Source organism: Glycomyces algeriensis, assembly GCF_027622855.1.
In the GTDB taxonomy this organism is placed as follows: domain Bacteria; phylum Actinomycetota; class Actinomycetes; order Mycobacteriales; family Micromonosporaceae; genus Glycomyces; species Glycomyces algeriensis.
Genome location: NZ_JAPZVR010000013.1, coordinates 32,241 through 74,097, shown reverse-complemented (window position 1 = coordinate 74,097; position 41,857 = coordinate 32,241). Strand labels below are relative to the sequence as shown.

The 41,857-nt window shown below is 70.5% G+C and carries 38 protein-coding genes; 24 read left to right on the top strand and 14 right to left on the bottom strand.

Annotation, left to right across the window (positions count from 1 at the left end; translation table 11 throughout):
- Positions 1–112 precede the first annotated feature (112 nt).
- Positions 113–448: a hypothetical protein gene (locus tag O2L52_RS19820; protein WP_270117685.1), complete on the bottom strand. Its 336-nt coding sequence runs from the start codon at positions 446–448 to the stop codon at positions 113–115.
- Complete coding sequence (locus O2L52_RS19815; protein WP_270117684.1) at positions 441–794, bottom strand: hypothetical protein; 354 nt, start codon at positions 792–794, stop codon at positions 441–443. The genes O2L52_RS19820 and O2L52_RS19815 overlap by 8 nt, the downstream gene beginning before the upstream one ends.
- Before the next feature lie 155 nt (positions 795–949).
- Here O2L52_RS19815 and O2L52_RS19810 point away from each other — a divergent pair, with 155 nt between their 5' ends.
- Entirely contained in the window at positions 950–1,903 is a 954-nt protein-coding gene (locus O2L52_RS19810) for a helix-turn-helix domain-containing protein (RefSeq protein ID WP_270117683.1), read from the top strand.
- On the top strand, positions 1,900–2,139 hold the full coding sequence (locus tag O2L52_RS19805) for a DUF397 domain-containing protein (protein WP_270117681.1): 240 nt from the start codon (positions 1,900–1,902) through the stop codon (positions 2,137–2,139). Before O2L52_RS19810 ends, O2L52_RS19805 begins: the two co-directional genes overlap by 4 nt.
- 25 nt (positions 2,140–2,164) lie before the next feature.
- On the opposite strand, the gene O2L52_RS19800 is transcribed toward O2L52_RS19805, so the two are convergent.
- The gene (locus O2L52_RS19800; RefSeq protein WP_270117679.1) at positions 2,165–3,214 is read right to left on the bottom strand and encodes a saccharopine dehydrogenase family protein; all 1,050 of its coding nucleotides are present in this window, start codon (positions 3,212–3,214) and stop codon (positions 2,165–2,167) included.
- 140 nt (positions 3,215–3,354) lie between these two features.
- Here O2L52_RS19800 and O2L52_RS19795 point away from each other — a divergent pair, with 140 nt between their 5' ends.
- Entirely contained in the window at positions 3,355–4,281 is a 927-nt protein-coding gene (locus O2L52_RS19795; protein WP_270117678.1) for an AraC family transcriptional regulator, read from the top strand.
- A gap of 25 nt (positions 4,282–4,306) precedes the next feature.
- Here the strand turns inward: O2L52_RS19795 and O2L52_RS19790 are convergent, their stop codons facing one another.
- The 4 genes from O2L52_RS19790 to O2L52_RS19775 form a co-directional block, all read right to left on the bottom strand.
- Positions 4,307–5,485 carry a CHAT domain-containing protein gene (locus tag O2L52_RS19790; protein WP_270117677.1) on the bottom strand — a complete coding sequence of 393 codons (1,179 nt, stop codon included), beginning with the start codon at positions 5,483–5,485 and terminating at the stop codon, positions 4,307–4,309.
- On the bottom strand, positions 5,479–7,098 hold the full coding sequence (locus O2L52_RS19785; protein WP_270117676.1) for a hypothetical protein: 1,620 nt from the start codon (positions 7,096–7,098) through the stop codon (positions 5,479–5,481). The genes O2L52_RS19790 and O2L52_RS19785 overlap by 7 nt, the downstream gene beginning before the upstream one ends.
- Before the next feature lie 198 nt (positions 7,099–7,296).
- Positions 7,297–8,268: a hypothetical protein gene (locus tag O2L52_RS19780; protein ID WP_270117675.1), complete on the bottom strand. Its 972-nt coding sequence runs from the start codon at positions 8,266–8,268 to the stop codon at positions 7,297–7,299.
- Between the two features lie 101 nt (positions 8,269–8,369).
- Positions 8,370–9,647 carry a hypothetical protein gene (locus tag O2L52_RS19775; RefSeq protein ID WP_270117674.1) on the bottom strand — a complete coding sequence of 426 codons (1,278 nt, stop codon included), beginning with the start codon at positions 9,645–9,647 and terminating at the stop codon, positions 8,370–8,372.
- A gap of 109 nt (positions 9,648–9,756) precedes the next feature.
- On the opposite strand from O2L52_RS19775, the gene O2L52_RS19770 reads away from it, so the two are divergent.
- From O2L52_RS19770 to O2L52_RS19760, 3 genes are all read left to right on the top strand, one after another.
- Positions 9,757–11,016: a PA2928 family protein gene (locus tag O2L52_RS19770; RefSeq protein WP_270117673.1), complete on the top strand. Its 1,260-nt coding sequence runs from the start codon at positions 9,757–9,759 to the stop codon at positions 11,014–11,016.
- A gap of 69 nt (positions 11,017–11,085) precedes the next feature.
- Positions 11,086–11,874 carry a hypothetical protein gene (locus tag O2L52_RS19765; RefSeq protein WP_270117672.1) on the top strand — a complete coding sequence of 263 codons (789 nt, stop codon included), beginning with the start codon at positions 11,086–11,088 and terminating at the stop codon, positions 11,872–11,874.
- 157 nt (positions 11,875–12,031) lie between these two features.
- Positions 12,032–14,785 (top strand): Hsp70 family protein, encoded by a 2,754-nt coding sequence (locus tag O2L52_RS19760; RefSeq protein WP_270117671.1) that lies wholly within the window; start codon positions 12,032–12,034, stop codon positions 14,783–14,785.
- A 44-nt stretch (positions 14,786–14,829) separates the two neighbouring features.
- Here the strand turns inward: O2L52_RS19760 and O2L52_RS19755 are convergent, their stop codons facing one another.
- A complete protein-coding gene (locus O2L52_RS19755) occupies positions 14,830–16,560 on the bottom strand; it encodes a carbohydrate-binding protein (RefSeq protein ID WP_270117669.1) in 1,731 nt (576 codons plus the stop codon).
- 205 nt (positions 16,561–16,765) lie between these two features.
- Between O2L52_RS19755 and O2L52_RS19750 the strand changes: the two genes are divergently transcribed.
- The 5 genes from O2L52_RS19750 (at position 16,766) to O2L52_RS19730 (ending at position 22,794) form a co-directional block, all read left to right on the top strand.
- A complete protein-coding gene (locus O2L52_RS19750) occupies positions 16,766–17,797 on the top strand; it encodes a LacI family DNA-binding transcriptional regulator (protein ID WP_270117667.1) in 1,032 nt (343 codons plus the stop codon).
- Between the two features lie 41 nt (positions 17,798–17,838).
- Positions 17,839–19,086 carry a sugar ABC transporter substrate-binding protein gene (locus O2L52_RS19745; RefSeq protein WP_270117665.1) on the top strand — a complete coding sequence of 416 codons (1,248 nt, stop codon included), beginning with the start codon at positions 17,839–17,841 and terminating at the stop codon, positions 19,084–19,086.
- A gap of 168 nt (positions 19,087–19,254) precedes the next feature.
- Positions 19,255–20,082: a carbohydrate ABC transporter permease gene (locus O2L52_RS19740; RefSeq protein WP_416259898.1), complete on the top strand. Its 828-nt coding sequence runs from the start codon at positions 19,255–19,257 to the stop codon at positions 20,080–20,082.
- Positions 20,079–20,891, top strand: a complete 813-nt coding sequence (locus O2L52_RS19735) for a carbohydrate ABC transporter permease (RefSeq protein ID WP_270117663.1) — start codon at positions 20,079–20,081, stop codon at positions 20,889–20,891. The genes O2L52_RS19740 and O2L52_RS19735 overlap by 4 nt, the downstream gene beginning before the upstream one ends.
- A 4-nt stretch (positions 20,892–20,895) precedes the next feature.
- A complete protein-coding gene (locus O2L52_RS19730; protein WP_270117661.1) occupies positions 20,896–22,794 on the top strand; it encodes a glycoside hydrolase family 127 protein in 1,899 nt (632 codons plus the stop codon).
- A 292-nt stretch (positions 22,795–23,086) separates the two neighbouring features.
- Here O2L52_RS19730 and O2L52_RS19725 read toward each other — a convergent pair whose 3' ends face one another.
- Entirely contained in the window at positions 23,087–23,503 is a 417-nt protein-coding gene (locus O2L52_RS19725) for a winged helix-turn-helix transcriptional regulator (RefSeq protein ID WP_344473694.1), read from the bottom strand.
- An 80-nt stretch (positions 23,504–23,583) separates the two neighbouring features.
- On the opposite strand from O2L52_RS19725, the gene O2L52_RS19720 reads away from it, so the two are divergent.
- On the top strand, positions 23,584–24,474 hold the full coding sequence (locus O2L52_RS19720) for an NmrA family NAD(P)-binding protein (protein ID WP_270117657.1): 891 nt from the start codon (positions 23,584–23,586) through the stop codon (positions 24,472–24,474).
- Between the two features lie 627 nt (positions 24,475–25,101).
- On the opposite strand, the gene O2L52_RS19715 is transcribed toward O2L52_RS19720, so the two are convergent.
- Both O2L52_RS19715 and O2L52_RS19710 read right to left on the bottom strand, forming a co-directional pair.
- Positions 25,102–25,902 carry a hypothetical protein gene (locus O2L52_RS19715; RefSeq protein WP_270117655.1) on the bottom strand — a complete coding sequence of 267 codons (801 nt, stop codon included), beginning with the start codon at positions 25,900–25,902 and terminating at the stop codon, positions 25,102–25,104.
- On the bottom strand, positions 25,899–26,819 hold the full coding sequence (locus O2L52_RS19710) for an ATP-binding cassette domain-containing protein (protein ID WP_270117654.1): 921 nt from the start codon (positions 26,817–26,819) through the stop codon (positions 25,899–25,901). The genes O2L52_RS19715 and O2L52_RS19710 overlap by 4 nt, the downstream gene beginning before the upstream one ends.
- 143 nt (positions 26,820–26,962) lie before the next feature.
- Between O2L52_RS19710 and O2L52_RS19705 the strand changes: the two genes are divergently transcribed.
- The 9 genes from O2L52_RS19705 (at position 26,963) to O2L52_RS19665 (ending at position 37,294) form a co-directional block, all read left to right on the top strand.
- Entirely contained in the window at positions 26,963–28,159 is a 1,197-nt protein-coding gene (locus O2L52_RS19705; protein WP_270117652.1) for a sensor histidine kinase, read from the top strand.
- On the top strand, positions 28,156–28,833 hold the full coding sequence (locus O2L52_RS19700; RefSeq protein WP_270117650.1) for a response regulator: 678 nt from the start codon (positions 28,156–28,158) through the stop codon (positions 28,831–28,833). The genes O2L52_RS19705 and O2L52_RS19700 overlap by 4 nt, the downstream gene beginning before the upstream one ends.
- Before the next feature lie 49 nt (positions 28,834–28,882).
- The gene (locus O2L52_RS19695) at positions 28,883–29,668 is read left to right on the top strand and encodes a DeoR/GlpR family DNA-binding transcription regulator (RefSeq protein WP_270117649.1); all 786 of its coding nucleotides are present in this window, start codon (positions 28,883–28,885) and stop codon (positions 29,666–29,668) included.
- A gap of 26 nt (positions 29,669–29,694) precedes the next feature.
- Entirely contained in the window at positions 29,695–30,366 is a 672-nt protein-coding gene (locus tag O2L52_RS19690; protein WP_270117648.1) for an NUDIX domain-containing protein, read from the top strand.
- A gap of 100 nt (positions 30,367–30,466) precedes the next feature.
- On the top strand, positions 30,467–31,705 hold the full coding sequence (locus O2L52_RS19685) for a PP2C family protein-serine/threonine phosphatase (protein WP_344473729.1): 1,239 nt from the start codon (positions 30,467–30,469) through the stop codon (positions 31,703–31,705).
- A gap of 346 nt (positions 31,706–32,051) precedes the next feature.
- Positions 32,052–33,491 (top strand): alpha/beta hydrolase family protein, encoded by a 1,440-nt coding sequence (locus O2L52_RS19680; RefSeq protein WP_270117646.1) that lies wholly within the window; start codon positions 32,052–32,054, stop codon positions 33,489–33,491.
- 160 nt (positions 33,492–33,651) lie between these two features.
- The gene (locus O2L52_RS19675) at positions 33,652–35,229 is read left to right on the top strand and encodes an amino acid adenylation domain-containing protein (protein ID WP_344473687.1); all 1,578 of its coding nucleotides are present in this window, start codon (positions 33,652–33,654) and stop codon (positions 35,227–35,229) included.
- The gene (locus O2L52_RS19670; protein ID WP_270117643.1) at positions 35,226–36,515 is read left to right on the top strand and encodes a ferredoxin reductase domain-containing protein; all 1,290 of its coding nucleotides are present in this window, start codon (positions 35,226–35,228) and stop codon (positions 36,513–36,515) included. Before O2L52_RS19675 ends, O2L52_RS19670 begins: the two co-directional genes overlap by 4 nt.
- Before the next feature lie 14 nt (positions 36,516–36,529).
- Entirely contained in the window at positions 36,530–37,294 is a 765-nt protein-coding gene (locus tag O2L52_RS19665; RefSeq protein ID WP_270117642.1) for an enoyl-CoA hydratase-related protein, read from the top strand.
- Positions 37,295–37,319: 25 nt separating this feature from the next.
- Here the strand turns inward: O2L52_RS19665 and idi are convergent, their stop codons facing one another.
- Positions 37,320–37,868 carry an isopentenyl-diphosphate Delta-isomerase gene (idi, locus tag O2L52_RS19660; RefSeq protein WP_270117641.1) on the bottom strand — a complete coding sequence of 183 codons (549 nt, stop codon included), beginning with the start codon at positions 37,866–37,868 and terminating at the stop codon, positions 37,320–37,322.
- A gap of 140 nt (positions 37,869–38,008) precedes the next feature.
- On the opposite strand from idi, the gene O2L52_RS19655 reads away from it, so the two are divergent.
- Positions 38,009–38,512: a DUF4395 domain-containing protein gene (locus tag O2L52_RS19655; protein WP_270117639.1), complete on the top strand. Its 504-nt coding sequence runs from the start codon at positions 38,009–38,011 to the stop codon at positions 38,510–38,512.
- On the opposite strand, the gene O2L52_RS19650 is transcribed toward O2L52_RS19655, so the two are convergent.
- The gene (locus O2L52_RS19650; RefSeq protein ID WP_270117638.1) at positions 38,509–39,183 is read right to left on the bottom strand and encodes a DUF6766 family protein; all 675 of its coding nucleotides are present in this window, start codon (positions 39,181–39,183) and stop codon (positions 38,509–38,511) included. The two genes, O2L52_RS19655 and O2L52_RS19650, sit on opposite strands and share 4 nt — an antisense overlap.
- A 99-nt stretch (positions 39,184–39,282) precedes the next feature.
- On the bottom strand, positions 39,283–39,681 hold the full coding sequence (locus O2L52_RS19645) for a hypothetical protein (RefSeq protein WP_270117637.1): 399 nt from the start codon (positions 39,679–39,681) through the stop codon (positions 39,283–39,285).
- Positions 39,682–39,802: 121 nt separating this feature from the next.
- Here O2L52_RS19645 and O2L52_RS19640 point away from each other — a divergent pair, with 121 nt between their 5' ends.
- Both O2L52_RS19640 and O2L52_RS19635 read left to right on the top strand, forming a co-directional pair.
- Positions 39,803–41,191 (top strand): cellulase family glycosylhydrolase, encoded by a 1,389-nt coding sequence (locus O2L52_RS19640; protein WP_270117636.1) that lies wholly within the window; start codon positions 39,803–39,805, stop codon positions 41,189–41,191.
- A 137-nt stretch (positions 41,192–41,328) separates the two neighbouring features.
- Positions 41,329–41,793, top strand: coding sequence for an SRPBCC family protein (locus O2L52_RS19635; RefSeq protein WP_270117635.1), 465 nt, complete (start codon positions 41,329–41,331; stop codon positions 41,791–41,793).
- Positions 41,794–41,857: the final 64 nt, after the last annotated feature.

Below are 41,857 nucleotides of genomic sequence, written 5' to 3'. Positions count from 1 at the left end.
TCCTTCACCTCCCCCCCGGGCCCCCCCCCCCCCCCCCCCCCCGGCCCCCGGGGGGGGGGGCCCCCCCCCCCCCCCCCCCCCCGCCCCACGGGGTTTCCCACCTGAGCAGGATTCAGGTGTTCTCGGGTTCGGCGATGAGTCGGAACGCCCGCTTGAGGATCCACGGGCACCACTGATCGTTCTTCCAGGCGCCGAACCATTCGACTGTCGGCTCGGGCTCATCGAAGAACCGGCAGATGACGCGCGGACCGGCGCCGTCGTTGCACTCGACGCGGTGTTCGGAGGCGGTCAGCGGGTGATCGGTCGCGACCTCGCGGAAGACCGAGAAGACGGCAGGGCCGCGATGGAAGGTGCCGAGCCATCCGGAGGTGTCCAGGTGTTGCTCCGGGTCGGGTTCCCGGCCCGGCCCGGATTCGAGTTCGCTTGGGGAGTTCGGAGAGTCAGCCATCGCAGAGCCGCACCTTCCCCGGTGTCGGACGGTCATCTGCGCGGCCGGTGTAGAAGACCTTGAAGGCGGTGTCCTGGAACCAGGCCTTCCAGTCGGGTACGAACGCGCGCCAATCCTCGCCCCAAGTGGCGTGGAGCATGCCGGTGTTGACTCCGGACACGATGAGCACGAGGTCGGCTGGGTTGTTGGTCACCGCGACCTGGAAGGAGTCGGGTGCTTCGACCGCCGAGCTCCAGACGGTGAAGTGGGTTTGCTTGTCGGTGAAGGTGCCTCGGATCAGCTGGACACCCGGCCCGCGATCTCGGTTGGGATTGTCGGGGCCGTGCGCGACAATGGTCAAGGACACGGATCAACCTCCGATGTCTGTTGAGACCGGGGCGGGCCTCGGCGTCCAAACTTTGGCCCCGCCCCGGTCGGCTTCTGCGAAGGCTATGAAATGTCCCATCTCGCGAACCCCATCCCTGGAATCCCAAGATGCGCTTCTCGTGCCTGATTGGTATCATGGCACACATCATCGAGTCGAGCAATATTGCCTCACTCGATCCGGTCCAGAACTTTCTGTCGGTTCCCCGACAGAGGCTTGGAGTAGCGATGGCGATCATTACCGGACCCGGACCCTCCCTCCGCTCACAGTGGCTAGGCGAGAAACTTCGAGAGCTGCGAACGGCGAAGAAGATGTCGCTGCGGGTAGCAGGCGAGTATCTCCAGCGAGACGCGAGCACCATGAGCCGCTACGAGAACGGCGAATACCCGCTTCGGCGAGCCGACCTGGTAGCGCTCATGACCCTCTACGATGTGTCGGACTCCCAGCAGCGCGCGGATTTGGAGCAGATCTGCGAGGACGCCTGGCAGCGAGACTGGTGGGACAGCCACAAGGCCGACTTCGGCAGGGACTTCATCGATGTGCCTTGGCTGGAGAGCCGTGCCAGTCGCATCCGGGCCTACCAGCACTTCCTCATCTACGGCTTGTTCCAGACCCGTGACTACGCCACGGCCGTGATCACTGAACTCAAGTTCGGACACGAATCGGCTGAGCAGATCGCTCGGTGGGCTGATCTCAGAATCGATCGCCAGAAGATTCTCGTTGGAGACGCTGCGCCGCAGATTGAAGCAATCTTCGAGGTCTCCGTCTTGAAGCGCATCACGGGGTCGCCGGAGGTGACACGCGCGCAGCTCAGGCATCTGTTGGACCTCACCGAGCAGGGCAATATCACGATCCGTTTCATACCGGAGGAGTCACGCCCTCACAAGGGCTCCGAAGGAACCTTCACCCTCTACCATCTGCCGCAGCCATATCCGGCAGTAGCTCATATCGAAACCCGAGTTGGAGGGCTATATGTCGAGGAGCCCAAAGCGAGCGTTTTTGAGGATGTGTGGCAGGATCTTGATCGAGAAGCAGTATCCGTGGAACGGTCGCGCGACTTGCTCGCCGATCGATTGAAGGAGATGCGATGAGCACCGAACAGCAGCTCTCGGTGGGCGAGTTTGCTGGAATCCGCTGGCGCAAGAGCACCCGCAGCACGAGCGGCAATGGACAGTGCGTGGAGGCCGGTCCCCTGGTTGATGGCTCAGGGCGGGTCGCGGTGCGGCACTCTCATCACCCCGACGGCTCGGTGATCGTCTACACCCGTGCCGAGTGGGATGCCTTCCTCGCCGGGGCCAAAGACGGCGAGTTCGACTTCAACGCCTAAGTTCCCGTTCCGACGGATCCGAAACTCAAACCGAGGGACCCTCGACGTTCCACTGGATTCCATGCGGGATCAGAAAGTCGAGGAACGCAATCGGCTGGAAGGCCTGCGCCGGGGCGAGCACTCCGGGCTTGGCCGGATCGGCGATGAGCCGGCGGGCGCTTTCCACGGCGATCACCGCGGTCGTGCCGTAGGTATCGGGACCCTGGACGATGCCGCGGACACGCCGGCCGTCGGTGCTGACGGCGTCGAGCACATACGTGAAACGCTGGGCGCGTCGACTGTCCTCATCGGGTCCCTCCGGAAGGCTCTCAATGATCTCCGGCGTGAGCGGGGCGTTCAGCTGGTCGCCCAACGCCGCCTCCGTCAGGCCCTCGACGTGCCGGAGGCGTATGTGCCGGGGAATGGTGACCACCTCCGACACGGGGAAGGCCATCACGGGGGTCGCCTCCGAATGTCCGGGCAGTGTGATCGCGGTATGGCGGGCGGGCATCCCCGACCGCCAGTCGCCGTCGTAGTACGCGAAGCCCCCCGCTTTGATGGCATCGATCGTCTCGACCAGCGAGCGCAGCGAGCCGCGTGACATGGCACCGCCCCCGACGACCATGTGGGTGGTGACGATCTCCTCGACCGGTCCAAGGCGGTCGGCCAGGATCTGGGCCATGAGGTCCACCGGGAGGCAGCCGTCGTTCGTTGCGGGGACGACGCTGACTCCGGCGCTCTCCGCCGCTGTTCCGAAGGTGTCGAAGATCTTCTTGACGTACAGCTGCTCGCCCGAGGTGTCGACGTAGTGAGAGCCGGCGGCGATCGCTGCGCGGACCACGGCCTCACCTGACGAGGTGAACGGACCGGCGCAGTTGATGACCCCGTCGCAGTCGAGGAACGCATTCACCAGCGCCTCATGGTCATCGGTGTCGGCTACCCGCCGTTCCGCGTCGGAGAGGCCGACCGTCGAGGCTGCCTTGTCCAGACGGGCGAGACTGCGTCCGGCCAGGACCGACTCGATACCGCGCCGTGCCAGTTCGGTGAGCACGAGTTTTCCTTGGTATCCACTCGCACCATAAACGGCGATCTTCATGTCGTCTCCTCGCATCGGGAGCTGTGCGGTCGCCAAGCTCATGAGCACCATAAGTCGATCGCATAAGACGATGGAATGCGTGAACCGCTCCTACACTTGCGCCATCGTCTTGCCGGGCTGTTGCTGGCTACACTGGCGGCGTGGACGTCTTGTCTGACGTGGTGAGTGTGGCGCGTACCGGTCGACCGCACTCGGGCCGGGTGACCAGGTCCGCTCCCTTCTCCCACCGGTTTCCGGCGGTGCCGTCCGCGGGGTTCCACATCGTGCTCCAGGGAACGTGCTGGCTGCTTCCCTCGCAGGGCGACCCGATCGCGCTCGGTCCGGGCGATGTTGTGTTCCTGCCGCGCGGATCCGCACACGGCCTGGCCGATGACCCCGCCACCCCGGTGAGCGAGCCGCCCTCAACTCTCACCGGAGTCCATGGCGGCCGCGATGACGAGACACCGGCCGATCGGCCCCCGACGGTCGTCATGCTCTGCGGCGCTTATCTCCTGGACAGTTCCGGGCCGCATCCGCTTCTGAACGACCTGCCCGAGGTCATCCACTTGCCGACGCGGGTGGGGCATCAGCGGGAACTGCGCGCCGCAGTCGAACTCCTCGGGGTGGAACTGGACGGCGACGCCCGCCCGGGCTCGGACACCATCCTGCTCACGCTGCTCGACCTGCTCCTGCTCTACATCCTGCGCGCGTGGTTCGAAGCGCAGCACGCTTCCGGCCACGCCGCTACCGGCTGGGCCGCGGCCCTGCGCGACTCCGCCGTCGCCCCCGCCCTGCGCGCCATCCACGGCGACCCTGGTCGCCAGTGGACCGTCGAGGAGCTGGGCGCGCAGGCGCGCTTGTCCCGTGCCGCCTTCGCCCGGCGATTCACCCGACTGGTCGGCCAGCCGCCGCTCACCTACCTGACTTGGTGGAGGATGACCACCGCCGCCCGGCTCCTGCGCATCTCCGACGCCCCTGTCGACACGATCGCCCGGCAGGTCGGCTACAGCTCGCAGTACACCTTCACTCATGCCTTCAAGCGCCAGTACGGGTCACCGCCCGGCAGCTATCGGCGCCAGGCCGACTGAAGCAATACCGACCGGGCGATCCGCGTCAGCCGTGGGTGGTGCCGAAGGCTGCCCAGATTATTGGGGAGTTTTCGAGACGGCCGTGGGCTTCCCATTGGGCTGCGTGGGTTCGCTGCCAGGCGCTCACGGCTGCTACCGGGTCGGGGGCTTGGTGGGCCTCATTGACAGCGAGGACTACTTCGGGGATGGCCGTTGTCTCGGGGGTGACCCTGGGGGCGTAGCGGCGGAGGCCGGCGTCCGTTGGCAAGGTCCAGCGGGTTGCGGTCACGTACTCGGCTCCCGCGTGAATCGCGGCGGCGACCAGGCCGACCGGTTCGGCGAAGCGGGCTTCGCCGCCGCTTTCGCAGGCGATGAGGGCTACCCGGTTGGGCATGCGCCAGCCGCCCGGTGAGCCTGGACGGTGTCCCAGCACGATGTCGGCCGCCGTGAGGGGGCGGTGGCCTGCGACTACCTCGGCTCGGCCGGTTGTGCTTGGGCCGCAGCTCAGGTGGAGGCGGGCGTCGAGGCCGTTGGTCGAGGTGGTGACGTGTCCTACGTAGAGGAAGCGGGAGGCGTCGGCGAGGTCGCGTTGGAGGGTGTCGCGGGTCTGGTCGGACCTGCGGAAGGCGGTCACCTCGAGGCCGAGTCTTTCGGCTAGTGCGCCGCCTTCTGGGCCCAAGACTGAGCCGAGGGCTGCAGTGGTGCCCGGGACTTTCGGGTCGAGCACGGCCGCCACGCGGCCGTCCAGATTCCATGGGGTGATGCGGCGTTCGGGGGCGTTGCGGACTGTCGCCGGGGGTAGGACCGACATGTCGGCGTTGGTCACGAACCGTTCGCCGGCGTCGACTCGCAAAGCCTCCCAAGGGACTTGCGCGGTCGCGTGGGAGGGCTGGATTCTCACATGCGGGCGGATGCCCTGCTCAAGGTAGGCGTTCATCTCCATCGCCAGCTGGTGCGGGATCAACGCGCGGGCGAGGTCCGTGGCCAGGGCGAACTCGCGGTCGCGGTCGGTGAGCGGGCCGTTCAGGGAGCGTTCGAGCGCCTGGTCTACGGTCTCGCCCGGCAGGGGGGTCGGGAGGGCGGCGGCGAGGTCGTCCAGGATCGGCCAGACCGTCTCGCCGGGGACCATGATGTTCTGGACCGCGCCGAGCTCGTGCTCCCAGCGCCATGTGTAGAAGAGGTGGTCGGTGTCGACGAGCTTGAGCTGCACCGTGGGCGTCACCATGCGTCGACCACCTGGTCGGAGCGGATCGCGAAGCCGTAGCGCTGCTCGGTCTCGGCGATCCACGGTTCGAGTGCGGACGGGCGGTTCGGGTTGACGCGCACTCGGGGCGGCAGCGAGAACTCCGGGGCCGGGAAGTCCGGCGACACGCCGGTGACGAACGCTGACGCGGCGAACGAGAGCTGTTCGGCCGCAGCGGGGAACAGCGGGGCCTCCAACTCATCGATGCCCGTGGAGAATGCGGCGGCCGGGCTCGGGGCGTGGAGTGACATCGTGCCGCTCATGTGCTCGAGGAGTTCGGCGACCAGCGCCCCGTCCTGCAGAGCCGCGGCCAAGTGCAGCGCGTGGGCCATGGCCGGGATCGCCACTGTCGCGGCCCACTGCTCGCGGGCCCGGCCGGGCGCGTACGTGTGGCGGATCGCGTCCGTGGCGAGTGCCGAAGGGAGCGAGAGCTGCAGCGCCAACTGCACCAGTCGCAGCTGCTCGTTCGGGTCGGTCGCGCGTTCAGCCGCGGCCGAGAGGGCGAGGGCGCGCCGCATGTCGGTTCGTGCGAGCTGGTAGCGCGCCTCGGTCGCGTCGTAGATCGCCCGGGCTTCGAGGTAGGCGTTCTCGGCCTCGAAGAGGTTGTCATCGGCCGCGAGCATGTCGCCTTGGAGGCCGAGGGCTTCGGCGAGCATCGCCACGTGGCCCGCGTCCCGCAGCGTCGTGATCGCTTGCGGGAGCAGGGATCGCGCGAGCTCGACCTCGTCGTTCTGGAACGCGGCGTGCGCGCGGCTGAGGCGGATCTCCGCGGCGCGCAGCGGCTGCTCGCCGTCGAGGAACGCCTGCTCGGCGGTGGCGAGGAGCCGCGCGGCGGTGGCGTTGTCGCCGCGGCGGGAGGCGGCGCGGCCCTGGTTGGCGACGGCCAGCGCGGCGGCGGCGGGGTCGCCTGCGGCGGTGTGGATCTGCTCGGCCGTGCGCAGGTAGGCCATGGCGGCGTCGTGGTCGTTGTGGGCCTGGGCGATCAGGGCGAGGTTCGAGTAGGGGTGGGCGGCGAGGCGCGGGTCGTGGGCGTTCGCGAGGTCGAGGGCGTGGCGGGCGGCGGCTTCGGCCGCTTCGAGGTGTTCGAGGTGGATGAGCTGCACGGTGCGGGTGTTGTGGACGCTGAACGCGAGCAGCCGGGTGTTGTGGTCGTCTTCGGCGGCGTCGATGAGGAGCAGGGCGGCGTCGAGGTCGGTGAGGGCGTCGTCGTAGCGGCCGAGGAGCTGGAGTGTCTGGGCGCGGTGGATGAGGACGGAGGTGCGGACGGCGACGGTGCCGTACCGGTCGTCTGCTTCCCGTTCGGCGCGTTCGCAGGAGAGGATCGCCTCTTCGGCGAGGCGGAGGGCTTCGCCGGTGTCGCCGTGCTGCTCGGCGAGGGAGGCGAGGTTGCCGAGGACGCGGGCGCGGGCGTCGTATCCGGCGGCGTCGACGTCAGGCACGAGCGTGAGCCGGTAGGCCTCTTGGAACTTCGCGGTCGCCTCGGTGGTGCGGCCCTCGCTCGCGAGGCGGGCGCCGGCGTTGTTCAGCTCGCGGAACTTGGCCCAGCGCGGGCCGAGGGTCTCTTTGCCGTGTAGGCCGATGATGTCGTCGGTCATGCGGCCTGCTCCGCGGGGCTGGCGTCGGCGTTGTTGCGTTTGCAGGACTTGGCCCAGCGCGGGGCGAGGGTCTCTTTGCCGTGCAGGCCGATCAGGTCGTCCGTCATGCTGCCCGCTCCGTGAGGTTGTTGCGTTCTCGGAACTCAGCCCATCGCGGGCCCGGGATCTCGTTGCCGTGCAAGCCGATCAGGTTGTCGGTCATGCGGCGCGCTCGGCGAGGCTGGCGTCGGGGTCGGTGAGGCGTTCGCGGGCGTACTCGATGATCGCGGCACGGTGCGGTGCTTCCTCGGCGTTGACCGGTTCGCGTACGAAGTCGGGGGAGTGGACCCACAGCTCGCGCTGGGAGGCGGGGAGTATGAGGAACGCTTGCGGCGCTTCGGCTTCGCCCGTGAAGTTCCCGGTGGCGGGGTCGAGCTGCAGCGGGATCTCGACGCCGCCGATCGCGGCGGCCAGGCGAAGGTCGCGGGGCTCGGGTGCGGCCGGGACGGTGACGTGGACGACGAGGCCGCCTTCGCGCTGCGTCAGGGTCCAGGTGGCCCCGGCTGCGGCGTCGACCAGGCCTTGGGGGACACGTTCCCAGGCAACGGGTCCGCCGCCGCTGGCGAGGGCGAAGTCGACGGTGGGGCTGCCGCCTGCGGCGAGGGCCCAGTCCTCGCGCCGGGGCTCGACGGGTTCGCGGCGCAGTTCGACGCCGTAGTCCTCGGCGATCGCTTCGACTGCGGCCGTGAGCGCTGCGGCGCCGAGGTCGGGGTCGAGGGCTTCCGCTGCGGTCAGGTCGGCGTCGGCGAGGGCGCGTTCGACCGCTTCGTCGTCGTCGAGGAGGTGTTCGACGGCGGCGGTGCGCCAGGCGGCTTCGGCCCGTAGGAGGCCGGTGTTCAGTGCGGGTATGGCGGCGGCGTGGGAGGACGGCCACCATGCTTCGGCCCAGCGCAGGTGTGCGAGGCGGCGGGCGGCGTCGAGTACCGATGAGTCCCATTCGGTGGCGATGGTGTTGTCGCCGTTCAGGATCGCGCTGGCGGCGTCGGGTCCGTAGATCTCCCAGAGCCAGTCGGCGGCCAGATCGATGTCGTAGATCTCGGCGTCGGGGTGTGCGTGGCGGTCCAGGACGTGCCAGTACAGGAGCGCCCCGCGGGCCTCGACGAGCGCGGCGCACTCGGGGTCAGGTTTCATTGCGTCAGGCGGCAACGCGTTGTCGAGTTCGATACGGGGGCGCGGTCGCTGACGGGATTCCACGGCCGTTCTCCCGCGCACCCGTCTGACCGTGAACTGGGTCATGACCGGCCTCCGTCCCGTTCGAGGAGGCGCCTGAGCCGGTCGCGCTGGTCGAGGAGGACCGACCGGAAGACCCCGTCGAGGAGGTCCCAGACGTCGGCGGCGGCGGTGGTCTCGCCGCGCAGTTCGCGGCCGTGCAGGCGGGCCCAGAGGCGCCGCAGGTAGGGGACCTGGACGTACAGGATCTCGTGTTTGAGGTCGTCGGGGACGTTCGTCGATTCGGGGTCGGGCTGCCGGTGGACGGCGTGGACGTACGCTTCGCGGGCGTAGCGGGCCTGCAAGCGCGCGTTGGCGTCCGAGGTCGAGGGCGGGTCGACCCAGTAGTCGATTCCGTTGCTGGCGTCGCGTCCGAGCGCCATGGCGACGCGGCTGGGTTCCTCGGCGAGCTGCCAGGCGGCGGCGGAGCGGTGGATCTCGCCGACGACCATCGAGGGGATGTCGGCCATGGACTCGCGGTGGAACGCCGCGGTGAACGCGGCGAACAGTCGCTCCATGATGGACCTGTCGAAGGGGGGCGGGAGCTGCCGCTTCGAGGCCCGGTCGCCCAGCGCCGGGGGCGCGGGGCGTTCCCGGGCCGTGAGGCCGTAGTTCAGGGCGACACGAGGTCGGTCGAGCTCGGCGGCCTCGGCCGTGCCGGTTCCGTTCGCCGCCAAGGCCTTCCATGCGCGCTCGTCCGGCTTGGTGGCACACGTGTCGAGGAACGCGGTGAGCCCGTCCTGCGGCGCTGGGCCGGGCGCGGGCCTGTCCTCCCAGGCGTGCTGGAGGAGTCCGGCGAGGCGCACCACCTGGTCGGGGTCGGTCATGAAGCGGCGCAGGCGGTCCACGGTGACCTCGCCGCGCTCCGCCCGCACCTCCGCGACAGCCTCCGCCGCGATCGACTCCGCATCCGGCACGCCGCGCGGGTCGCCGTGCTCATGCGCGAGCTCGTAGCAGCGCTGGAAGTAGAGGTCCTGCGGGTTGCCCTCGGTGACACCCGCGCGCCGCCGGGCCTTCTTCAGCAGCTGGAACCAGGCCGCGGTCGCGGCCAGCGCCGGGCCCGCGTCGAGGAGGACGCGGCGCAGCTCGTCCACGTGCTCGACGCCGACCATGCCGCCCGCGAACCGGGGGTTCAGGTTGGGGCGCAGCACGAGCGGGTCGAGGAGGAGCTTCACGGTGCGCGCGAGCGGGCGGCCCGACGGGTTGCTCAGGGGCGCGACGCCGTCGCCGAGCTGGGCCCAGGCGTCAGCGATGAGCATGCCCCGGGGCACGGCCGCCCCGGCCGCGATGCTCTGCACCATGACGCGAAGTGTAGTCGGGTCCGGCCGCCCGCGGGCGTCGACGAAGTTGTGATCGGTAGGGGCCGAACCGCGGCGACGCTGGAGCCCACAGCGTTCAAGGAGACCCGTCATGAGCCACGTCCCCGGATACTCGTCGGCCCGGCCGTTCCCCACCCACCGGCAGACCGTGCAGTCCCCGTACGGCACGCCGAGCCACCCGCTGACGCCGAAGACCCGGCGCCCGCGCGGCTTCGGCCTGCTCGGGCTCGTGGTCATCCCGTCCGTCGGCATCGGCGGGATCGCGATCGGCGCCGAGTACCTGACCGCGCCCGAGCCCGACATCGCGATCCAGTCCGGGGTCGGCTTCGCGCACTACGACGGCACCGACCTCGCGCTGGTCCCCTACGACCGCAACGGGTCCGGGGACCCGATCTCCTCGTTCGAGCACGAGATGTTCGAGGTGCGGATCGCCGCGGTCGACCTGGCCACGGGCGATACCGCATGGGACGTGCGGCTCTCCGAGGAGCTGGCCTGGAGGACGGCCGTGGTCGCGGCCGGCGAGCACTACGCGTACCTGGCCTCGGACGACGGCCTCATGATCCTCGACCTCGCCGACGGGGACACCGTCACCGCAGCGGGCGAGATCCCCGGACTTGAAGGCTCCCAGTCGGTCTCGGGCGCGGCCTACGGCTTCGACCCCGCGCTCGGCGCGGTCGTGGCCCTCGATGTGAACGGCGGCGTCCACACGATCGCCCTCGACCAGCTCGAAGCGACCCCGGCCGACGCGGACACCACCGCCACCTGGTCCGGCGTGCTCTTCGCCGAAGGGCCCGTGCCCGACATCGGCGGCATGACCAGCACCGAAGCGCTGCTCGCCGACGGCGAGAGCACGGTGCGGATCGAACCGGTCGCCGACAACGCGCTCGGCGGCGGCCTCGTCCTCAGCGACGCCGAAGGCGAACGCGCCCTGGGCACCCGCGTGTTCTACGGGGCCGGGATCGTCCTCGACCAGACCGCGCTCGTCTCCTCGTTCACGGCCGAGATCGACGTGGACGCGCTCATCGCCGAGTTCATGGAGGACGCCGCCAGCGCGGGCCAGGACCTGTGGACCGGCATGGGCACCACCGCGGCCGGGGCCGGCGCCGGGCACGTCCTCGTCGAGCACCAGCCCGAACCGGCCGTGGAGGCGTACGCGCTCCACGTCGTCGACCTCGCCACCGGCCAGGTCACCGCCTCCCTCGACACCGGCAGCCGCCTCGGCCGCGCGCTCACCGGCCCGGCCGGCCACACCGTCGTGATCGCCGCGCCCGAAGGCTCCTACTGGCTCGCCGACCTCGTCATCGTCGCCCCCGAAGGCTCGATCGAACGGGTCGAGATCGGGCGGGGCTGAACGAAACCTGTGACCGGTAGGCGCAGGACCCGCCAGAGACTGAACTCCCGAACCCGAAAGGAACACCTCATGTTCAAGACCATCGCCGTCATCGGCACCGTCATCGGCGCCGCCCTCACGGTCGTCTACGTCCTCACCAGCCTCGGCAGCGACGCCCCCGTCGCGTGGGTGAACGGGTGGCTGGCCGGGCCGATCATCCTGCTCACCACCCTGCCGTTCTTCTCCGTGTCCCGCATGGCCGACGGCGCGATCCGCGAGATGCGCGGGCTCGGCGCGAAGGGCTTCGAAGGGGCCCCGATCGCCATGGGCACCGTCGTCTCCGCGTCCCGCACCGGCCTGAGCATCAACGACCAGCCGCAGCTGGAGATCCTCTTCGACGTCGACACCATGGACGGCCAGTCGTTCCGCGGTGTCGCCAAGGCCATCATCGACATCACCGAGCTCGCCGCGGTCGTCCCCGGCGCGGTCCTGCCCGTCCGCTACCGCCCCGGCAGCACCGACGGGAAGATCGCGATCGCCGCGGACGCCCCGCAGCAGGAGCTGCAGGCCGTGCTCGACCGCGTGCGGGTCGCCAAGGGCCTGGTCACGCCCCGCCAGCTGCAGATCTCCGAGCAGGGCACCGACGCCCGCGCGGTCGTGCTCGCGATCAGCCCGACCGGGGAGATCCAGGGCGACCGGGCCGTCATGGACCTCCAGTTCCGGGTCACCCGCGCCGACCAGACCACGTTCGACCTCTCGCAGCGCAAGCCGGTCGACTCCGGTGCGCTCGCGCAGCTCCAGCCGGGCATGGTCGTGCGGGTCCGGTACCTCCCGCACGACGAGTCGGAGCTGGTCGTCCTCACCGCCCTCAACCCGTGAGCCCGCCAGGGCGGCTCCCCGGTCCCGTCGCCGACGGGACCGGGGCCGGGTCCGGAGGCCGCCGCCCCACGGCGATGTCGGACGGCGGTGCCACAGTAGATCGAGCCGGGATATCCTCGCGATGGATCGCCGGTCCCCTGCCCCCTCGCCACCGCCCATGAACAGGACCAGCTTGCAGACCCCCGTATGGCTCGCCGTCGACCTCGGCACCACCCACACCGTCGCCGTGGTCGGCCGCGAAGGCGCCGAACCCCGCTCCCTGCTCTTCGACGGCTCGCCGCTGCTCCCGTCGGGCGTGTACCTCGACGCGGACGGCGAGCTCCACACCGGCCGCGACGCCCAGCGGCTCGCCGCGTCCGAACCCTCGCGGTTCGAGCCGCACCCCAAGCGCCGCATCGACGACGGCGCCGTGCTCCTCGGCGACCGCGAGGTCCCGGTCGAGGAGCTGCTGGCCACCGGCCTGCGCCGCGTCGCCGAAGCCGCGGCGTCCGCGGGGCAGCGCCCGACCGAGACGGTCCTGACGTACCCCGCCGACTGGGGCCCGGTCCGCCGGGCCGTCCTCGAACGCGCCGCGGTCCTCGCCGGGTTCGGGCGGGTGAGGCTCCTGGCCGAGCCGATCGCCGCCGCGACCTACTGCGCCGAGATCCTCGGCCAGGACATCCCGCGCGGCGGGGCCGTCGCCATCTTCGACTTCGGCGGCGGCACGTTCGACGTGGCCGTGGTCCGCCGCGAGAACGACGACACCGGGCGGTTCCGCACCCTCGCCGTGGGCGGCCTGGACGACCTCGGCGGTCTCGATGTGGACATGGCCCTCTCGGCCCACCTCGGCCGCGTCATCTCCGGGCGCGATCCCGAACTGTGGCAACGGCTCTCGGAGCCGGAGACCACCGCGGACCTGCGCGACCGCCTCGCGTTCTGGGGCGAGGTGCGCGCGGCGAAGGAGATGCTCTCGCGCACCTCCACCGCGCCCGTGGCCCTCACCGGCCACAACCCGATGGGCCTGCACCTCACCCGCGACGAACTCCAGTCCCTCGCGGACCCGCTCGTGTCACGAGCGGTCGACGAGACCCGCCGCACCGTCGAACGCGCGGGCGTCAACCCCGGCGAGCTCACCGCGCTCCTGCTCGTCGGCGGTTCCAGCCGCATGCCCCTCGTGGCCACCCGCCTGCACGCCCGCCTCGGCGTCGCGCCCGCCGTCCCCGAGCAGCCCGAACTGCCGGTCGCGTTCGGCGCCTTGCGGTTCAGCGTCACCGACCAGGGGGAGGTCCAGAGCCCGCCCGCGACGCCCCAGCAGGGCGCGCCCGCGGTCGCCTACTCGCCGTTCCCGCAGCCCGCGTACTCCCAGCCCAGTCCTGTGAGCCTCCCGCCGCACGCGCCCGTCACGCCGCAGCCCCAGGCGCAGCTGCCGTTCCGACCGGTCGTCCACACTGGACCGCTGCCGGGGGTGCGGTCGGGAAAGCGGACCCGGGCGTTCGCCTCGGTCTTCTCGGCGATCGCCCTGGTCGCGGTCCTCTTCGTCACGGTGGCGTTCAGCGGCATCGTCAACTGGGGCGACGTCTTCGGCGACGACTTCGACCCCGGCGGCATCATGGAGGGCCTCGGCGTCGAGACCGGGCCCGACCTCGTGTCCGTGTACGAGGAGCAGCTCCCCGCCGGCGGCATCGCCACCGTGGCCGCCAGTGAGAACATCGCGGTCATCGCCAGCGTCATCGTCGGGTCCACCGTCGTCAACGCGGTGAGCACCAGCGGCGACACACTGTGGACGAACGAGTACGAGCTCGAACCCGAAGAGCTGCACCTGATGATCGTGGGCGACCTGATCGTGATCGACGCCGTCCGCTCCGCCACCGACGAGGGCATGACCATGCGCGCCGTCGTCCAGCTCGACTCCGGTGAGCTGCTGTGGAAGCAGCCGTGGGAGTACCGCAACGACGTCGCGTTCTACGGCACCGAGGTCTTGGTGGAGCAGCGCGACGGCTTCGACGACAACGCCGCCATCCGCATCGACCTCACCACGGGCGAGGAGGTGTGGCACGAGAAGGGCCCCGAGAGCCTGTACACCATCGACGACTACCGCATCCGCGCCGCGACCGTCTGGGACGAGGGCGCGGAGGACCCGGTCGGGACCGTGCCTCCGGACTCGTACTCGCTCTACGACAACCTCATCGCCACCGGCCAGGTCGTGGACCTGAACCCCGAGGAGGGGACGGCGATCGTGCGCGACGCCGCCACCGGCGACCAGACCGCCGCAGGGCCGCTCCCGGTCGACGACGACTTCTGGACCGTGTTCGACGGCTACGTGATCGGCCGCGCCAACGAGGAGTCCTCTCCCGGCCGCGACACCCTGGTCGCCTACTCGCTCGACGACTTCATCGCGGCGGGGAGCGGCGGGACCGCCGAGATCGCCACGGCGTGGAGCATCCCGCTCGACGTCACCCTCAGCGTCCAGCAGGTCAAAGCCTGCGGGCCCCACCTGGTGTGCGTCGCCCTCGACCACACCGACGCCGACAAGACCGTCGCCTACGACACCGCCACGGGCGAGCAGGCCTGGGAGGCCGTGCTCGACTGGTCCGCCGAAGGGCACTGGTACACCTCGCCGGACGCACTGGTCCTCGGCGACCAGACCTTCGACACCGTCGACACCGCACGGGTCCTGGACTTCGACGGCGGCGAGATCGTGGAGGGCGAGCTGTTCGTCTCGGCCCTGGCGATCCAGGGCGGCCGGGCGGTGATGGACGGCTCCCACATGGGCGGCTGGGAGGTCTCCGTGCTGGACATGGCGACCGGCAAGGCCACGGCGACGGCGGACGTCGGCGCGGACCTCGTCGAGCACGCCTCCCTCTCGGGCGACCTCCTCGCGATCCTCTCCGGCGGGAACAACGCGATGGTCTTCACCGTCCCGGACATGTGACAAAAGGGGCCGGGCTCGCGCCCGGCCCCTTCATCGCACTGCCGCTAGGTCAGCGTGATGCTGTCGAGCTCGGCGAAGCCGGTGCCGCCGTTGAAGTTCGGCGAGCCCTTCGCCAGGCGGATCATGTTGTAGCCCGCCTTCAGGTTCACCGTGACGTTCACCGTGGAGAACTGCGCCCACCCGGACGTCGGCGGATAGGACACTGTGGAGAATGCTCCGCCGTTGTAGGCCAGGCCGTGCGTCGAGGTCGCGCCCGTCCCGTTCGCGTACCGGATCGCCATCGTGTAGCTCCGGGCCTGCGGCACGTTCACCGTGAAGTCCACGAACGAGTCCGAGCGCATGTCCGTGTTGTTGTCGATCTGCCCCACGTAGTAGCCGTTCGAGGCATTGCCCGACCCGAAGGTGTTGGCGTTGACCACAGTCTGGTTCTCGGCCTCGTACACCTGCTGCCACGAGGTGGTCGGACCGTTCACCGGGGTCACCACCAGCTGGTACGCGGCGTTGGCGTCCATGTTGTTGACAGGCACCGAGATCGCGCCGTTCGACACGGCCATCGTCGTGGTCGAGATCGTGGTGGGCGAGGTGACCGCGGTGTGCCGCCCCGAACCCGGCGTCGAGAGCAGCTGCACCCGCACCTGCGACCCGAGCGCGCCGAGCCCCTCGACCCGGACCGTGTTGTTGCCGTAGTCGCCGCCGAAGACCGTGTTCACGATCTTGCGGGAGGCGTCGTAGGAGGCCACGCCGTCGAGCCAGGAGTGCGGGGTCGTCTCCACGATGTTGCCGGTCATCGCGCCGTACCAGCGGTACAGCCAGTACGAGGCCGTGGGCTGGTTCTGCAGCGTGAACAGGCCGTCGAACGTGCCCGCCTCGAACCAGTACGCCCGGTGCGCCTCGCGCGCGCCATGCCGCTCCAGCACCGCCATCCAGTGCAGGGCGACGGACGGGATGTCCATCTGGCCCAGGCTGTTGTACTCGTTGATCGCGATCGGCCGGTCCGCGATGCCGAGGGAGTCCTCGATCGCGCGGTAGTCCCTGACGTGGTCGTCGAAGTTGTTCCAGTCCATGTCGGTGAGCTCGTGCCACACGATCACGTCGGGCACGGTGTTCGTGGCCTTCGCGTGCGTCAGGAACGAGACCATCCGGTCGTGGCTGTAGTAGGAGTCGCTCGGGCCGACGATCGGCGTCACCGGGTCGAGCGAGTCCACGAGCTTGTACGTGCGCGCCCAGCCCTCGTTGAACGAGCCGGCCGAGTTCGTGTTCCAGGTCCAGTCCGGCTCGTTCCACAGCTCCCAGCCGTGGATGTTCGTCATGTCCGTCTCGGCGAGGCGGTCCTGGACCTGCTTGCGGACCTTCGACTCCCAGTCCGCCCAGCCCTGCCACTGGTACGGGAAGGAGGGGTAGATGTCGGGCATGCGGATGAACTGCTGCGCGCCCGCCCGGATGAGGTTGTCGCCCACGTCGAGCGAGTCGCAGCACGGCTCGGTCGCGCCGTTGCCCAGGTGCGTGGTGCCCGGCGCGGGCTGCGTGAAGCTGGTCGGGTTGAGCGGCAGCAGCATCGCGGTGGTCGGCTGCGAGTCCGAGCCGACGCCGTAGAGGCCGCCCGCGGCGACCTGCGTCGCCGGGCGCACGACGTCGGCGACGTTCACCGTGAGCGTGAGGCCCGCCGCCTCGGCCGGGACGGAACTCCCGGCTATGACCGCGCCGAGGGCGGCGGCGATGACGCCCGCCCGTGTCGCGGCCCGGCGGAACCGGGGAAATCTGAGGGTGGATCGCATGAGTGCTCCTAGTCGAAAGGTCGAACCGGTTCGACACGTCGATGGAGGTCTGACGCTAGTTTCGAACCCTGTTCGATGCAAGATCTTCGATATAACAAAGGCATATACACGGGAAACGTTCCCACCCGGCACTTGCGTCAGACGGATCACGGGGTTAAGCTCCGAACCGGTTCGACGATTCGCGTCGGCTCGGAGGAGGCACAGCATGGTCAACATCGGCGACGTCGCCCGCGCCGCAGGCGTGGCCCGCTCGACCGCGTCGTACGCGCTCACCGGCAAGCGCGCCGTCTCCGACGAGGTCCGGGCGCGCGTCCGCCAGGCCGCCCTGGAACTCGGCTACACCCCCAACGCCGGCGCGCGGGCCCTCGCCACCTCCCGCTCCAACGTCATCGGGCTCCTCGCCCAGTTCCTCCCCGACGAGTTCGCGCCCGCGATGCTCCAGTACCTCCAAGGCGTCACCGACACCGCCCGCGACCTCGGCTACGACATCCTGCTCAGCTCCGACTCCGACGGGCCCGGCGCGCTCAAGCGCATCACCGACTCCCGCATGGTCGACGGCGTCGTACTCCTCAACGTCGCCGAAGACGACGACCGCCTGCCCGTGCTCCGCGCCGCCGCCCAGCCCGGCGCGCTCGTCGGCCTCCCGCGCGACTGCACCGGCGTCGACGTCTTCGACCTCGACTTCGAAGAGGCCGGGCGCGCCATGGTCGAGCACCTCGCCCGCCTCGGCCACCGCGAACTCATCCTCGTCTCCCAGCCCGAGCACGTCGTCGAACGCGGCGGCGCCTACGTCTGGCGCCTCCAGAACGCCGCCGTCCAGGCCGCCGCCGCCAAGGGCGTCGTCCTCCACACCGTGTTCGGCGCCGCCACCCAGCCCGACATCGGACGCGACCTGCACGCCCTCCTCGACGCCCACCCCGGCGCCACCGGCCTACTCCTCAACAACGAGGCCGCCGCCGCCGCGCTCCCCACCGTGCTGCGCTCGCGCGACATCGAGAGCCCCGCCGACCTCTCCGTCATCGGCCGCTACTCGGACGAGTTCGCGCGCACCTTCTCCCTGCCCTACTCCTCGATCGAGAGCGCCCCGGACCGGTTGGGCCGCATGGCCGTACGCCAGCTCGTGCGCCGCATCGAGAACCAGGTCCCCGACGGCGACCCGTACGTCGTGCGGTTCGTCCACCCAGAACTCGTCGACCGGGGCAGCACCGCCGCCCCGACCTCGGCGTCCCGGCAGTAACCCATCCCTCAATGCAGTAACCGTTCAAGGAGGAACACGAAATGCGATCCGGAAGACCCCTCTTCAAGGCCGCGGCCGCCGCAACGGCATGCGCCGCACTGGCCTTCGCCACCGCCTGCTCGTCAGGCGGCACCACCGACCAGGACGCCGACACGTACACCTGGTGGGACCCGTACCCCCAGCACGCCGAGGGCTCCGACTGGGCCAAGCGCGTCGCCGCCTGCGGCGACGCCGCCGGGGTCACCATCGAGCGCACGCCGTTCGACACCACCGCGCTCACCAACCAGGCGCTGCTCGCCGCCCAGGAAGGCACCAGCCCGGACGTCATCCTGCTCGACAACCCGGCCGTCTCCACCCTCGCCGACACCGGCATGCTCACCACAGTGGACGAACTCGGCCTCGACGTCTCCGGCGTCGACGAGAACCTCCTCGCCGCCGGCGTGGTCGACGACGCGACCTACGGCATCCCCGTGGGCGCCAACACGCTCGCGCTCTACTACAACGCCGACGTGCTCACCGCCGCCGGGGTGGACCCGGCCACCGTCACCGACTGGGCCTCCCTCACCGACGCGCTTGCGAAGGTTACCGGTAACGGCGGCAAGGGGATCACCTTCGCCGGCATCGGCACCGAAGAGGGCTCCTTCCAGTTCCTGCCCTGGTTCTGGGGCGCCGGAGCCGACCTCCGCCAGCTCGACTCGCCCGAAGCCGTCGCCGCCCTCGAACTGTGGACCGGCTGGCTCGACGCGGGCTACGCGCCCGACTCCGTCATCACCAACTCCCAGAACACCACCTGGGAGGAGTTCCTGACCGGCGAATACGGCTTCGCCGTCAACGGCACCTGGCAGGTCAACAGCGCCGCCGAAGCCGGCTTCGCCACCGGCGTCATCCCGCTGCCCGGCCAGAACGGCGGCACCGCACCGGCGCCCACCGGCGGCGAGTTCGCCCTCGCGCCCGTCCAGTCCGACACCGAGCGGTACGACGTCACCCGCCAGATCATCGAGTGCATGACCACCCCCGAAGGGTTCGTCGAGACCGCCACGACCTTCGCGTACTACATCCCGCCCACCAGTGACGGCCAGACCGCGCTCCTGGAGGCCCAGCCCGAGCTCCAGCCGTGGGTCGACGCCGTCCGCGGCGCCAAGGGCCGCACCAGCGACAACCTCGGCACCGACTACCCGAAGATCTCCGAAGCGCTCTGGACCGCCGTCCAGAACGCCCTCTCCGGCTCGGCCTCACCGGCCGACGCCCTCGCCCAGGCGCAGGCCGACGCGGCTGCCGCCACCGAGTAAGACGGAGTTGCCCCCCCCCCCCCCCCCCCCCCCCCCCCGCCCCGCCCCCCCCCCCCGGGCGCCGCCCCCCCCCCCCCCCCCCCCCCCGGCCCGGGCGCCCGCCGCAAGCACCTCGGCGGCGCCTCCCGCTGGACCGCCCTCGGCTTCGCCGCCCCGCTCCTCGCCTACCTGCTCGTCTTCTACGCGTACCCGCTGTGGCGCAACGTGGAGCTCAGCGTCCACGACTACACCGTGCGCGCCTTCGTGCAGGGCAACCCCGAGTTCGTGGGCTTCGAGAAGTACGCGGAGGTCTTCGGCTCGGGCTCGTTCGGCACCGCCGTGCTGAACACCGCGCTGTTCACCGTCGTCTCCATCGCGTTCCAGTACGCGATCGGGCTCGCGCTGGCGGTGTTCTTCCGCAACAACTTCCGGCTCTCGGGCGTGCTGCGGGCGCTGTTCCTCGTGCCGTGGCTGCTGCCGCTCATCGTCTCGTCCTCCACGTGGGCGTGGATGCTCAACAGCGAGAACGGCATCGTGAACTCCGTGATCGAGGCGTTCGGCGGCGAGCAGGTCAACTGGCTCACCTCGCCCGACACCGCGCTCACCGCCGTCATCATCGCCAACATCTGGCTGGGCATCCCGTTCAACCTGGTGATCCTCTACTCAGGACTCCAGCAGATCCCGCCGGAGACCTACGAGGCCGCATCCCTGGACGGCGCGAACGCCCGCGAGCAGTTCTGGCACATCACGCTGCCGCTCCTGCGCCCCGTCTCCGCGATCACGCTGCTCCTCGGGTTCATCTACACGCTCAAGGTCGTCGACGTCATCTGGATCATGACCACCGGCGGGCCCGGCGACTCCTCGCTCACCCTCGCGGTCTGGTCCTACCGCGAAGCCTTCGGCACCGGGCAGCCCGACTTCTCGCCCGCCGCCGCGATCGGCAACCTGCTCATCGTCATCGCGCTGGTCTTCGGCTTCGTCCACCTGCGCATCCAGCGGAACGGAGCCCAGCGATGACCGCCACCCGAACCTGGTGGAAGACCGGCCTCGGGCTCGTCTTCACCGCCGTCATGCTGTTCCCCGTCTACTGGATGGTGAACGTCTCGCTGACTCCCACAAATGAACTGCGCCAGACCAACTGGTTCCCCGTGCACCCGACCTTCGAAGGGTTCGAGTCCGCACTGGGCCAGCAGCTCCCGGCGCTCGGCACCAGCCTCGCCATCGGCGCCGGCTGCGTCCTGCTCACCGTGGTCATCGCCGCGCCCGCGGGGTACGCCCTCGCGATCCTCAACCTGCGCGGCGGGCGCGCGCTCAACTTCCTGCTCCTGGTGGCACAGATGGTCCCCGCGGTCGTCATGGCCATGGGGTTCTACGCGATCTACGTGCGCCTCGGCATGCTGAACACGGTGTGGGGCCTCATCATCGCGGACTCCACGATCGCCGTCCCGTTCGGCGTGCTGCTCTACACGACGTTCATGGCGGGCATCCCCAAGGAGCTCATCCAGGCCGCGCGCGTGGACGGGGCCGGGGCTTGGGGCACGTTCACCAAGATCGTGCTGCCGGTGAGCCGCAACTCCACGCTCACCGTGTCGCTCTTCGCGTTCCTGTGGGCCTGGTCGGACTTCATCTTCGCCTCGACCCTCAACCGCGCCAGCGAATATGTGCCGATCACCCTTGGGATCTACCAGTACATCGGCAACAACACCACGCAGTGGAACGCGATCATGGCCACCGCCGTCGTCGCGTCGCTCCCCGCGGCGATCCTCCTGGTCGTCGCCCAACGATATGTGGCCGCCGGCGTGACCGCCGGTGCCGTGAAGGACTGAGCCAGTGCGAGACCACACCGTGCCGGTCGACGCCCCGGGCCGCTCGCGCGGCCTCGGCGTCGGCGAGTTCCACCTCGCCGGAGGATTCTGGGGCGGCCTCCAGGCCGCCAACACCGCCGCCACCCTCCGGCACTGCCTGGAGTGGATGGAGCGCCTCGGCTGGATCGCGAACTTCGACCGCGTCGCCCGCGGGGACACGGGCGGGGAGCGCCCCGGCTGGCAGTTCTCCGACTCCGAGATCTACAAGCTCATGGAGGCCCTGGCCTGGGAGTACGGCCGCACCGGCTCGACCTGGGCCGAGGAGACGCTGGCGACGCTGACCGAGCGCGTGGCCGCCGCGCAGGACGAGGACGGCTACCTCAACACCTGCTACGGCCATGCGGGGCAAGCGGACCGGTACTCGGACCTCTCCTCCGGCCACGAGCTGTACTGCACGGGGCATTTGCTGCAGGCCGCGGTCGCGCGCCTGCGCACTGTCGGCGAGGACAAGCTCGTCGAGGTCGCCCGGCAGGCCGCCGACGAAGTGTGCCGCACGTTCGGCGCCGACGGGCGGGACGGCATCTGCGGGCACCCCGAGATCGAAGTGGGCCTTGCGGAACTGGGCCGGGCGCTGCAGGAGCCGCGCTACACCGAGCAGGCCCGGCTCTTCATCGAACGGCGCGGCCGCGGGACCCTCAAGCCCGTCACCCTGCTCGACGCCGCCTACTTCCAGGACGACCTCCCCGTCCGGGAGGCCGACGCGTGGCGCGGCCACGCGGTGCGGGCTCTGTACCTGGCAGCCGGAGCGGTTGACGTCGCGGTTGACACCGGTGATGCTGAATTGCTCAATGCCGTTGAGCGCCAGTGGGATCGGAGCGTCTCGCGCCGCACCTACCTCACCGGTGGGATGGGTTCGCGCCATCAGGACGAGGGCTTCGGCGAGGACTGGGAGCTCCCGCCGGACCGCGCCTACTGCGAGACGTGCGCCGGGATCGCCTCGAACATGGTGTCGTGGCGGCTCTACCTGGCCACGGGCGACGTGAAGTACGCGGACCTGATGGAACGCACCTTCTACAACGTCATCGCCGCCTCCCCGGCCGAGGACGGGAGGTCCTTCTTCTACGCCAACCCGCTCCATCAGCGCAGCGCTGCAGCGGATGTGCGCCCCGACGAGGTCAACCCGCGCGCCGAAGGCGGCGTCCGCGCCCCCTGGTTCGACGTCTCGTGCTGCCCGACCAACCTCGCCCGGACGCTTGCGAGCTGGCAGGCCTATGCGGCTTCCGTTGAGGGCGAACAGGTCTCGCTGCTCCAATACGCGGCAGGCGACATGCGCATCGCGATGGGCGAGGGGGAGGAGCTGGTCCTGCGGATCACGACCGCGTACCCGCAGGAGGGCACGGTCCGCATCGAAGCGCTGGAGGTCCCGGATCGCCCGATATCGCTGCGGCTTCGGGTCCCGCACTGGGCGGACGGCGCGAGGCTGGCGACTGACACGGGAGCGCAGGCCGTGGATCCGGGTTGGGCGAGCCCGCAGGGCCCGCTGCGACCGGGCGCGGTCATCGTGCTGCGACTGCCGGTGGAACCCCGTTTCACCTGGCCGGACGAGCGCATCGACGCGGTGCGGGGATGCGTCGCCGTCGAACGCGGCCCGCTGGTCCTGTGCGCCGAATCGACGGACCTACCGAATGAGGAGGCCATCGAGACCTTCCGCGTGGACCCGTCGATCCCCCCGCGCGCCGAGCGCGAAGGCGCGATCGTGCAGGCCACCATGGCCGCCGCGACGAGCACACCGGGCGCGCTTCCCTACGGGCCGAACCCGAGGCGGTTCGACGCCGCGGCGACGCTGGAACTCGGCCTCATCCCGTACCACCGCTGGGCTCAGCGGGGCAGCACCGCGATGCGGGTCTTCCTCCCGACCGTTTGACACCGCGGCCCTTGACCGACCACCCTGCGGTCAAGGGCTGCTTCGTGTTCGTAGAGCGAGTACGCAGGAGCGAACCGGCGGCTCGAAGGTCGTCGGTGGGCCCATTCGATGTCGACTGCGGTGCTCTCCCGGGCGCGACGGGCCGCGGCGGAACACGCGGGTTGACCGTTCGCCAGGCGATCGGCACCGGCGTCGCCGCCAGCGCGGCCGGAACTTCGCCGAGAGCGACCGGCCTGCGATGGTCGGTTGCGGCGATCGGTCTGCATCGGGCGGTCATGCCGACACATCATGGCTATCGCCGCGGTTCCTGAGCCGCGTCCCAGTCGGATCGGGCGGTGGCGATGGCGTCCTTGTGCTCGCGCGACCAGTCCGCGAGACCGTTGACCACGTCGGAGAGACTCCGGCCGACCGGGGTGAGCCGGTACTCGACCTGCGGCGGGATCGTCGGATACACCGTGCGCTCCACCAGGCCGTCGCGCCACAGGCGCTTCGTCGTCAGCGTCAGCATGCGCTGCGAGATCCCGGGGATCGCGCGTTCGAGTTCGCGGAACCGGCGCACGCCTTTGGCGAGCTCGACGACGACCAGCACGGTCCACTTGTCGCCGAGCCGGTCGAGCACGTCCCGGATCCCGCAGTCGTCATCGCCACACGGGCCTTCGGGAATAGGGGCTGCGACCGGGGGACTTACCGCCGTGTTCGTGGGTGACACAGAAGTGCCTCCTTTCGGAGTCCGCAGCCGCGTGCGAATCTCGGGCTGCATTCGAACCTTACAACGCAAGGAGCACCCCGATGATTCTCGTGACCGGCGTGAGCGGCGGCCTTGGCGGCCTCATTCTGAACGGGCTCAAAGCAATCGACGACGGCGACGTGACGGGTGGGACCCGCGGAGGCGACGGCGCCACCGCGCGCCGCATCGACTTCGACGACCCCGCCTCCCTCTCGGAGGGCTTCAAGGACGTCGACGTCCTGGTGTTCGTCTCAGCCGGGTACGCCGAAGACGACGTGGTCCTGGCCCGCCACGGCGCGGTCGTGGACGCCGCGACCGCCGCGGGCGTGAAGCACGTGATCTACACGAGCCTCGCGTCTTCGGGCGAGCGCATGACGATCGCGCTGCCGCACCGCTGGACCGAGGCGCGTCTGGCGGAGGCGCCGTTCGACGTCACGGTCCTTCGCAACGCCCTCTACACCGAGATCCCGGCCGGGCTGGCGGTCGCCGGTGCGGCCATGGCGGCTGAGACCGGCGTGTTCGCCGCACCGTTCGGGGACGGACGGGTGTCGGTCGTCGCGAAGGAGGACCTCGCGGCGGTCGCGGTTCGCGTTGCGGCCGAGACGGATCGGGATCTGGCCGCGGGCGAGCGGAGCCGCCACGCGGACAGGACCTACGAACTCGAAGGCCTCACCCCGGTCGGCGGTGCGGAGCTCGCCGACGCCCTGGCCGAAGCGCTCGGCAGGCCTGTCGGCTACCACCCGGTGTCGCTTGCGGACGCCAGGGCGGGCTTGGAAGGAAGCGGGTTCCTGCCGTACCAGGTCACTCACACCCTTTCGATTCTCTCGAACATCAAGGCCGGCTGGACCGAAGCGAACCGCTCCGACCTCACGAGCCTGCTGGAGACCGAGCCCTCACCGGTCGGCGAGAGCATCGCGGCCGTAGTCAAAGCTGGGCTCTCCTCAGCGAACTGACCATGTCTACGGCCCTGCCGCCGATCCGCGGTCCAGGTGGACCGTGGCGTGGTGCGGGCCGATCGTCCGTACCCGGCATCCCGGGGCGGCGTTCAACCCGTGTTGCGGCTTGGCTTAGTCGAATTCGAACCGCATGAAGCGGGCTCGAGACGGGTCGGCGCGGCCGGAGCGCGAGCGGGATCCGTTCGGGCCCCGCTGGATCCGTGGGAGTCGCTTTGGCGCAGCGGTGGTACTGGACCTCCTTCGTTGGGTTGCAAGGCGGCGGAGGTTCGGATCGACGCTCCGTCTCGCCGCAGTCGGCTCATCCGCCTTCGGGACCTCGACTGGGGCAATGGCACCGGGAGGGGAAGCGATCGGGGCCGCCGATCAGGGGCGGTCGTCTCGACTTCTACGGGGCGTACGGAGTATCCGGCCAGAGGCTGTCTTAGTCTGCTTATCACCGGACTCTGCGTTCGCCTGCTCGTATTTCGCATCCTTGTGCGTACTTTCAATTGTCCGGGTATCGGGGAGGCGCCGCATCGCCCTACGGGTGCGAAAGTCTTCATGTTTCGTTGTGGCGGTTGGGGAGTTCACGGGCGACGGCCCGGACCATTGCGGTCCGGGCCGTCGGTTTCCTGGTGGAGTCGGTCAGACGTCGGCGCGCTTGATGCGCCAGGCGGCGGCGCCGAGTGTGGCGGCGATGTAGCCGCCGAACACGGCCAGTCCGGCCATCGGCGAGAGCGCGTCGTCCTGCTGCGTCACCGCGGTGAACGCGTTGCCCGCCTCGGAGGGCAGGTACTGCACGACGTCGCTCCAGCTCTCCGGGATCAGCAACGCGGCCACCATGGCCAGCAGGAACATCACCCCGAACAGGGTCGTGATCGCACCGGGCGTGGAGCGCAGCAGCGCGCCGAGCCCGACTCCGAGGAGCCCCGAACCGGTGAGCAGCCCTGCGGTACCGAAGACCGCGCGGGCCACGCCCGGGTCGGACCACGACGCGCCGCCGTCGATGAGGGCCTGGCCCGCGGTGAAGACGACGGCCGAGGCGGCGAGCGCCACGAGGAACACCACGGCCGCGAACACGGCGACCTTGGCCCACAGCACCGGCAGGCGCTTCGGCACAGCAGCCATCGAAGAGCGGATCATCCCGGTGCTGTACTCGCCGGCCGTGAACAGAACGCCCAGCGCCCCGAACGCCAGCAGGGCGAAGTTCGTGCCGGTGAAGCTCGCGCTGATCGGATCGGTCGGCTCGTTCCCGGGCGGACCGCCCGGGTCGCTGCCGTCGCCGAACAGGGACGAGGCGAGCAGCCCGAAGCCGATGAGCAGCAGGACCGCGATGCCCAAGGTGATGAAGGTCGAGCGCAGCGACCAGAACTTGATCCACTCGCTCTTCACGACCCGCGGGAGGCTGACGCGCTTGCGGGGGAGCGCGGCGATTGCAGTGGTCATCGGGATGCTCCGATCATGGCGGACTGGTATTCGACGGCGTCCTTGGTGAGTTCCATGAACGCCTCCTCAAGGGACGGACGGATGACGGTGAGCTCGTGCACCGGGATGCCAGCGGCCGCGGCCCGGTCGCCGATCTCCTCGGCCGACAGGCCCGAGACCTCGAACAGGCCCCGGTCGAGGCTCAGCACCGTCGTCCCCGGCCCGGCGATGAGGTCGTGCAGCGCGTTCGCATGCGGCGAGCGCACCCGGACGCTCTCGTTCGACGCGCTCTCGATGAACCCGCTCACCGACACGTCGGCGATCAAGCGGCCCTTGCCGATCACGATGAGGTGCTCGGCGGTCAGCGCCATCTCGCTCATCAGGTGCGAGGAGACGAACACCGTCCGGCCCTGCTCCGCGAGGCCGCGCATCAGGTTGCGGATCCACAGCACGCCTTCGGGGTCGAGACCGTTCGTCGGCTCGTCGAGGATGACGACCTCGGGGTCGCCGAGCAGCGCCGAAGCGATGCCCAGGCGCTGGCCCATGCCGAGGGAGAACCCGCCGACCCGCTTGCGGGCCACCTCGTGCAGGCCGACGATGTCGATCACCTCGTCCACACGGGACTTCGCGATGCCCGTGGTGGCGGCGAGGGCGAGCAGGTGGTGGTAGGCGGTGCGGCCGGTGTGGACCGCCTTCGCGTCGAGCAGCGCTCCGGCCTGGAACATCGGGTCGGCGTGCTCGGCGTACGGGCGGCCGTTCACCGTGGCCGTGCCGGAGGTCGGCCGGTCGAGGCCGAGGATCATGCGCATGGTCGTGGATTTGCCGGAGCCGTTCGGGCCGAGGAAGCCGGTCACGATGCCCGGCTTCACCGTGAAGGTGAGCCCGTCGACCGCGGTCTTGTCGCCGTAGCGCTTGGTGAGGTCGTGTACTTCGATCATGGCTCAAGTCTCGGATCAGGCGCCCGTAGTCGTCGTCGTCCAACCGCGGGCGAGTGCACTACTGCGAACGCGGTAGCCGCGGCGCCGACCGGTACTGCGCATGGACGATGACCTGGGAACTCGTTCGCGCGTACGATTTCGGCATGACATGGGGGAAGGTCCGGGCGTGGACGCGCAAGCACGCGGCGATCATCGACGTGGTCGTCGCGGTCGCATTCGTCGGACTGTTCTTCCTCGGATACTTCCGCGGCGACGAGAAGCACGGCCCGCCCATCGAACGTGTCGATTTCGCGGCGGCGGTGCACGTCGCCGCAGCCGCCACGGCGCTGGCCTCCCTGTCGCTGCGGCGGTACTGGCCCGAGCGGCTGCTCATCCTCGACACGATCGTCTCTGTCGCCATCATGGTCGCCACCGGCTACCGCCACCCGCTCCTCATCGTGACCTGGATGATCGTCGCCTACACGTTCGCCCGGACCACCGGGCGTCGCCGGGTGTGGCTGGTCGCGGGCGCCTGCATCGCGGCGATGTTCGTCGCCGCCGGCCTGTTCGGCGGCAGCGGCTGGATCTCCCCGGAGACCTTCGGCCTCGCGGCCTGGTCGATCGCGTTCGTGGCGATCGGCGACGCCACCCGCAGCCGCCGCGCCTACATCGACGAGGTCGAGGAGCGCGCCCGCCGCGCCGAAGACACCCGCGAGGAGGAGGCCCGCCGCCGCGTCGCCGAGGAGCGGCTGCGCATCGCCCGGGAACTCCATGACGTTGTGGCCCACCACATCGCGGTCATCAACGTGCAGGCCGGCGCCGCCGCGCACGTCCTGCAGACCCGCCCCGAGGCGGTCGGGCCCGCGCTGGCGCACATCCGGCGAGCGGCCGACACCGTGATGCAGGAGCTCGGCTCGGTCGTCGGCGTGCTCCGCGCCGACGACGGCGGCGGGCTCGACGAGTCCACCGAGCCGACCCGCGGCCTCGCCCGCCTCGCCGAACTGCTCGACTCCTTCGCCGCCGCGGGCCTGCGGGTCGAGCACCGCCAGAGCGGCACGGCGCGCGACCTGCCCGCGGTGGTCGACCTGGCCGCGTACCGGATCGTGCAGGAGTCGCTCACGAACGCCCACAAGTACGGCACCGGCCGGGCGCGCCTGGCGATCACGTACGCGCCGGACGCCGTCCGGATCGAGGTGGAGAACCCGATCGCCAAGGACGCCGAGCCCAACGGCTCCGGGTACGGTCTCGTCGGGATGCGCGAACGGGCCGCCGCCACGGGCGGCACGGTCACCGCCGGCGCCGAAGGCGACCGCTTCGCCGTCCGCGCCGAACTGCCCGCCACCGCGAAGGAGACGCCGTGACCATCCGAGTCCTGCTGGCCGACGACCAGGCGCTCATCCGCGCGGGCTTCGCCCTCATCATCGGCTCCGAACCGGATCTGGAGGTCGTGGGGGAGGCCCACAACGGCCGCGAGGCGGTCGAACTGGCCCGCTCCGAACGCGCCGACGTCGTGCTCATGGACATCCGCATGCCCGAGGTCGACGGCATCGAGGCCACCAAGCGGATCGCCGCCGACGACGACCTCGCGGGCGTGCGCATCCTCGTGCTCACCACCTTCGAGAACGACGACAACGTGGTACTCGCCCTGCGTGCGGGCGCGAGCGGGTTCCTCGGCAAAGGCGTCGAACCGGCCGACCTCGTGCGCGCCATCCGGGTCGTCGCGGGCGGCGAGGCGCTCCTGTCGCCCAAGGCGACCCGCGGCATGATCGGCCGCTTCCTCTCCCAGAACGAGCCGGGCCCGCTGCCGAGCCCCGAACCGCTTGCAGCCCTTACGGAACGCGAGCGTGAAGTCCTCGCCCTCGCCGCGCACGGCCTCTCGAACGACGACATCGCCGCGAAGCTCTACCTCTCGCCGCTCACCGCGAAGACCCACGTCAACCGGGCCATGACCAAGCTCGGGGTCCGCGACCGCGCCCAGCTCGTGGTCATCGCGTACCAGGCCGGACTGGTCCGGCCGGGGGACCCGCTGCCCTAGATCGAACATCACATTGTTCGTTCGAACAATGCTCTGTTAGATTCGAGGCATGGGTATCGCCGACCGCCTCGACCTCACGCTGCGCCTCGTCCAGGGCTCAGGCCGCGTGTCCGTGGCCGAGCTCGCCGGGCGCCTCAGCGTCTCGGAGATGACCGTGCGCCGCGACCTCGATGAACTCGAGCGGCGCGGCCTGGTGCGCCGCGTGCGCGGCGGCGCCGTCGCCACGCGCACCGTGGAAGAGGACGACGGGTACGCGGTGCGCGAGGGCTGGCAGGCCGCCACGAAGGACCGCCTCGGCGCCGCCGTGGCCGAGCTGGTCGAGCCCGGCTCGCGGGTGCTGCTCGACGCGGGCACGACCATCGTGCACGTCGCCGAGCACCTGGCCGCGCGCGGGCCGCTCACCGTCGCGGTCCTCAGCCTGCAGGCCGCCGCGGTCCTCGCCGACCGGCCCGGCATCGAGCTGATCGTCATCGGCGGCCGCTCCCGCCCCGGCGAACGGTCCCTCGTCGGGCCGCTGGCGCTGCGCACCCTCGCATCCCTCACGTTCGACGTCTTCATCATGTCCATCGGCGGCGTCCACCCCGACCACGGCTGGTCCGAGTTCTCCCTCGACGACGCCGCCGTGAAGCAGATCGGCCTCGAACAGGCCGCGAGCACCGTCGCCGTCGCCGACGCCACCAAACTCGGCGTGCGCGCCTTCAGCAGCGTCGCGCCGCTCGAAGCGGTCGGCCGGTTCGTCACCGACCGGTCCGCCTCCGACGACGCGACCCATCCCGGCGGCCCGCCCGCCCTGCGCGCGCTCCGCGAAGCGGGCGTCGAAACCCATCTGGTCTGAACGGCCGCAACAACAAAGGAGCCACCATGGCCGATGCGCCACGCCCGACCGCCGGCATCGACACTCCCGACCGCCGCGGCCGCACCGGCCTCGACCGGCACGGCCGCGACCTCGACGGCAATCCGCGCGTGCGCATCCGCGACGTCGAAGTGCTCTCCAGCGACTGGTTCGTGCTGCGCAAGACCACCTTCGACTACCGGCACAGCGACGGACACTGGAGCCGCGAGCAGCGCGAGACCTACGACCGCGGCGACGGCGCGACCGTCCTGCTCTACGACGAGCGGCGCCGGACCGTGCTGCTGACCAGGCAGTTCCGGCTCCCCGCGTACGTCAACGGCCACCCCGACGGCATGCTCCTGGAGACCGCCGCCGGGCTCCTCGACGACGACGACCCCGAGACGGCGATCCGCCGCGAGGCCGCCGAGGAGACCGGCCACGAGATCGGCGAGGTCCGGCACGTCTTCGCCGTCTACATGAGCCCCGGCTCGGTCACCGAGCGCCTCCACTTCTTCGCCGCCCCCTACGAGTCCCCGCCGCGCGCAGGGACGCACGGCGTCGCCGCCGAAGGCGAGGACATCACCGCCGTCGAACTGCCGTTCGCCGAGGCCCTCGCCATGATCCGCACCGGCGGGATCGCCGACGCGAAGACCGTCATGCTGCTCCAATGGGCGGCCCTGGAAGGCCCCTTCGCCCGCTGACCGCCGCCGCGAATGCGCCCGTGAATACATGAAACGGGAGGTAGTGTCGGTGCTGAAGGGGTGCGAGTTCCTCGACCCGGAGGCGCAGGGACGGTCGGCGATGGCGGAACTGGATTACGCGGCGCTGTTCGCGGCCGCCCCGAGCCCCTACCTCATCATCAACCCGGACCTGGTGATCGTCGAGGTCAACGAGGCCTACCTGGCGGCCACCGGCCGCACCCGCGACGACCTGCTCGGGAAGCAGATCTTCACCGCGTTCCCCGACAACCCCGCCGACGCCCACGCCGACGGCGTCCGCAACCTCAACGCCTCGCTGCAGCGCGTCCTCAGCCTGGGCAAGCAGGACACGATGGCCCTCCAGAAGTACGACATCCCCGTCGCGCACCCGCCGGGCGCCTTCGAGGAGCGCTGGTGGTCGCCCATCAACACGCCCGTCCTGGGCCCGGACGGCGCGGTGGAGTGGATCATCCACCGGGTCGAGGACGTGACCCCGTTCCTCAAGGCCATCGCCTCGGGCGGCTGGCCGCTGACCGGGCGGTCGATCGACCGCGAGGTCCTGGTGACCGAGTTGTACGCGCGGGCCCGCGAGCTCCAGCACGTCAACGAGGAGCTGCGCCTCGCCCACACCCGCGAACGCCAGGTGGCCACCACCTTGCAGGAGGCGATGCTGCAATCGCCCGACCTCGCCCGCCACGACAACGTCGCCCTGCGGTACCTGCCCGCGACCGGGTCCCTGACCGTGTGCGGCGACTGGTTCGACATGGTCGACCTGCCCGACGGCCGCTTCGGCGTCGCAGTCGGCGACGTGGTCGGCCACGGCCTGGAGGCCGCCGCGGTCATGGGCATGCTGCGCAGCGCGCTGAGCGCCACCATCCGCGCCCTCGAGCGGCCCGCGCAGGCGCTCGACGTCCTGAACCTGTACGCCCGCTCGATCGAAGGCGCCCAGAACACCACGGTCGTCTGGGCCATGGTCGACCCCCGCAGCAGCCTCATCGTCTACAGCAACGCCGGGCATCCGCCGCCGGTCCTGGTCCACCCGGACGGCACCTGCCAGATGCTCGACGAGGCCGCCGACCCGCCGCTGGGCTCCCGCCCCCACCACGCGCCGCACCCGCAGGCCGCGCTCTCGTACCGCCCCGGCGACACGCTCGTGCTCTACACCGACGGGCTCTTCGAACGCCGCGGCGAGGACATCGACGCGGGCCTGACCCGCCTCGTCGACGCCCTCAGCCGACACGGCACCGAGAGCCCGGAGCTCCTCGCCGACGACGTGCTGTCCGACCTCGGCGTGGCGGGCGGCGCCCGGGATGACATCGCCCTGCTCATCGTCCGGCTCTGAGCCGGACGGCCGATCCTCGTCGCGCATGCCCGCGTCGAGAGTCGCCGCCGCGGCTTTCGCCACGGCCGGGTCACCAGTTGACATTGATGCGCGTGTTGATCGCGAGGTTGACGCCCTGCCCGGCCGCCGCAATCGGGGGTTCATCCTGCGCCGCAGCGCCGAAGGTTGACCTCCCCGATTGCTGCGGCCGTCGAGGCCCTCAGTGCCCGCGTCGCCGCCGTATTCGAAGCGCGCGAACGGCTCGACCTGTCCCAGGACCCGGCCGCCGCGTGAGCCGGATCGGCCGAAGGACCGAGGCATCGGGCCCGAAACCGTCCGAACGACCGAAGCCCCAGGGACGCACGGGATGCCAGAATCCCCTGGTGAACTGCACAGCGGCGAGCCGATGACCGAACCGGTCCCGGGACTGAGCATGTCCCCCTTGGAGATCCTCGCCGTGCTCGGCGCGATCGCGGTCGTACTCGCCCGCTGGTTCCCGCCGCGCGCCCGCAGGCCGGTCCTGTACGCGGGCGCGGCAGCGGTCGCCGTCGCGGGCGTCGGCTGCGCAGTGTCGGGCCTGCGCTGGCAGCTGATCTCGGTCCTCGCGATCACCGCGCTGGTCCTGGCCGTCGCGGCCGCACGGCGGCGCCGCGGCCGGATGCGCCGCTGGATCGCGATACCGGCCACGATCGCGTGCCTGCTCGCCCTCGCCGCCACGCCTGTCGCGACCTGGGCGCTGCCGGTCCCCGTCTACCCCGAACCCTCGGGCGAGCACGAGGTCGGCGCGACGGTCTTCGAGTGGACTGACGAGACCCGCGACGAGCCGTTCACCACGGACCCGGACGACCACCGCACGGTCGTCGTCCAGCTCTGGTACCCAGCCGACCCCGCCCCGGACGCCGAGCGCGCCATCGGTGGCAGGCCCACTCTCGAAGCGTCCCAAGCGATCACGCAGGCCTCGGCCGAGTTCTTCGGCATCCCCGGGTTCCTCCTCGCCGACGCCACCGCGGCCCCCTCGCACGCCGTCTTCGACGCGCCGGTCGCCGCCGGGTCGGAGCGGTACCCGGTCATCGTGTTCTCCCCGGGCCTGAGCGCGACCCGCACCGCCAACACCGTGCTCGCCGAGGAATGGGCGAGCCGCGGCTACATCGTCGCCACCGTCGACCATCCCTACGACGCGGCATTGACCTATGTAGACGATGAACCGATCTACTCCCGCAATGCCCTCACCACCGCCGATGAAGCCGAGATCGCCGCGATCAACCGCGCCAACATCGAGACCCGGAGCGCCGACCTCAGCTTCGTCCTCACCCGGCTCGACACCCTCCCGGGCGACCTCGCCGCGCGCATCGACACCGGCCGCGCCGCCGTCGCCGGCCACTCCCGCGGTGCCACCGCGGCCCTCGCCGCACTGGCAGCCGACCCCCGGTTCGACGCCGCCGTCCACCTCGACGGCGGCCTCGAGCCGACCCTCCTGCCCGGGCTCTTCTCCCAACCGGCCCTGTCGATCACGAGCCCGATCTCGGCGGATCGCAACCCCGACTACCTCTCGACGCTCGACGCCGCCCTCGCCTTGGGTCCCGACGAGACCTACCGCCTCGAGCTGCCCGAGTCCGGCCACTTTTCCTTCACCGACGCGGCCCTCTACTTCCCACCCGTCCCATCGGCTGTGGGCACCATCGGCCGCACCGAAGGCCTCCACGCCACCGCCGACGCCACTATGGCATTCCTCGACGCCGTCCTCCGGGGGAAATCCACCGATCTCCCTGCGGCCCTTGCGCACTACGGTGACCTCGCCGTGCAGTAGCGAGGTCGGTGGCGGTATCGGCTTGCCCGGCTTGGGAAGCATTGACTTGATATTGATTGAAATCTATACTATCTCTCGTGTGAGCGCTACCACACTGCGCGCGCACGCGAGCCGAAAGGGTTGGGATTCAAGCAGAACGCACCGAACCGATGGGTGACCTATGTCTACAATCGACTACACCACGCAGCGAATCGACTACGTGAGACGAGCGAGTGATCTCGCCACACCGTCTGGATTGGACGATCGGGACTCGCGCCTGTTCCGCCGGTTCGGGTGGGGACCCGCTCGAACCGTTCCCCGGGTGGGGATCCACGAGATGATCGAGCGGCATGCGGCCGTGCGGCCTTCCGTGACGGCCGCCCAGCACGGCGGCGAGCGCATCTCCTACGGCGAGCTGGAACGGCGGGCCGACCGGCTCGCGGCCCGGCTCATACAGGGCGGCGTGAGCCCCGGCGACCGCGTCGCGCTCGTCGTCCGCCGCGGGATACCGATGCTCGTCGGCATCCTCGCGATCCTGAAGACCGGCGCGGCCTACGTGCCGCAAGACGCGAAGATGGTCCGGAACCCGGCACTCCGGCACATCCTCGCCACCGCGAACTGCACGATCGTGCTCACGCAATCCGATGCGCCCGTGGAGCTCCCGCCCGGCGTCATCGGCATCGACATCGACCGGGACGGCGAAGCGGCCGATGTCCCGGTACCGCGCATCGCCCACGACCCGGCGCGTGCCTGCTACGTCCTGTTCACCTCGGGCACCACCGGCACCCCGAACGGGGTCGCGGTGACGCACGCGAACCTCGCGAACCTGCTGCTCACCGAGCCCGGCGACCTCGGAATCCGGCCCGGGACGACCGTGGGGCAGATCCTCAACATCGCCTTCGACATGGCCGCCTGGGAGATCCTCGGCTGCCTCTCGCACGGCGGCACGCTGCTCATCCGCGGCCACGACATCGCCGCGACCGCCCGCCGGGTGAACGTGCTGATCGCGACCCCCACGATCCTCTCCCGCATCGATCCCGAAGCGTGCGAAGGAATCCGCACGGTGGCCGTCGCCGGCGAGCCGTGCCCGAGCGCCCTCGCCGACCGGTGGGCGGAGCGGGCCGCGTTCTACAACGGCTGCGGCCCAACCGAAACCACCATCGTGAACACGATGCAGCGCCACCATCCCGGCGTGCGGCTCACCATCGGCAAGCCCACGCCCAACAACACCGTCTACCTCCTCGACGAGCACCGCAACCCCTGCCCGATAGGCGCAGTGGGGGAGATGTGGGCGGGCGGCGACGGCGTCTCCGCGGGCTACCTCGCCAACCCCGGGCTGAACGCCGAGCGGTACGCGCCCGACCCGTTCCTCGGCGGCGGGCGCACGATGTTCCGCACCCGCGACCTGGGGCGATGGACCCTCGACGGCGAGCTCGAACACCTCGGGCGGACCGACGACCAGGTCAAGGTCCGCGGCTTCCGCGTCGAACTCGACGCCGTCTCCGCGGTGCTGGAGAGCGTTCCGGGCTGCGTCCGGGCGGCCACCGTCAAGCTCGACGACCGCACGCTGGCCGCGTTCGTCCAGCCCAGCGGCGTCGATCCGGAACTCGCGCGCAAGGCCGTGGCGGAGGCGCTGCCGTACTACTGCGTCCCCGAATCCATCCACTTGATGGAAGCGCTCCCTCTCACCGACCGGGGCAAGATCGACAAGGCGCGCCTCCTGCGGCTCGCCCGCCTCGGACGGGAGGCGACCGCATGACGCAGCTCAAGCAGGGCGTCAGCGACGACGTCGACCTCCCGCCGCTCCTCCCGCTCGCGCGCCGCGCCTTCAAGCACCCGGCGCTCATGCACTTCAACCGGCTCGCCGCGGGCGTGATCGCCGTGAACCTCGCGGTCCTCATCGCGGCGATGCCCGATATCTCAGCCGAGTTCGCGTCCCGCGCGGCGCTGTGCAACTTCGCCCTGGCGGTGCTCATCCGCCGCCAGCGCCTCATCAACCTGCTCTTCAAATTGGCGACGGCCGCGCCGGTCACGTGGCCGCTGCGGGTGCGGTGGACGCTGGCGAAGGTGTACCACTTCGGCGGCCTGCACGTGGGGGGCGCGCTCGCGGGCTCGCTGTGGTTCGGCGCGTTCGTCGTGCTGGCCACAGTGGAGCTGGCGCCTGCGGACGTGCTCGCGGTCGCGTACGCGCTCGTCGCGCTGTTCGCGGCGATGCTGGTGACGACGGTTCCGAAGCTGCGGGCGAAGCACCACGACCGGTTCGAGCTCGTGCACCGCTTCGGCGGCTGGCTGTCGCTGGTCCTGCTGTGGTGGATGACCATGCTCCAGATCGGTCACGGCGGCGAGCCGGTGTTCGCAGTGCTGGAGTTCCGGGTGCTGGTGGTGGTCACTATTGCGATCGTCGCGCCGTGGACGCGTCTGCGCCGGGTCCCGGTGGACGTGAAGCGGCCGTCGTCGCATGTGGCGATCGCGCGGTTCACGCACGGCCGCAAGCCGTTCGCGGGCTCGTCGACGGCGATCAGCCGTTCGCCGCTGCTGGAGTGGCATTCGTTCGCGAACATCCCCTCGCCGGACGAGCACGGGTTCCGGTTGACGATCTCGCGCGCGGGGGACTGGACGGGGCGGTTCATCGACGAGCAGCCCAGCCACGTGTGGGTCAAGGGCATCACGGTCGCGGGCGTCGCGAACATCGAGGTGCTGTTCCGGAAGGTCGTGTACGTGGCCACCGGGAGCGGCATCGGCCCGTGCCTGCCCCACCTGCTGGCGCAGGAGGTGCCGGCGCTGCTGGTGTGGTCGACGCGCGCGCCGCGGGACACGTTCGGGGACGAGCTGGTCGACGAGATCCTCGCCGTCCAGCCGGACGCGCGGATCTGGGACACCGCGCAGCACGGCAAGCCGGACATGGTCCGCCTCGCGGTCGCCGCCTACCGCGACTTCGGCGCCGAGGCGGTCATCTGCATCTCCAACAAGAAGCTCACCTGGCAGGTCGTCCACGGCCTCGAACGCCGGGGCATCCCGGCGTACGGCGCCATCTGGGACTCCTGAGAAGGGAAGACGACATGCGATTGAAGATCGAACGGATCGGCAGGGTGGTGCGGGTGCGCCTGCACCGGCCGGAGGTCCTGAACGCCCTCGACGCCGAGCTGATGACCGAGCTGGTGGAGGCGCTGACCCCGCTCGACGCCGATCCGGGCGTCGGCTGCTTCGTGGTCACCGGCTCCGAGCGGGCCTTCGCGGCGGGCGCGGACATCACCGAGATGTCGGGGAAGTCGGCGGCGGACATGCTGGCGGAGGACTACTTCGCGGGCTGGGAGGCGTTCGCGGCCCTGCGGACGCCGAAGCTGGCGGCGGTCGCGGGGTACGCGCTCGGCGGCGGGTGCGAGCTCGCGATGATGTGCGACATGATCATCGCGGCCGACAACGCCCGGTTCGGGCAGCCGGAGATCACGCTCGGCGTCATCCCCGGCATCGGCGGGACGCAGCGGCTCACGCGGCTCGTCGGGAAGGCCAAGGCGATGGACATGATCCTGACGGGCCGGCTCATCGACGCGTTCGAGGCCGAGCGGATCGGCCTCGTCTCCCGCGTGGTCCCGGCCGACCGGCTGGCCGCCGAGGCGGGCGAGGTCGCCGAGCAGATCGCCGGGTTCGGCAAGCTGGCGGTGACGGCCGCCCGCGACTGCGTCGACCGCGCCCTCGAGACCGGCCTCAGCGACGGCATCCGCTACGAGCGGCGGGTCTTCCACGCGCTGTTCGCGACCGAGGACCAGAAGGAAGGCATGCTCGCGTTCAAGGAGAAGCGCAAAGCGGTCTTCACGGGGAAGTGACGGGTGAGGGGCACTGCGGTGCCCCTCAGCCGTTGAGCATCCGCTCCACCGAGCCCCACCGCACGAGCTGCGCGACCTGCAGCCGCGACCAGGGCGAGAGGTCGGAGCCCGGCCGCTGCGCCCGGGCGACGTACTCGGGCCAGTCGATCCACTCGAAGTCCGAGACCTCCGCGGCGTCGGGCTCCGGGTCGGCGTCGATCCGGCCGAGGTAGACCGGGCAGATCTCGTTCTCGACGACCCCGTTGGACTCGGCCCGGTACCGGAAGGTGGGCAGCGCGCACACCAGGTCCCGGACGGGGACGCCGAGTTCGGAGCGCATGCGCCGGTCGACGGCGGCCTCCATGAACTCGCCGGGCCCCGGGTGCCCACAGCACGTGTTCGTCCACACCCCGGGGAACGCCCGCTTGCCGTCGGCGCGGCGGGTCGCCAGCAGCCGCCCCGCGTCGTCGAACCCGTAGCAGGAGAACGCGAGGTGCAGCGGCGTCTCGGCGCCGTGCACCCGGTCCTTGCGTTCGGTCCCCGTCGGTGTGCCGTCGTCGCCGAGCAGCACGACCATCTCCGTCGATTCCCCCACACACGCCCCCGTAGTCGATCGGGCACTGATGGTATCGCGCCGCCCCGGGCGGCGCCTCCGTCAAAATGGCCTCACTGATGGAACGGCGCTAGCATTGGCCGCCTTGCCCCGATTTCGACCCGCCCGAAGGAACCCACCGCATGCGCAGCCTGTTCAGCTTCCCGAACCCCGTGAACGAGGTCTCGGCCCGCCTCGTCGCCGGCGGCGTGGTCGCCATGAGCGCCGCCGCGCTCGCCTTCCAGCTCGAATGGCTGGTCGCGGTCATCGCGCTCGGATTCATCGCCCGCGTCGCGACCGGCCCGACCTTGAGTGTCCTCGGTCAGTTCGTGACCCGCGTCGTCACGCCGCTGCTGCCCGCGGCCCCGAAGCTGGTCCCCGGACCGCCCAAGCGCTTCGCGCAGGGCATCGGCGTGGTCTTCTCCGTGGCCTCGGCGCTCCTGCTCCTCGTCTTCGACCTCGACACGGCCGGCTGGATCGTCCTCGGCGCCCTCACCGTGGCCGCCGCACTCGAGGCGTTCCTCGCGTTCTGCCTGGGCTGCAAGATCTTCGCCCTGCTCACCCGCGCGGGCCTCATCCCCGACTCGGTCTGCGAAGCCTGCAACGACATCAGCGCCCGCACCGACGCCGCCCTCCAGCGCGTCTAACCCGAGGTCTCGGTCGTTTCGTGCGAGGTGCCCACGGGCTTGGACTCGGGTGAGCCGCGCTGGCGCAGGTACACGCTGAGCACGGCCAGCGAGCCCACCGCGAGGAGCTCGGACTGCCAGTTCTGCAGCGTCCGGTTCCAGAACTCGCCGGAGACGACGTAGCCGCCCCAGGTCACGGGGTCCTGCAGTTCGGCGATCTGCTCGGCGTTGTACACGCTGAGGCCGCTCACGGACTGCGCGAACCACGAGAGCAGGAAGATCACGGCCATCACGATCCCGAGCGAGCGTGAGAACACGCCGGTGCGCCATCCGCCCGCCTTGGCCCACTCCGGCGATTCCTCGGTCGTGTGGCGCCCGACCCGCTGCTCCTCGTCCGATTCGAGGCCGACCTCGTCAACCGGCTTGGACTCGGGCGAGCCGCGCTGCACGAGCCAGACGGTCGCGAACACGTACAGGAAGAACTGCAGGTACTCCGACTGCCAGTTCTCCGCGACGTTCACGGCGAAGTCGCTCGAGGTCACGTACTGGAGCAGCGAGAGCTCCCGGCCGCCCTGCGCGAGCTGCCGGTGGTTGAAGTCGGACTGCCCGGCGAACGCCTGGCCGACCAGCGCGGCGAGGAACATGAGGCCGAAGCCCAGGCTCAGGCCGTTGTCCCGCAGGAAGCGCTTCATCCCACCCTCCTCACAGGCGCAGCAGGCCGACGACGATGAAGTACGCCAGCCCGCCGAAGATCACGACCAGATACGTCCAGAACAGGCACCGCCGGTCCATCAGCCCCCCACCTCGCACAGGTACGGGCGGTCGCCCTGAGGCTCGCAGCCGGCGGCGACCACCTTCCAGCCGTCCTCGAGTTCGACGAGGAACAGCACGTCCTCGTCGGTGCGGACCTGGGCGCGGTCGCCCCACACCTGCACCTCGCCGACCGCGCCGCTCGGCAGCTCCTGCGCGCCCAGCGACGCTTCGCAGGACTCGCCTTCGGAGGCGGCCACGGCCTCCACGGTCTCCGGGGCGAGCGCGGCGCAGGCCGCGGCCGCGTCCCCGCTCGCGATCGCATCGGAGAACGCCGAGGCCGCGGCCGAAGCCGCGGACTCGCGCTGGTCAGCGCTGCAGGCCGCGGCTCCCGAGAGCAATGCCAGGCCACATGCGGTGGCCAGCGTCTTCCGAAACATCCCCCAGTGGTTCCCTTTGCGAGTCCCGGTCAAACCGGGGCACGAGTCCCCCTTGACTCCACGCGCAGACATTGACAGACTCCGATATGAGTTATGGGAGCGGTCCCGAGGAGAGGCAGCCATGCAACCACATCGAAGACGAAAGCTCGTCGCGCTCATCGGCGCGGCCGCGGCGGCGCTCAGCGCCGGCGCGATCACCATCGTCGCGTCCCAGGGCGCGAACGCCGCCGCGGGATGCGACGTCGACTACGACATCGTCAGCAGCTGGGGCTCCGGCTTCCAGGCGAACATCAGCATCACCACCGACGAGCCGCTCAGCGACTGGACCGTCGAATGGGACTTCACCAGCGCTGTCTCCGGCATCAGCGCCTGGAACGTCACCGGCCAGAGCCTGAGCGGCTCCCACTTCACCGCGTCCGACGCGGGCTGGAACGGCAGCATCGCCGCCGGCCAGACCCGCGAGGTCTTCGGCTTCACCGCGTCCGGCTCGCCCGGCGACATCGAGGCCGCCGAAGTCAACGGCGTCCTCTGCGGCGAAGGCGGCGGCGAGCAGACCACCGAGCCCGAACCCACCGAGCCCACCGAGGAGCCGACCGAGCCCGCCCCCGACGGCACCCCGGTCGAGGAGCACGGCAAGCTCCACGTCTGCGGCACCCAGATGTGCGACGCGCAGAACGCGCCCGTGCAGCTCCAAGGCGTCTCGAGCATGTGGCTGCACTGGCAGACCCAGCCGTACGCGCAGAACCTGCAAGGGCTCGAATGGATGCGCGACAACTGGAACCTCGAGGTCTTCCGCGTCGCCATGGGCGTCGAGCCCGAAGGCGCCTACCTCGACGACCCGAACGGCTGGAAGTCCGAAGTGGAGAAGGTGATCAACAACGCGGCCACGGCCGGCGTCTACGTGATCGTCGACTTCCACGCGCATGAGGCGCACCTGCACCAGGCCGAGGCCGTCGCGTTCTTCAGCGACCTCGCCGAGCGGTACGGGCACCTCCCGAACATCATCTGGGAGCCGTACAACGAGCCCCTGCAGGTCTCCTGGAGCGGCACCATCAAGCCCTACCACCAGGCCGTCGTCGCCGCTATCCGCGAGCACGACCCCGACAACATCGTCGTCCTCGGCACCCCCAGCTGGTCCCAGGAGGTCGACGTCGCCGCGGCCGACCCCGTGGCGGGCACCAACCTCATGTACACGCTGCACTTCTACTCGTGCACCCACACCAGCTGGCTGCGCGACACCGCCGACCGGGCCATCGATGCCGGCATCGCCCTCTTCGTCACCGAATGGGGCGCCAGCGCCGCCGACGGCGGCCTCGACGGCCGGGTCTGCCTCGACGAGGCGCAGCGCTGGATCGACTGGATGGCGGCCAACGGGATCTCCTGGACCGCCTGGAAGCTCGACGTCGGCACCGACTCCACCAACCTGCTCTCCCCGGGAGCGCCGGTCACGGGTGGCTGGGACAACTACGTCCGCGGCCACGCGCCCTTCGTGATCGAGAACATCAACTAGCGCAACGGAACGCGGCCCGGACCAGGTGGTCCGGGCCGCTCCCGTGCGCGCCATGTGTCGGCTCCGGTCCTCACGGGTAACCGCCTGAGGACAGGTGCAGCGAAGACGCTCGCCGCGACCGACGAAGGAGAATCGCCTTGAGCACCATCACCGAATCAGTCGACGTGCACGTCCCCGTCTCGCGGGCCTACAACCAGTGGACGCAGTTCGAGTCCTTCCCCGCCTTCATGGACGGGGTCGAGAACGTCCGCCAGCTCGACGACACCCACACGCACTGGGTGACGAAGGTCGGCGGCGCCACCCGCGAGTTCGACGCGACCATCACCGAGCAGCACCCGGACGAACGCGTGGCCTGGCGGTCCATCAACGGCCCCACGCACGCCGGCGTGGTGACCTTCCACCGCCTCGACGACGCCACCACGCGCGTCACGGCCCAGATGGACATCGATCCCGAGGGCTTCGCCGAGGAGACGGCCGACAAGCTCGGCATCATCGACCGCAAGGTCAAGGGCGACATGCGCCGCTTCAAGGAGTACATCGAATCCCGCGGCGCCGAGACCGGCGGCTGGCGCGGCGACATCGACCCGCCCGGCACGATCTGACGCGAACGGACAGCGGGGTGGGGGGGGGGGGGGGGGGGGGGGCGGCCGCGCGGGGGCGGGGGCG

Coding starts and splice junctions, on each gene's coding strand:
- O2L52_RS19710 (WP_270117654.1), bottom strand. CDS start 26,819: ATGATCGAAGTACACGACCTCACCAAGCGCTACGGCGACAAGACCGCG.
- O2L52_RS19645 (WP_270117637.1), bottom strand. CDS start 39,681: ATGTTTCGGAAGACGCTGGCCACCGCATGTGGCCTGGCATTGCTCTCG.
- O2L52_RS19765 (WP_270117672.1), top strand. CDS start 11,086: ATGTTCAAGACCATCGCCGTCATCGGCACCGTCATCGGCGCCGCCCTC.
- O2L52_RS19715 (WP_270117655.1), bottom strand. CDS start 25,902: ATGACCACTGCAATCGCCGCGCTCCCCCGCAAGCGCGTCAGCCTCCCG.
- O2L52_RS19810 (WP_270117683.1), top strand. CDS start 950: ATGGCACACATCATCGAGTCGAGCAATATTGCCTCACTCGATCCGGTC.
- O2L52_RS19735 (WP_270117663.1), top strand. CDS start 20,079: ATGACCGCCACCCGAACCTGGTGGAAGACCGGCCTCGGGCTCGTCTTC.
- O2L52_RS19675 (WP_344473687.1), top strand. CDS start 33,652: ATGTCTACAATCGACTACACCACGCAGCGAATCGACTACGTGAGACGA.
- O2L52_RS19665 (WP_270117642.1), top strand. CDS start 36,530: ATGCGATTGAAGATCGAACGGATCGGCAGGGTGGTGCGGGTGCGCCTG.
- O2L52_RS19670 (WP_270117643.1), top strand. CDS start 35,226: ATGACGCAGCTCAAGCAGGGCGTCAGCGACGACGTCGACCTCCCGCCG.
- O2L52_RS19640 (WP_270117636.1), top strand. CDS start 39,803: ATGCAACCACATCGAAGACGAAAGCTCGTCGCGCTCATCGGCGCGGCC.
- O2L52_RS19800 (WP_270117679.1), bottom strand. CDS start 3,214: ATGAAGATCGCCGTTTATGGTGCGAGTGGATACCAAGGAAAACTCGTG.
- O2L52_RS19760 (WP_270117671.1), top strand. CDS start 12,032: ATGAACAGGACCAGCTTGCAGACCCCCGTATGGCTCGCCGTCGACCTC.
- O2L52_RS19695 (WP_270117649.1), top strand. CDS start 28,883: ATGGGTATCGCCGACCGCCTCGACCTCACGCTGCGCCTCGTCCAGGGC.
- O2L52_RS19780 (WP_270117675.1), bottom strand. CDS start 8,268: ATGAAACCTGACCCCGAGTGCGCCGCGCTCGTCGAGGCCCGCGGGGCG.
- O2L52_RS19750 (WP_270117667.1), top strand. CDS start 16,766: ATGGTCAACATCGGCGACGTCGCCCGCGCCGCAGGCGTGGCCCGCTCG.
- O2L52_RS19790 (WP_270117677.1), bottom strand. CDS start 5,485: ATGGTGACGCCCACGGTGCAGCTCAAGCTCGTCGACACCGACCACCTC.
- O2L52_RS19745 (WP_270117665.1), top strand. CDS start 17,839: ATGCGATCCGGAAGACCCCTCTTCAAGGCCGCGGCCGCCGCAACGGCA.
- O2L52_RS19650 (WP_270117638.1), bottom strand. CDS start 39,183: ATGAAGCGCTTCCTGCGGGACAACGGCCTGAGCCTGGGCTTCGGCCTC.
- O2L52_RS19820 (WP_270117685.1), bottom strand. CDS start 448: ATGGCTGACTCTCCGAACTCCCCAAGCGAACTCGAATCCGGGCCGGGC.
- O2L52_RS19680 (WP_270117646.1), top strand. CDS start 32,052: ATGCCAGAATCCCCTGGTGAACTGCACAGCGGCGAGCCGATGACCGAA.
- O2L52_RS19720 (WP_270117657.1), top strand. CDS start 23,584: ATGATTCTCGTGACCGGCGTGAGCGGCGGCCTTGGCGGCCTCATTCTG.
- O2L52_RS19770 (WP_270117673.1), top strand. CDS start 9,757: ATGAGCCACGTCCCCGGATACTCGTCGGCCCGGCCGTTCCCCACCCAC.
- O2L52_RS19785 (WP_270117676.1), bottom strand. CDS start 7,098: ATGACCGACGACATCATCGGCCTACACGGCAAAGAGACCCTCGGCCCG.
- O2L52_RS19805 (WP_270117681.1), top strand. CDS start 1,900: ATGAGCACCGAACAGCAGCTCTCGGTGGGCGAGTTTGCTGGAATCCGC.
- O2L52_RS19705 (WP_270117652.1), top strand. CDS start 26,963: ATGACATGGGGGAAGGTCCGGGCGTGGACGCGCAAGCACGCGGCGATC.
- O2L52_RS19755 (WP_270117669.1), bottom strand. CDS start 16,560: ATGCGATCCACCCTCAGATTTCCCCGGTTCCGCCGGGCCGCGACACGG.
- O2L52_RS19685 (WP_344473729.1), top strand. CDS start 30,467: ATGGCGGAACTGGATTACGCGGCGCTGTTCGCGGCCGCCCCGAGCCCC.
- O2L52_RS19775 (WP_270117674.1), bottom strand. CDS start 9,647: ATGGTGCAGAGCATCGCGGCCGGGGCGGCCGTGCCCCGGGGCATGCTC.
- O2L52_RS19690 (WP_270117648.1), top strand. CDS start 29,695: ATGGCCGATGCGCCACGCCCGACCGCCGGCATCGACACTCCCGACCGC.
- O2L52_RS19655 (WP_270117639.1), top strand. CDS start 38,009: ATGCGCAGCCTGTTCAGCTTCCCGAACCCCGTGAACGAGGTCTCGGCC.